This window comes from Arthrobacter sp. G119Y2 (genome assembly GCF_038069765.1).
Classification (GTDB): Bacteria; Actinomycetota; Actinomycetes; order Actinomycetales; family Micrococcaceae; genus Arthrobacter_B.
The window spans coordinates 336,937-394,607 of the sequence record NZ_JBBPFS010000002.1 but is presented as its reverse complement, the minus strand read 5'-3'; the positions used below and the strand labels follow the sequence as shown (position 1 = coordinate 394,607).

The following is a 57,671-nucleotide window of genomic DNA, read 5'->3' as shown; positions in this document are numbered from 1 at the left end:
CGGCGCCACGGCCACGGCGTCGGTGATGACACCGGAGGAAAGCTTCACGCCGAGGCGGGCAGCTACTTCCCGGTCCTCAAAAGAGTTGCCCAGCAGCACGGCCGCCGGTTCCTCAGCCCGGACGGCGTCGGCCAGGAACGCCGCCTTGGCGGCGACCAGGACATCGGGCAGCACGTCAGCCGGCTCATAGACGGTGCCTACTCCGTACTCGCCGAGTGCCTGCAGCACGTCGCCGCCAAGGGCGCGGGGACTCGCCACTGCGGGTTCCCCCAGGCTTCGGGCGATGGTCAGCAGCTCGCGGCTCGCCCGCGGCAGCGGCAGGCCCGGTACATCGATAAAGACCAGGACAGAGGCCATGGGTGGCTCTCCTTAGTGTTTCGGGCGCAGCGTCAGCGGCGCCGGAGGGAGGATTGTCAGATCAGTTTCCGGGCGGCCAGGTAGTCCACCAGCGCGACGCCGGCCGTGCCGTCATCAGTAATGATGGTTCCGGCGGAGCGCGGCGGACGGGGGGCGGAGGCAGCCACTGTGGTCCAGGCGCCGTCCAGCCCCACCTGCGCGGGGTCGATCCCCAGGTCCTGCAGCGTCAGCACGCTGACCGTCTTCTTCTTGGCGGCCATGATTCCCTTGAAGTTCGGGTACCTCGGCTCGTTCGCCTGGTCGGTGACGGACACCAGCGCCGGCAGCGGTGCTTCCAGCGTTTCAGAGTAGGAGTCACCGTCACGGCGGGCGCGGACGACGGCGGTACCGGTCTCGTCGTCGTCGACCTCCAGCTCCGAGGCAAAGGTAATCTGGGCCAGCTGCAGGCGTTCGGCCAGCTGGGCGGGAACCAGCGAGGTTTCCCCGTCGGTGGAGGACATGCCGGTGACCACGAGATCGGGAAGACAGGCGCTGTCCGGTCCGGCTGCCTGCCGGACGGCTGCGGCCAGCACAGCGGACGTCGCTGCGGCGTCCGAGCCGGCCAGCGCGGCATCGTTGACGTGGACGCCCTGATAAGCGCCCATTTGCAGGGCCTTCTTCACGGCGTTCACGGCGGCGTCGGGGCCCATCGTCAAAGCGGTGACCATGTTCCCGGCCGCCTGTCCTCCGCGGGCTTCGGCCAGCTGCAGCGCAGCTTCCAGGGCGTACTCGTCGAGCTCGGACAGAATGGACTCGGAGCGGTCCAGGGTGTGGCCGGGGCCGGAGAGATGCCGGTCGAACTGGGTATCGGGGACGTGCTTCACCAAAACGACGATGTTCAGCGGCCTCTTCGATTCCTGCATGCGGGGCCTTTCTGGCGTTGAAGATCTTCCCGGGCGCGGGCGCACCGGCTGCGGGACCACCCTCGCAGGGCGACTCAACAAGCTAATCACATTGTGGGGGTGCCCCGTGCCTGTCCGGGCCTCCAAACAGTGCAGGGACTGCCCCTCCGGAAGGAGGCACAGTCCCTGCGCAGACTCGGTCCCGGGAACACGGACCCGGGACCGGACGCATGCGGTCCGGATTTTACCGGACTGCCTTACTGGTCGGCGGAGTCCCCCAGCGTCACTTCGACGCTGTCGGTGTCTGAACCGCGGGTGTAATCGATGGTGGCCTTGCTGCCGGCTGCCTGCATGCGGATGGCGGCGGTCAGTGACTGCGCGTCCGTGACGGGGATGCCGTTCACCGCGGTGATGACGTCGCCCTGCCTCAGGCCGGCCTCACCTGCGGGTGTTCCGGACGCCGGGTTTTCGGCGACTTCCGCGCCCACCGTGAAGGATGACGAGCTGGAGGCCGAGGCGGGGGTGACGGACACGCCCAGGAAACCGTGCGTAGCCGAGCCGTTTTCGATGATTTCATCCGCGACCCGCTCGGCGTAGCTCATCGGGACGGCAAAGCCAACGCCGATGCTGCCGCTTTCCTCGCTGGCGGAAGCAATGGCCACGTTGACGCCAATGACGTCGCCCTCGGTGTTCACCAGGGCGCCGCCGGAGTTGCCGTGGTTGATGGCGGCGTCGGTCTGGATGACGTCCAGGTAGATGGAGCTCCCTGCGGCGCTCTGCTCCTGGCTGGTTCCGTCCGGCGGAGCGAAGCGGAAGCCGAAGCCGTCGTCCTCACCCGATCCGTCCGACTCCGTTTCCTCCGGGGCGGCGGAGGACTGCACGCTGATGGTGCGGTTCAGGGTCGAAACAATTCCGTCGGTGACGGTGCCCGCCAGGCCCAGCGGTGCGCCGATGGCAATCACGGTGTCCCCCACGTTGAGGTCGTTCGAATCCCCCAGGGTGGCCGGCGTCAGGTCATCGGCATCGACCTTGATGACAGCCAGGTCCGAGACGGGATCGGTGCCGACGACGGTGGCTGAGAACACGCGCCCGTCGTTCAGCTGGACTTCCACGGACGGCGAAGCAGCCGTTCCGCCCAACGTGACCACGTGGGTATTCGTCAGGATGTGCCCGTCGTCGTCGAGGATGATCCCCGATCCGGTTCCGGAGCTGCCGCTGGCGGTGACATCGATGGTCACAACGCTGGGGGAAGCCTTGACGGCGGCTGCGGTCACGGCATTCACGCTCTCATCGTTGTTCACCACAACGGTTTGTGCCTGGCCCGTGCTTTGCGGGGCGGCATCGTTATCCAGCCATGAATTGGCCGCAACGGCCGTTCCGCCACCCAGCAATCCCGCGAGTACCATTCCGGTGATCAATGTGCCGGCACCGAATCTGCGCTTCGGCGGTACTGACGCGGCCTGATGGCCGGGGCCGTAGGGGTCCTGGCCGTAGCCTGAGCCGGAGTAGCCGCCGGCGGTGGGTCCGTAGGCCGGCGGTGCTGCCACACCCGGATTCCGATCCTGGGCCCGGCCGTAAAACGGTTCGCCGGCGGACGGTTCGCCGGCGGAGGGTGAAGACTGCGCGGACGGAGACGACTGGGGTGCCGGGGGCTGGGCCGGTGCCGGGCCGCCCGGCTGATCGGGGAACTGCTGCGTCTGGCCTTCGTCCCGGCCGGCGGTTCCTTCATCGGACGACGCAGGCGGGGCTGGCGGACGGGGAGGCAGCGGACGCTGCGGGTCTCCGGCGCCTCCGTATTGCTCAGACATGTGCTGTCCTTTCCAAATCGGTATGCCCGTGATCGGTGCTCATTCAACTATGACAGGACTTTCTGTGTCCTGCTTCGGAGCTAACTGGATGGTTCCTGAGAGTTCGCCGATAACTGCGTGGCGGCCAACGTGGTGGACTGGGTATCTGGTGAACCATAGAATCGATGCAAGTGTCTGCCCGGCCCGAAAGGGACCTGACGGGACGGGACGAGCGCAGCGGATCATCCAGATGCCACGACGAACCTGAGGACAATTTATGCGGTTGAAGACCAAGCGGCTAGGTGCCGTGCTGGGTTTGAGTGTCACGGCGCTGCTGGGGTCGGCTACAGCCGCTTCCGCCGTGCCTCCGGTGACCATCCCGCCGGGACAGTTCGTGGTCGACGACGCCGGTGTCCTGGGTCCGGACAGCGCGGAGGTCCGCAGTGCAATCACCGAGACGCGGCAGGACAGCGGCTACACGCTCTTCGTGGTCTACATTGACGAGTTCACGAATCCTTCAGACCCGGTTGCTTGGGGTGACCGAGTGGTCTCCGAAAAGGGGATGAACTCGCAGGACGTGCTGCTGAGCATTGCAACGGAAAGCAGGCAGGTGAACGTATCCGTCCCTGATAACAGCCGTCTGACCCCGGACCAGGGCAACGAGATCATTTCCGCAGCCGCAGAGCCTCTTGCCGGGAAGGAAACCTTCACATCAGAGGATTGGGCGGCGGCTGCAGTCAGCGCCGCTGAGGCGCTCGAGTCCGGCCGCAGCGGCAGCGGCAGCGGAACGTCGTCGTCGTCCGCCGGAGCCAGCCTCGCCCCGATTCTCCTCATCGGCGGAATCATCCTGCTCGGCGGGGGCGCCCTGTTCCTGTTTGTGCGCAGCCGCAACAAGGGTGCCGTCACGGCAGGGCCCGCCCGCCGGGAGGAAGCTGCCCCCACCGATCCGCTGGATGAACTGAGCGTGGCTGACCTGCGCAAGCGGGCCGGGAGCCTGCTCATCGCCGCTGATGATGCCATCAAGTCCAGTGAGCAGGAGCTGTCCTTCGCGATGGCTTCCTATGGCGACGACGCGGTGAAAACCTTCACCGAGGACCTTGCCGCGGCGAAAAACCACATGAGCGAGTCGTTCAAGATGCAGCAGCAGCTGGACGACCATATTCCGGACACCGAACAGCAGCAGCGAACCTGGCTCAAGGACATCATCCGGCGGTGCGAAGCAGTGAACTCCTCGCTGCAGGCCCACAAGGAAGACTTCGACAAACTGCGTGAGCTGGAGAAGAACGCGCCGGCCGCGCTGGCGGATGCGCGCCGGAATGCCCAGGCAGCAGCCAGCCGCCTGGACGCCGCCGAACGATCCCTGGCGGAGCTCCGGCAGCGCTACTCGGATTCAGCCCTCGCCCAGGTTGCCGACAACGTTGAGCAGGCCAGGCAGCGGCTGGAGTTCGTCGACAACGCGGCGGAGGCAGCGTCCGAAAAACTCGCCGAAGGAGACACCGCGTCGGCAGTGGTCGCGGTCCGTGCCGCCGAAGAAAGCGTGCACCAGACCAACGTGCTGCTGGACGCCATCGAAAAAACCGGCCGCGAACTTGACTCCGCCCGCAGTGAACTGCAGCGGGCGGTGGCTGATGCCCGGCAGGACCTGGCACAGGCCCGCGCCTTTGCCGCTTCCGGGGGCAACAACGGCCTTGCGGGACCGGTTGCCGGCGTCGAAGCGGCCCTGGCTGCCATCGACAACGAATCCGCCACCAGAAACGATCCGGTGGATTTGCTGCGGCGCCTCGAGAAGGCCAATGCACAGCTGGACAGCGCGCTGGAAGGTATCCGCGACCTGCAGGAGCAGGAGCGCCGGGCCAGGGATTCGCTGCAGCACGCAGTGATGTCCGCCCAGGCCCAGATTTCGGGCACGGCGGACTACATCCGCGCCCGGCGCGGGGGTGTCGGCAGCGAGGCCAGGACCCGGCTCGCCGAGGCGGAACGGAATCTTCAGCAAGCCGTAGCCCTGCAGTCGTCGGATCCCGTCAGCGCCCTCGCCTATGCACAGCAGGCCAATGCGCTGGCAGCCCAGGCAGCCGACATGGCCCAGCAGGATGTTGACGGCTTCGGCGGCGGCATGGGCGGCGGTTTTGGCGGCGGCGGCATGTACGGCGGCCGCGGCGGCGGTTCCGGACTCGGCGGCGCCATCCTCGGCGGCATCCTTATTGACTCCATCCTCCGCGGCGGCGGCGGAGGCGGCTGGGGAGGCGGCGGCTTCGGCGGGTTCGGCGGCGGCGGAGGCGGGGACTTCGGCGGCGGCTTTGACGGCGGCGGCGCGAGTTTCTAGGACACGTTTGACCCATGGCTCCAACACTTTTTTCCAAATTCGTATCCAAAAACCGAAAGGCAGACACCGTGGTAAAGCAGTCAATCTTTGGACGCATCACCCAGCTGGCCAAGGCCAACATCAACGCCATCCTGGACCAGGCCGAGGATCCGCAGAAGATGCTGGACCAGATGGTCCGGGACTACAGCAACAACATTGCCGAGGCTGAAAGCGCTGTTGCCCAGACCATCGGCAACCTGCGCATGCTTCAGGATGACTACAACGAGGACATCCAGAACGCCAACAACTGGGGCAACAAGGCGCTGGCCGCATCGCGGAAGGCCGACGAGTTCCGGGCCGCGGGCAACACCGCCGACGCACAGAAGTTCGACAACCTGGCCAAGGTCGCCATCCAGCGGCAGATGGCAGCGGAAAACGAAGCCAAGGGCGCCCAGCCCACGATCGCTTCCCAGGAAGAAATCGTGGAGCGGCTGAAGACCGGCCTGGACCAGATGAAGGGCAAGCTGAACCAGCTGCAGAGCAAGCGCGATGAGCTCATTGCCCGCGCCCGCAATGCACACGCCCAGACGCAGATGCACGAGGCCATGAAGAGCATTGACGTCATGGACTCCACATCGGAGGTGGGCCGGTTCGAAGAGAAGATCCGCCGCGAGGAAGCCCGCGTCCGCGGAGCAAACGAACTGGCGGCCTCCAGCCTGGATGCCCAGTTCGAGAGCCTCGAGGACCTGGGCGAACAGACCGAAGTTGAAGCCCGCCTGGCGGCGCTGAAGAACTCGGCTTCCGGCCAGTCGGCCATCGGTCAGAACTAGCAGCACCCGATCTTTGGGGCGGCACTCCACACGGAGTGCCGCCCCATTTGCGTTGCGGGCCCTGCACCGCTGCGGACCGGGCTTGTTTCTGCGGGCACAGGCCGGCCGCTGCGGCGCGGGCTAGCCGCCGCGGCGGTGCAGGGCCCGGCGGCGAATAAGGCGGGGCAGGAAGCCCCACAGTACCGTCAGGACCGCGGTGAGCGATGCTCCGGCAAATAATCCTGCGCCCGCGCCAAGCACCAGGTCGAAGATCAGACTCAGGGTTCCGATGAGGATCAGCCCCACCAAAACAATGGTGATCCTGAGCAGGGCATCGCTGCTGCGGACCAGCTCGGACTTGATCCGGCGCTGGAAAAAGGTCCGGTGCATCACCACCGCTGACATCAGCAGCGCCGTTATCAGCACCGACATCACAACCAGGGCCAGGTACACGAGGATCTGCGCAGGAGAGAGTTCCCGGAACCGCGGCTGGAACGGGAGCGTCAGCAGGAAACCGGTCAGGATTTGGATACCCGTTTGCAGCACCCGCAGTTCCTGCAGCAGGTCATTCCAGTTCCGGTCGGTCTTCTCCAGAGCGGTTTCCCGGCGTTCCACGGAGGCACCGGCCTCAGCAGCCCGGGTCCGGTCTTTACCGCTGTGAACAGGCACCGCGCGTTTGCCCATTCTGCGAGTCTAGAATCCGCCGGCGGCTGCCACAACGCAAAAAATCCCGGTCAGCATTTCTGCTGACCGGGACCTTTCATTTTTACTATCTGGTTGCGGGGGCAAGATTTGAACTTGCGACCTCTGGGTTATGAGCCCAGCGAGCTACCGAACTGCTCCACCCCGCGGCGTGATAGTTAACTCTACCCGCCGCGGGGCGCAGCCGCAAATCGGCTGCGGCTGTGCGCAGTCCTAGTCGCCCTGGGTGCCGTCGGTGGGTGCGGGGGTTGCACCCTCGGTGGCACCGGTGGTGCCTTCGTCGGTCCCGCCGGCTGCTTCTTCCATGGTTTCCTGAGCTGCAATGGCCCGCTGGATGGCTTCGTTGAGCTTGTCCTGCGCGGTGCCGTAGGCAGCAAAGTCGTTTGCTGCCAGTGCGGCCTGCCCCTCCTGGATGGCAGCGCCGGCATCTTCCAGCGCAGCGGCCAGATCTGCTTCGGCGGTGGTGTCGCCCGGAGCTTCTTCGGTTCCCGGAGCGGGCGCCTGCCCGACATTTTCGGCGTCCCCGGTAATGGCACCGGAGTCGCCGCCGAAGACCTGGTTAAGGGCTTCGTCCAGAGTCGGGGCGAACCCGACCTTTTCACCGAAGTTGACCAGCACGCGCTGCAGCGTCGGGTAGGACGCATCGCCTGAAGACTGCACGTAGACCGGCTGGACGTAGAGCATGCCGCCGCCAACGGGCAGGGAGAGCAGGTTGCCGTTGATAACTTCGGAGGCACCCTGGCGCAGCAGGTTCAAGGCATTCGAGACGGTCGGGTCGGAGTTGAACCGGTTCTGTGCCTGGCCCGGGCCGGGCACAACCGTGTCCGTGGGCAGCGAGAGCAGCCGGAGCTTGCCGTAGTCCTCGCTCTTGACGCCGGCCTCGCCGGTCCCGGCATCCGCTTCCGCCGAGAGGAAGCCGTACAGCACGTTGCGGGCTTCACCGTTGGGCGAAACAAACGGAATAAACGGGGTCGTGAGGGAGAAGGCAGTTTCGTCCTGGCCCGGCATCTGCAGGGACAGGTAGTACGGCGGCTGCTTGACCTCGGCGTTGGCCACCGTCGGATCGTTCGGAACGCTCCACGCGTCGTCGTTCTTGAAGAACGAATCGGCTTCGGTGACGTGGTACTTGCCCATGAGCTCGCGCTGGACCTTGAACTGGTCCTCCGGGTAACGGACGTGCGACATCAGGTCAGCGGACATCTCGCTGTAGGGCTTCAGCGTGGAGGGGAAGACGCTCTGCCATGACTTCAGCAGCGGATCCTCGTCATCCCACGCGTAGAGGGTGACAGAGCCGTCGTACGCGTCCACCGTTGCCTTCACGGCGTTGCGGATGTAGTTCACCTGGTCGGCGGGAAGTGCAGCCGCTCCGGGAGTCAGGGAGTCAGTTGTCGCAGCCTGGAGTTCCTGCTGCGTGGAGTACGGGAAGTACTTGCTTGTGGTGTAGCCGTCCACAATCCACTGCACCCGGCCGTCAACAACTGCCGGGTAGGCGTTGCCGTCCACGGTGAGGTACGGAGCAACCTTTTCCACGCGTTCACGCGGATCACGGTCGTAGAGGATCTGGGACTCTTCGTTGACGGCGTCCGAGAGCAGGAGCTCCGTGGACTGGAACTTGATGGCGTAGACCAGCTGGTTGAACAGGTTGCCCACGCTCGGGCCGCCTTCGCCGTCGAACGTTGTCTGGGATTCGGTGTCCGAATCGCCGGTCTGCGGACGGTCGATTTCCTGCGGTGCCGCGCCTTCAGGCGCACCCACCACCGAGTAGTCGGGCGAGGATTCGCCGAAGTAGATCCGGGGCTCGTAGTCGCCCAGGACGCCGCTGGACGGGATGCCCGACTCCATGAAGCTGGGCTTGCCGTCGGCCTGGACGGTGGAGCCGCGGGCGGCCACCACTCCGTAGCCGTGGGTGTAAAGAATGTGCTCGTTGACCCAGCCGTCGGGCACGCCGTCGGTGTTCAGCTCGCGCACGGCAATGACGGTGTCCTGCACCTCGCCGTCGATGTCGTACCGGTCAACGTTGAGGGTTTCCGGGAACTGGTAGTACTGCCGGAACTGCTGCAGCTGCGAGAACGCCGGCGACACGACGTTCGGGTCCAGCAGGCGGATGTTGGAGGTGGTGCCGGAGTCGGCAGCCAGGGCTCCCGCGTTGGCTTCAACCGTGGCCTTGTAGTCAATGACTTCGGTTTCTTCCAGGCCGTAGGCCTCACGCGTGAGATCGATGTTGCGCTGAATGTACGGCGCTTCCTTGCTCAGCTCGGAGGGCCGGACCTGGTACTGCTGAACGATCCAGGGGTAGACGCCACCGGCCACGATGGCCGTGATGATGAGCATGGCGGTACCGATAATCGGCAGGCGCCACCGGCCGATAACCGCGGAGACAATGAAGAGGAGGGCCACGATAACGGAAGCCACGGTCAGGATGGTCTTGGTGGGAATGACTGCTTCAACGTCCGTGTACAGGGCGCCGGTCCAGGTTCCGGAGGTGCTCAGCAGCGTGTCGTAGCGGTCCAGCCAGAAGTTGCCGGCCTGCAGCAGCAGGAACGCCGCGGCAATGACGGCGATGTGGATGCGCGCCTGCCGCGAGGTGAAGACGCCCTTTTCCTCCAGGCGGATGCCGCCGTAAAGGTAGTGGGTGAGCAGGCCGGCGATGCCGGAGATGACCACAACGCTGATGAGGAAGCCCACGATGAAGCCCAGGAAGGGCAGCGTGTTCAGGTAGAAGCTGAAGTCCAGGCCGAATTCCGGATCCTGTTGGCCGAACTCGCGCCGGTTCAGGAACAGCAGTGCCTGCTGCCACATCGACATGGCCGCGGTGCCCGCGAAGCCGCCGACGACGACGGGAATGCCGATCATCAGGAGCTTGCGGACCGGTTCCAGCTGGGCCTGGTAGCGGTTCAGGTTATCCTGGAGCGCACTGTCCGGGGCGTAGACGGGACGCGACGAGTACGCGGTCCGGATGCTCAGGAAGACGCATCCGGCCATCACGACGAACGCGCTGAGGAACATGGCGATCCGCGTCAGGTTTTCCTTGACGAAGACTTCAAGGTAGCCCAGCTGGTTGTACCAGAGGACATCCGCGTAAACCTGCGAAAAGTATACAAAGCCGATCACGAGGACTGCCACCACGATCAGCGTTGCAATCAGGGGGCTCGGTCCGCGCCGGTTGCCGGGACGGGTGCCCGTGCTCGGGCTCGGTCGGGAAAATGGGCCGTTTGGTCCGGAAGTCACTGTTACCTCATCGTTCGGTACGTCGGTCCACGGCGCCTGCAGCGGGTATTACAGGACATTTTCTTGTCCCCTTTGCAAGTTGCCGTGCTTTCTCATTCTGCCTTGTCTTCCTTGCACGGGGCCACCTGCCCCGCCTTTGCTGAAGAACCTTTTCACGATCGTGATGGGCGGCCGTCCGGTCCCGGTGCTTTTACCGGGCAAACCGCCGGTGCGAGGCGGGCCTGGAAGCTGCTACTGAGCGGTGCACTGTGCCAGCTCCGCAGGGCTGGTTCCGTCTGCCAGTGCTTCAACAGCGGTGCGTGCCTCGTCCAGGGTTGCGACGCGGACGACGGCGAGCCCGTCCGGGATATTCCCGACGACTTCCCCGCAGTTGTCGGCGGGAGCGAGGAAGAACTCGGCTCCGGCGTCGGAGGCTCCCACCATCTTCTGCGCAATGCCGCCGATCGGGCCGACGTTGCCTGCCGAATCGATGGTTCCCGTTCCGGCAAAGTGCCTGCCTCCGGTCATGCCTTCGGGGGTCAGCCGGTCAATGATGCCCAGCGCGAACATCATGCCCGCGGAGGGCCCGCCCACATCGTCAAGGGCGATGCTGATGTCAAAGGGGAACTCAAAGCTGGTGGCGAGGAAAATTCCGAGCTGGTAGCTTCCCGTGTCCCCGGCCACGGGCGTCACCGTTCCCGTTTGTTCCCTGCCGTCCCGGCGGAATTCGACCTCCACCGGAGCTCCGCCGCCGGCCTGCAGCTCGCCGCGGAGCGTTTCTATGCCGTCAATGCCGGTGCCGCCCACGCTGATCAGGGTATCCCCCGACTCCAGGACGCCCTCGGCCGGTGATCCGTCCACGAGATCGGCCACGGCCAGGTCCTCGGTGAAGGGAATGTCCAGTTCGCGCAGCGCCGCAGCCACCGCCGATTCCTGCGAGGACGTCATGGCTGCCGCATTCTGTTCATCAATGTCCTCACCGGTGGTTCCGCGGGGGTAGACAAACTCCTCCGGGACGACGGCGTCTTCCGGGTTCAGCCACGCGCCGACGGCCTCCAGGAAGCTCATCGCCGTGCCCGGACCGCCTGCCACGTAAACGGTGGTCAGGTCCAGCTCCCCGTCCGTGGGGTAGGTTGGCGCACCCTCAATTTCGATCAGCGGTGTTTCTTCCCCGCCCGACGTCACCGTGCCCACCGTGTTGAAGGTTGGACCGGGTGACTCCACTACGTACGGGGTCGGCAGGAACACGGCAACAGCTCCCAGCACCAGGGTCAGTGCCCCGGAAACCACCAGGGCCCGGGACCGGGGGTCCGGCCGCGGCGCGGGAAACGGGCCGAAACCTGCGACCGGGTCCGGTCCCGCGGACAAGGCCGGGCCCGAGGGCGGAGGGTCCTGGGCCGGGTTCGGGCCCGGCGGCCGGGCGCCGGAAACGGAAGGGTCGTGCTGATGGTCTGAGGGGCGCAAGTGGCCAACCCTTTTCTAGGTGGGAACCCGAGGCAGCCCACTCAAGGCTGAAACGGCGAATACTGGCACCCAGCTTACGCCTGCAGTGCCTTCAGTGCCGGGTGAATACCGGCGTCCCCGCTTTGCCATGAGCGAACGAATCGGCGAATGCGGGACAGGCGTCACGGGCTGCCGGTAACGTAAGGAAACCACGGCCCGTTTTAGGAACGGCCCGTGGTCCGGAGCAACCGGGCCGCCCAGCGCGGCTGCCTGCTCCGCGTAATGCACGTCAACCTTCCACAGGACCGGTGGTATCCATGAGCTCCAACCCTTCCGACCCGGGCGAGACGCCCCAGGATCCGCTCTCCGAGATGCTCGCCCGGCTGTTCGGCGGAGCAGGCGCCGGCGGCATGGACCCGCAGGACCTGGCCAAGGCAGCCGGACTGCCCTCCGACCCCAACGCCATGGCAATGATCTTCCAGCAGGTCCAGGCCATGTTCAGTGCCCCCTCCGAGGGCCCGGTCAACTGGCAGCTTGCCAGGGACAATGCCCGCCGGGTCGCCGCAACGGACAGTGATCCTTCAGTGCTGCCGGCCCAGAGCCGCGAGGTGGACGAGGCACTGCACGTCGCGCAGCTGTGGCTGGATCCCGTCACCGACTTTGCCTCCACCTCGGCGCTGGGCAAGGCCTGGAGCCGCGCTGAATGGGTGGAAGCCACCATGGATTCCTGGAAACGGCTGACCGAACCGGTTGCCGTCAGCATTTCCCAGGCACTCTCCGACGCCATCAGTACGCAGATGCCCGAAGAAATGAAGTCCATGATGGGCGGAGCCTCCTCCATGCTCGCCAACATGGGCGGCGCCATGTTCGGCATCCAGCTGGGTCAGGCCGTGGGCGCCCTCTCCAAGGAGGTTGTGAGCTCCACCGATATCGGGCTTCCCCTCGCCGGCGGGACCATGGCCCTGCTGCCGGCCAACGTGGCCAAGTTCGGCGAAGGCCTGGACATCCCCGAGACGGAGATCCGCCTCTACCTGGCCGTGCGGGAAGCCGCGCACGCCCGTCTGTTCACGCACGCACCCTGGCTGGCAGGCCATCTTTTCGGCACCATCGAAAGCTACGCCCGCGGCATCCACATCGATATTTCCAAGATCGAGGAAGTTGCCCGGGACCTGGACCCGTCCAACCCCGAATCCATCCAGGAAGCCCTCTCCGGCGGAGTCTTCCAGCCGGAGCGGACAGCTGCGCAGGACGCCGCCCTGGAACGCCTTGAAACCGCGCTCGCGCTGGTGGAAGGCTGGGTTGACGAAGTTACCGCCGCTGCAACGGCCAACCTTCCGTCGGCAGGTGCCCTGCGCGAAATGATCCGCCGCCGCCGTGCCAGCGGCGGTCCCGCCGAGCACACCTTCTCGTCTCTGGTGGGCCTGGAACTCCGCCCGCGCCGGCTGCGCGATGCCGCCGCCCTGTGGTCGCAGCTGCGGGAGGAGCGCGGCATCGAAGGCCGGGACGCCGTGTGGGAACATCCGGATCTCCTGCCCACGTCCAAGGACCTGGATGACCCGAAGGGGTTCAGCAAGCGGCGGGAGCTGCTGGAGGCATCGGATTCCGACGTCGATGCCGCCCTCGAGCGGCTGCTCAGCGGCGGATTCGACACGCCGGCTGCTGACGAGTCGTCCACGGGAACTGACGCCAACGGCGACACGGACCACACACAGGCGACCGGCGGCACGGGGAACGACACCGATCCCGGCAGCGACTCCAAAAACGATTCCGGCCCCGACACCGATCCCGATGCCGACGACGATTCGGGCCCCGGCGGACAGCCCCGGGCCTAATCGCAGCGTGACCGGGCAGCGGCCCCGGCAGCCATCCGGCTGCCGGGGCCGCTGCGGTTAATCCTCGGCTCCCTGGTCCTCCTGCATGGGGCCCTGGAGCCCCCGCGAGCTGGCAAAGGCCGCTCCCTGCAGGTATGCCTTGGCGGTTTCGGTGTGCGGATAAGACTCAAGCAGCCGCCAGAACGCAGCCGAATGTGATGCCTCAATGAGGTGCGCCAACTCGTGGAGCAGGACATAGTCCACCACCCAGGGAGGCATGCCCTGCAACTTGTCGGAGAGCCGGATCGTGCCGCGTGCGGGCGTTGCCGATCCCCAGCGCGAGTTCTGGTTGGATACCCAGCGCACGGAAACGGGCTGCGCGGCACCGTGCAGATACCGCCGGGACAGCTCGGCCGCCCGTCCGGCCAGATCATCCGCACCCTCCTGCGGATCTGTCGGGGGAACCGCAGTACGCTGCTCCAGGCGCGCGACCATGCGCCGGACCCATTCCGCTTCCTGAACCTTCGTGAAATGGCCCGGAATCGAGATCACCGCTTTCCCGTCCCGGAAAGCGGCGTTGACCGTCCGCCGGCGCTTGGCGGAGCGGCGCACTTCGATGGGAATCCCCGTGCTGGTCACGGAGGGCACACCCGGTCCCGCGGCGGCCGGAGAAGCAGCCGCTGCGGGCTGCTGCTGGCGGTGTTGAGAACGGCGTATTTCTCCTGAGGGCATGCATTAAGCCTAGGCGAGGCCCGGGGATGTCCCCGCCCCTGTGGATAACCACGGGAGCGGTGACTGGCGCGTGCCAAGATGATTCTGCAGGCCATCCCGCCTGCTGCCGGACCGGCTATGTACTGCAGGAGGTCCCTATGCGGATCAACCCCGGACTCCATGTCCTGGCACTCTCGGCTTCAGCCCGGCAGTACGGCCTGGGCCCTGAAGCGCTGGTGCTGCGGGGGCTGAGGGAAAGCGACCTCGCCTTCCTCGCCGCCCTTCGCGAAGGACTTCCCGACGGCATGGAAGCGGCCGAAGGCCGGCGTCATCAGGTCCCCTCCCAACGGGCGCAGGCCCTGACCCAGGCCCTGGCCCCGGTCCTCCTCCCCTTCCCGGACACTGCCGGGCCGCACGAACCCGCTGTTCCGGCACTGCGCCTTGAACGCCTCAGCCGTGACAGCGACCGCCTCTCCGCCGCCTACGGATTGAACGGATCCGCCATCCTGCGGCGCCGCTCCCGCTGCATGGTGGAGGTCAGCGGGCTGGGCCGCATCGGGTCGCTGCTCGCCCAGGCACTGGCCGGCGCCGGGGTGGGAACCCTGGTGCTGTCCGATTCGGGGGTGGTCCTCCCGTCCGACGTCGGCCCCGGCTACCCGCTGACGGACCAGGGAATGCGCCGCGCGCAGGCGGTCAAACGGCACATTTACCGCCTCGATCCCACCGTGCAGGTCCTCCTCGCTGCCGGCTCTGACGCTTCCGGTCCGAAACGGGCACATCTCGATCTGGCCGTCCGGGTGGGCCCGCCCCCTCCTGCTGGACGGGCTGGGGACGCCCCGGCAAGTGAACATCCCCATCTTGCGGTCACCGTCCAGGAAACCGGCGTGGACGTCGGTCCGCTGGTCGTCCCCGGGCTAACGCCCTGCCTGGAGTGCCTGGACCGGCAGCTGGCTGACGGCAACAGCACCTGGTACACCGCGGCGGACGCGCTGGAACGGCAGCAGGTGGAAGCAGCACCTGCCGGAGAGGAGACCTGCGGCGCGGTTGCCGCTGCCGGAGTCGCCGCGGGGCAGGTTCTCGCGTTCCTGGACGGCGTGGTCCAGCCGGCCACATGGTCGGCAATTCTGGTGCTGCGGGCCGCCGACGGGTATGTCGGACCGAAAAAGCTGTCCTTCCATCCGGACTGCGGCTGCCGGTTGCAGCAAAAGGGATCCCCGGCGCAGGCGTCCTGAAAAGCCGGCCCTAGTTGTCCGCCAGCACCCGCAGGACGGCTTCCCCGTAGCGCTCCAGCTTGGAGGGACCGACGCCGGGCAGCGTCGCCAGACGGTTCAGCGACGGCGGCCGGTCCTCCGCAATGGCCACCAGGGTGGAATCCGTGAAGACGACAAACGCCGGGACGCCGGCCTCGGAAGCCGCAGTGCGGCGCCATTCCCGCAGGGCGTCGAAGGTGCTTTCCTCGTAGGTCACCGGGCACTCGGAGCACCGGCCCACCTTACGCTCCGACCCGGTGGTCAGCAGCGTGCCGCAGACCCGGCACTTGGCCGGACCGCTGGCCTTGCGGCGCGAGGCAGCCTTCGGCGCCGCCGGGCGCTGCGCGTCGCGGGCCGTCTGCGGACGCAGCCCGTCCAGGAAGCGGGACGGCTTGCGGTTGGCGCGGCCGCCCGGCGTGCGGGCAGTGGACCAGGACAGGTGCAGATGTTCCCGGGCACGCGTGATGCCCACATACAGCAGGCGCCGCTCTTCATCCACTGCCTCGGGGGTGTCCGCAAAGGAAATCGGCATCAGCCCCTCGCTCAGCCCAACCAGGAACACTGCATCCCACTCCAGGCCCTTGGCCGAGTGGAGCGATGCCAGCGTCACGCCCTGGACGGTGGGGGCGTGCTGGGAGGCTGCACGCTCGTCGAGCTCCGCCACGAAGTCCATCAGGGTAAAAATGGAATCCGGATCCTGCGTGCGGGCGGCGTGCAGTTCATCGGCCAGCGACACCAGGGCCGCCAGAGACTCCCACTTTTCCCGGACGGCCCCGCCGCCGGCGGGCGCCTCGGGGCTGTAGCCCAGGGACACCAGGATGTCCCGGACCAGCTGCGGCACCGGATCATTGCCCACTGCCCGGGAGGCTGCACGCAGCTGCGCCATGGAGTCGCGGACTTCCCGCCGGGCAAAGAACCGCTCCCCGCCGCGCAGCTGGTAGCCGATCCCGGCCGATGTCAGGGCCTGCTCATAGGCCTGGGACTGCCCGTTGGTACGGAACAGGATGGCGATCTCGGCCGGCTGCACGCCGTCCTTGATCAGCGCCTTGATGCGTTCGGCCACGGAGGCGGCCTCGGCGTCGTCGTCGGCGCATTCGGTGAAGGTGGGCTCCGGGCCGGCCGGGCGCTGGGCAATCAGTTCCAACGGCTTGGGCCAGGGCGGGGCAAACCGCGAGCGCTCGCCTTCGGCCGTCCGGGCGGCCAGGATGCGGTTGGCCAGTCCCACCACCTGCGGAGTGGAGCGGTAATCCCGGACCAGTTTCACGATGGGAGCGTCGGGGAAGCGCGACGGGAAACCCAGCAGGTGCTTGGAGGTGGCGCCGGTGAAGGAATAAATGGTCTGGCTGGAGTCGCCCACCACGCACAGCTCGTCCCGGCCGCCCAGCCACAGATCCAGCAGCCGCTGCTGCAGCGGGGAAACGTCCTGGTACTCGTCCACCACGAAGTGCCGGTACTGGTCACGCACCGTTGCGGCCACGCGGGCGTCCTCCTGCAGGATGCCCACGGTAATCAGCAGGACGTCCTCGAAGTCAATGACGTTGCGGTCCACCTTGACGTCTTCGTAGGCCTGGAAGATGCGGGAGATGGTGATGAGGTCAAAACCGGCCGGAGCGTCCCGGTCCTTGGCAGCCGAGACGTAGCTCTCCGGAGTGAGCATGGAAACCTTGGCCCACTCAATTTCAGCCGCAACGTCACGGATGGCGGCACGGTCGGTGGACAGGCGCAGGCGGCGGGCGGCTTCGGCGATGAACTGGGCCTTGTGGCTGAGCAGGTCCGGCATCTGCCCGCCTACGGTCTGCGGCCAGAAGTACTGCAGCTGCTTCAGCGCCGCGGCGTGGAAGGTTTTCGCTTGGACGCCGCCGGCTCCGAGGTCGCGCAGCCGGGTGCGCATCTCCGCAGCGGCCCGGGCGGTGAAGGTCACCGCCAGCACGCGCTGCGGCTTGTACACCCCGGTGTGGACGCCGTAGGCCATGCGGTGCGTGATGGCACGGGTCTTGCCGGTGCCTGCCCCGGCGAGCACGCAGAGCGGCCCGGTCAGGGACGTTGCCACCTCACGCTGTTCATCATCCAGTCCGGCAAGAATCCGTGCTTCCGCGGAGGTTCCGCTCATGCCCGGTCCTCAGTCTCCGGTTCGGCGATGGGTCCTCCGTACCAGCGCTCGATCAGGTTCCGGGCAATGGAAATGCCGCTGGCGATGGTTATCTCGCCGCTGGCAACGGCGTCGCGCAGCTCATCGCGGGTGAACCAGCGGACATCGGAAATTTCGACACCGTCGTGCACGGCTGCGGCGGGGTTTTCCGTGCGGGCGGTAAAGCCCAGCATCAGCGAGCACGGAAACGGCCAGGGCTGCGATCCCAGATACTGCGGCGAGTGGACCACGAGGCCGGATTCCTCGGCAATCTCCCGGATCACCGCACCTTCCAGCGATTCCCCGGGCTCAACGAACCCGGCGAGCGTGGAGTAGCGGTTGCCTTTCCAGGCAGCTGCGGAGCCCAGGAGAAGGCGGTCCTCGGGGTCGGTAACGGCAACGATGATGGCCGGATCCGTGCGCGGGAAGTGCTGGCTTCCGTCCGCGGGGCAGCGGCGGACCCAGCCGCCCTGCTCCGGAACGGTGGGGGTCCCGCAGCGCGGACAGTGGGTGTGGACGGCGTGCCAGTTGGAAACGGCAGCGGCCTGCACGAACAGTGCGGCGTCCAGCTCGCCGAGCAGGACGGCAACCTCCCGCAGCGACGCCCAGCGGGCACCGCCGGTTTCCAGCAGCGGATCCTCCTCCGCGAGGGTGACCAGCACGACGTCGGTGCCCGCCGGTTCCTGCGCGTCGGCCAGTGTGCGGCCCAGATAGACGGGGACCTCGCCGAAACCGGTTTCGGCAACGGGGGCCAGCACCACCTCGGTGTCGCTGATCAGGGCCTTGCCTCCCGCCATGTACATGACGCGGGTGCCCGGGTTGGCACGGATCTGATCGAACAGGTCCGCGGCCACGCGGCGGTCCGATCCGCGGTCCACCGCGGTGCGGGCCAGCGGCAATATTCCAAGAGGGGGTACAACTGCTACCGATGCTGGGCTGCTCATGTCTCTACCGTACTGACTCGCACCCCCCAACCTGTAGTTGGAACAGGACTACCTGCCCGGGCTGAGTTATTGCTCACGCATCCGGCGACTCGCCGCCAGCTTATGGTTATTCGTGCCACATCTACCTCTACGGTTGAAGATGTGAAACGCACCCCCATGGAATTGGCCGCAATGGCCAGCGCCGCCGTCCCCGGGCTGGCCCCCACCGGCGTCGCCGGCTCCCCCGACGACGCCGCGGACTTCGACGCCGCCGTGCTGGTTGACGAAGCAGGAAAGCAGTGGCGGGTACGCTCCCCCAAACACGTTGACGCCAGCATGAGGCTGGAAACCGAACTCCTCGTACTGCGGGCATTTGTGCCGGCGGTGCGGGCGGAGCTTCCGTTCGCGCTCCCCCATGTGGCCGGAACCGTGCGCCAGGGCGACCTGTGCACCTTTGTCTACTCCCATCTGCCCGGCTCCACCCGGGACATCGATTCACTCGTGGCCGAAGGCGGAACGCTGCCCCTGGAAGTGGGCCGGGCCATGGCCGCCATTCACAGCCTGCCCCAGGACCTCGTGAACGACGCAGACCTGCCCAGTTACTCCGCCAACGAATTCCGGCAGCGCAAGCTCAATGAACTGGACCAGGCCGCCACCACCGGCAAGATTCCCCCCGTGCTGCTGCGCCGCTGGGAGCATGCCCTGGAGGACGTTACGCTGTGGCGGTTCAATCCGTCAGTAGTGCACGGGGACCTGCATGAGGACAACCTGCTGGTCTCCAACGGGCGGATCAGCGCGGTCACAGGCTGGACGGATCTTCGCATCGGAGATCCTGCGGACGACTTCGCGTGGCTGGTCGCCGCCAATGATCCCGCCTTTACCGAGGCTGTCCAGTCGGCCTACAACGCCGCCCGTACCGAAACCCCGGACCCGCATCTGATCCGCCGCGCGGCCCTGTCCGCCGAGTTCGCCCTGGCCCAGTGGCTGGTACGCGGGGTCGCTGCCGAAAACCCCGTGATGATTGCCGAGGCCGAGGAGATGCTGGCCACGCTGGAAGCGGACATCCTCGAACAGGATGCTGCAGCGAAGGCCGAGGAAGCGGAAGCCGCTGCAGCAGCCAGGGAAGCCGCCGTCTCCGCGGAACGGGAGGCTGCCGCGAAGGCCGCATCGGAACCGGTATCCGGTGCCGTTCCCCTGACCGCGGCCGGATCCGCTCCGGTGAAGGACCCGTTCGTCCCCGGTGCCGCTGCTTCCAGCTCCGGCTCCAGCTCCAGCTCCAGCTCCAGCTCCAGCTCGAGCTCCAGCTCGAAGAATGCGACGGCGGGAACGTCAGCCGCCAAGGGTGCGTCAGTCAGCCCCGGCTCGGCGCGTGTCAGCGTCACCCCCATCGTGCCGGACACCGGTTCCGCCGGCGCAGCGGCCGGCGACGCCACGGGGCCGATTGCCCGGGTCACGGTACTGCCCGCCGATCCGCACCCGGCGGCCAAGCCGGGCCCCGGCCCCGTTCCCGCCCCTGCTTCACGGGAATCAAAGCAGCAGGCTGCCGGCAAGGGCACCCCCGCCGAGGTAAGCAGCAAGAATTCCACCGGCAAGGATCCTGCCGGCAAGCCGCTTGGGACGGCCAAGTAGGGCGAACCAAGCTCCTGCGAGGAACAAGCCCAAGCGGTATCCAAGCCAGCCAAAACCAGCCAAAGGCCGGGGAAACAACCGTTTCTCCGGCCTTTGCTTTGCCTGCGGGCAATGTCAGTTTTCTGTGCCCGGACCCTTGTGCCGGGCATCAGCAGGTTCTATGGTTACCTACATCACTAACTAACCAATTGACCGACGAGCCGCCGACTCGGTTCCGGTCAGCGAAGCGAGGCCAACCGTGAACCTCAGGCCCACGTCGTGAGCACCTTCGACGACACACGCCCCATCTTCCTGCAGATTGCTGAACGCATCGAAGGGGACGTCCTCGACGGTGTCCTGCAGGAAGAGAGCCAGGTGCCCTCGACCAATGAAATCGCATCTTTTTACCGCATCAATCCCGCGACCGCAGCCAAAGGCGTCAATCTGCTCGTTGACGAGGGTTTGCTCTACAAACGCCGCGGGATCGGCATGTTTGTGGCTCCCGGAGCACGCGGGATCGTCCTGGCCAAGCGCCGGGAACAGTTCTACCGCCAGTATGTCCGGCCCGTCGCCGATGAAGCGCGGAAACTGGGAATCGGTGCGGAAGAGCTGACCGAGCTCATTCGTCGCAGTGCCGCCGAACATGAAGGGACCCCGGCACCATGAACGTCATAGAAACCCGCGGCCTGACGCGCCGCTACCGCGACCAGCTGGCCCTGGACGACGTGACCCTGAACATTGGGGCCGACCGGATCTACGGACTGCTGGGCCGCAACGGCGCTGGCAAGACCACGCTGATGTCCATCCTCACCGCCCAGGAGTTCGCCAGCTCCGGCGACGTGCGGGTCTTCGGGGAGCACCCGTTCGAGAATGAGCGGGTGCTCTCCAAGCTCTGCTTCGTCCGGGAATCACAAAAGTACCCGGATGACTTCACCATCAGTAACGCCCTCGATGCAGCAGCCTTTTTCTTTCCCAACTGGAACAAGCAGCTGGCACAGACACTGCTGGAGGATTTCCAGCTGCCGCAGCCGAAGAAGCACCGGATCAAGAAGCTCTCCCGCGGCCAGCTCTCGGCCGTCGGAGTCATCATCGGTTTGGCTTCCCGGGCGGAGCTGACCTTCTTCGACGAGCCCTATCTGGGCTTGGACGCCGTCGCGCGGCAGCTGTTCTACGACCGGCTGCTCACCGATTTCGCCGATCAGCCCCGGACGATCATTCTGTCCTCGCACCTGATCGATGAAGTGGCAAACCTGCTTGAACACGTGATCGTCATCGACCACGGACGCATTGTCATGGATGACGAAGTGGACACCGTCACAGGCTCCGCCTTCGCTGTCGCAGGCTCTTCCGCTGCCGTGGAGAATTTTGTGGGCGGCCGGCCGGTCCTGCACCGGGAAGGTCTTGGCGCGCTGAGCTCGGTCACCGTGGACACCCCGCTGTCCGGCGATGACCGCGATCTCGCCCGGACTCTGGGCCTGGAGGTGGCGCCGGTGTCACTGCAGCAGCTGATCATCAGGAGAACCCTCAAGGCCAACGAATCCTACGGTTCCGCGCCGGCAATCAACGACACCGATCTGGAGGTACTGCAATGAACCGGCCGCTCGCAGTAGCGCGCATGCAGCTGCTCAACAAATGGATATATCTCGGAATTCCGGCAATCATCCTTGTCTCGTCCACCCTGATTGCCCTGGCTATCATCGCCGTCATTCCCGACAGCGGAGCACCCAACCTAGTGTTTTCCGGCCAGGCCGTCATGTGGTATTTCCTCGGCATCGGCGTTCAGGCCCTGACGCTAACCTTCCCTTTCTCACAGGCAATGAGCGTCAGCCGCCGCTCCTTCTACCTCGGCACACTCGGCCTCTTCGCGGTGATGTCATTGAGCCTGGGCGTGCTCTACTGGCTGCTCGGCCTGGTGGAAGAAGCAACAAGCGGCTGGGGCCTGAACGCCCACATATTTGCCCTGCCCTGGATCGCCGAGGCTGCGTGGTACACGCAAATCCTGCTGTACTTTGCGCTCTCGACCCTGCTGTTCATGTTCGGATTCTGGTTCGCGACCGTTTACAAGCGGTGGCGCACCGGCGGCCTGGTTGCCGCATGTGTCGGACTAGCCCTGATTCTGCTGGCGGCCGTCGCATCCGCGACCTGGACGGAGTCCTGGGCAGCGGTGGGAGCCTGGTTTGCACAGCTGACACCGCTTGCCCTCACCGGCTGGCTGCTGCTGGGCGGGGTGGTGCTGGCCGCCGGATCCTACGGAACACTCCGCCGGGCGGTGCCCTAGCGGTTGGCCGCGGACGGTAGGAACGGACTGCGCGCCTGAATTGCATAAGACCTGAATTGCATAAGAAAGGCCTCCGGATGAGGCGGTGTTTGTTGAGAACATCTGCCGAACCGGAGGTCTTTCATGTCCCCCCGTCGGGCAGAACCATCCACACATCCACACATCCACACATCCACACATCCACACATCCACACATCCACACATCCACACATCCACACATCCACACATCCACACATCCACACATCCACACATCCACACATGATGCTCGCGCGTTGTAGGGTCGGTTCTCACCTTGGCTGCACGCCCATCATCATCGCCCCAGGCATACCCGCTGAAGAATCACCCACCGACCAGCCACGTACCAACCACGCAGGGACTGCCCTAGAACGGCGGCGGGTCATCCCCGTAATCATCCCCGCTGCTGCCTGCCCGCGTGTCCGTGGCCGTGACCGTCCGGGAATCTACGTGGGGCACGGTCCGGGAATCTGCACGGACAGCCGCGACGGACCGGTCCCCAGCACCGTCCGGGCCGGTTCCCTGCATGACCGGAGCAAGAGCCAAGTGCGGTTCGGTGCGATAAGTCCGTCCTCCCGGCGATGTCCACTCAATGACCCCGGCGGCCGGCTGGCAGGCCTTCCAAAACCCCTTGGTTTTGAACATGTGGTGCCTCCGGCACAAATGCTCGAGGTTGTCATGATCCGTGGCCCCGCCCTGCACCCAGGGCTTGGTGTGATCGATCTCGGAAATCACCGCATTCGTCCGGCATCCCGGGAACCGGCAGGTCCCGTCCCGGGCCCGCAGCCACCGTTGAAGTCCGGCCCGGACTTTCCTTCGGCGTCCCACCCGCAGGATCTCCTCAGTATCCGGATCCCGCTCCACCGGCGTCCATTTCGCTGCCTCCCGGGCCATCCGGCGGGCGGCTTCCGGACTGATCGGCCCGTAACCATGCAACTCCGCAGGCTGATCGTCCGCGCCGAAGAGGGTTTCAGCGCTGATCAGCACCAGAATCTCCGCCCTAGCCCCAGCCCTGGCCCCAGCCTTGGCCTTGGCCCGGGCATCGGCGCTGGCATCACTGCCACAGCCGGTGCCGGTGCCAGTGCCGGTGCCGGATGCACCCGCGCCGGCGTCCTGCCCGGTGCTGAACGGGTCCCCCGCGGTGCCAGAACGGCCACCGGGGCGAGGACCGGATAAGTCCGTGCCCGCCGATCCCTGCCCATCACAGGGGTGACTGCCGCCGGACATAAGCAGGTCCTGAAGGATGTCCGCCCGCAACTCATCCACCCTGCGGGGATCACCATCAGCCTGCTCACCCCGGGCAGCCCTGCTCAGCTGAGTGAAGATCGCCTGCGCGTTCTCCGCCGGCAGGAACGCCGAGAGCCAGGACATTCCATCCGCCGCAGGCTCCAGACACACCTTGCGCTTGTCCAACGCACTCAGCTGGCGCTGGACAATGCCCTGCGGATACTGGTTTTCCCGCAACCGCCGCGCCCGGACCCGGAACTGAGCCGCAGTCTGACCCGCTGCAGCCGCCAGCAGCTTTGCCTCGAACCCCGGAAGCCCCACAGCTTCGATGTCCTGGCACTGATCCAACACCGTCTGGGCATGACCGTAACTGATCCCGCCCTGCTCCAGATTGCCCAGAGTCACCGCATGAACGCCGCAGAGACTGCCCGCCTCAGACATCAGCCGCTGCCCGGTACTCTGCGGCACGCAAAGGATCGCTGCTGCCTCCGACGCCGCAAGACTGAACGCCATACCCGGATCAGGCTTTCCGGACGGGAAATGCATCTCGTCCCGGTAGATACTCTGCATCCGGTGCAGGACCTTAGCCTGCTGCGCCTGCGCCCACCGCATCAGATGATCCAGGCGGGAGAGCACAGCACCGGCAGTCTGCTCATCCAGCGCATCCGCGCCCAGCAGAACCAGAGAACCGGATAACCCGTAGTGGCAGGAACTCCCGGCCGCATCACCGGAAACAACAGTGTCGCCGGAAGCAGTAGTGGTGGCGCTGGCGCTGGAAGCAGTGTCGCCGGAAGCAGTAGTGGTGGCGCTGGGGCTGGAAGCAGTGTCGCCGGAAGCAGTAGTGGTGGCGCTGGCGCTGGAAGCAGTGTCGCCGGAAGCAGTGTCGCCGGAAGCCGGGGGCGAATCGGAACGACCCGGAGCAGCAGCCAAAGAGGTAGCAGAAGAGGAGGCACCGACAGCAGCCGGTACGGCGTGGAAAACCGAGTAACCGGGCGGTGCAGCGGCCTCCCCGCCGGCGGCGGGGCCGACGCCGAGGGCGGTGTCGGCAGCCTGCTCGCCGAACCGCTCGGAACCGGGAAAAGTCCTGTGCTGATCCATGCCTTCAGGCTTTCACCTGCCTCTGACATTTCCGCCGCCAAAAGAGCCCCAAAAAGCCCAAAACAAGCCCTATTTCGGCACCTCAAATACCCGACTTTTCTGGCCGACTACCTGCTTGAGTTTCGAACGGGCCATACGGGCGGGTCAGTGGGGAAACGGCGGGAAATGACCCGCGGTGCACCTGCCTAATAAGCGGCTCGCAAATTACCGGCCCACCGCGTACCCAACGTCCAGAGCGGTTACGGCTAGCCAGGCCTTCCGATACGCATACCGCAGGGCGGACAAAGGTGCGGCCGCCTCCTCAGGAGACGGCCGCACCTTTGCCTTTCCCGCCGGCTGTCTTTCCCGCCGGCTGTCTTTCCCGCTGCTTCTTTCCCACTGGCTGTCTTTCCCACTGGCGGGTTCCGGCGTGCCAGGCCGGCCGGGCAACCTGCGCTAGGGCCATCCCGCACTAGGGCCATCCTGCGCTAGGGCCATCCTGCGCTAGGACGAAGAGTTCGCCGACCGAATGATGTCCTCAAGCTCTTCTTCGCCCAAGAGGTTGAACGGACGGACCAGCTTGTCTGCCGCCACGTAGTAGAACGCGGCATTGACCTTTTCCAACGGCACCTGTTTCAGCCGGGCCCAGGCCAGCCGGTACACCGCCAGCTGCACCGCCCTTACCGCGAGCTTGTCCTTGGAGGGCGGGGCTCCGGTCTTCCAGTCGATCAGGTCCCAGGTGCCGTCCGCGTCCTGAAAGACGGCATCGATGCGGCCGCGCACCACCACGGCATCCACCCGTGTCTCCACGGGTACTTCAATGAAGGCCGGAGTGCGCTGCGCCCAGGACGAGGACTCGAAGGTGGCGATCATGTCTTCCAGCTGGTACGCCTCGTCCACATACGCGTCCGCAGCACCGGGATGCTCATCGATGTCCAGCATGCCGCTGGTTCCAAAGAATTCCTCAACCCAGGCGTGGAACGCCGTGCCTTTACGGGCGGCCATTCCGGGCTCCCGCGGCACAGGACGCCGCAGCTGCCGGGTGACTTCCTCCGGATCATCCTTCAAGTCAACCAGCAGCGACGCCGAGATGTGCGCCGGCAGTTCAACCTCCACCACCTGGTTGGGCGGATGGTGGCGGGCCAGGACCAGCTCCACCTCTCGAGCCCAGCGCGTGGGTTCAAACACTCCCGGCGAGGATTCGCGGGGCCCATCCTCCTGCAGCCCCTCCGCGCCGGCCAGAATGTCGATTTCGGACTGCCCGACACGGCCCGCCTGGCGGTCAGCGGCTTCCATCACCGCGGCAGCAGCCCTTTCCATGGCTGCTCGCCGGTCCCCCAGAGGATCAACCGGCCACTTCTGCCGCTGCACATCCGCGTTGGCCGGGTTGGAATCGCCTTCGTCACCGGGCTGCACCCACGACAGGAGAGTGAAGCCCGGTGCACCCGCTTCCCCGAGGTCGTAGAGATCCTGCAGATAGCGGGAGACCGCCGTCGGCTTGGACCGTCCACCGCCCCACACACTCGAAGTGCAGATCAAGACGTACTTGGCACGGGTGAACGCCACATAGGCAAGCCGGCGTTCCTCACGCTCGGCGTGACCGCGCGCGTCTTCGCTAAAGAGTTTTTCACTGTCCACCCAGCTTTTCTGGTCTTCCTGTTCCCAGTCCCATTGCGGAAGGTCGGGGGCGTCGCCGCGCAGGGGCCAGGGAATGGAGCCCTCGCCGCTGCTCCAGCGGGAGTCACGGTCGTTGGGGAACTGGCCCTCGTTCAGGCCCGGAACCACCACGACATCCCATTCCAGTCCTTTGGAGGCGTGGACGGTCAACAGCTGCACTGCTTCCCGGCTGGCCTCGAGCTGGGTGACGGGCAGTCCGTTTTCCTCGTCGTTGGCGGCTTCGAGCCAGGCCAGGAAAGCCGTCAGGTCCACACGTTCGCTGGAGGAGCTAAAGGTAGCCGCGGCATCGATGAACGCGTCGAGGTTCCGCCGGGACTCATGGATGGACACGCCCGGTTTCGCCGCCACTTCGATGTCCAGCAGGATGCGACGCTCGACTTCGCCGATCAGCGTTGTGAGGTCCTCCCCCACGTAGCTGCGCAGGTCCCGAAGCTCGTCGCGGAGCAGCTTCAGCCGTCGCAGCCCTTCGGCGGAAAGCGACCGCCCGGAGATGGAGACCCATTCCGGGCGCGGCAGGGAATCCACGGCCTCCACCAGCGACCCGGCTTCGGCCATGTCCGCCTCCACAACGGTTTCGGAGCCGTCCGGCTGCTCATCCGGCCGGTGCACGTTGGCTGCATCGGCCACGGATACCGCGTGCTCGCGGACCCGGACCAGGTGCCGTGACCAGTCCGCCAGCGCCATCAGATCGGCCGGACCTATGCGCCAGCGCGCTCCGGCCAGGATCCGCAGCATGGAGTCCGAGCGGCCCGGATCTCCAAGCACCCGCAGCACTGCCAGCACATCCACCACTTCAGGCGTCGAGAGCAGCCCGCCGAGTCCGACGATCTGCACCGGGATGCCGCGCGCTTCCAGCGCCTCCCGAACAGGTCCGAACTGCTTGCGTCCGCGGCAGAGGACGGCCACGGTGGGCTGCAGCGGCTTGCCGGCGTCGTCCGTTTCAAACCAGCGGTTCCGATGCGCCAGCACCTGGTCGGCGACGGCGTCGGCCTCGCCGAGGATGGCTTCGGCCCCGTCCGCGGCGGGAACCGAAACGTCAGCCAGGTAGCGTCCGAGGTAGACCTCGCCTACAGGCGCTTTGGGCTTGGCCTGCAGCTCAGGCACATGCGGCAGCCGCTGGCGCGCCAGCCAGGGAGCAGTGCTGTTCAGGGGTGCTGAAACAGTGTTGGCGGCGGCCAGAATCGACGTGGAGTTCCGCCAGGCGACGGAGAGGTTGGCAACGGGAGCCAGTGCACGCGTGCCGTCCGGAAGGTACAGCGGGAACTGGTCCCGGAAGGTACCGAGCTGGCCGGCCGACGCGCCGCGGAAACCGTAGATGGACTGGTGCGGGTCGCCAACCGCCGTTACCGCACGGCCGTCTCCGAAAAGCTGGGAGAAGAGCACCATCTGGGCGTGCGAGGTGTCCTGGAATTCGTCCAGCAGCACCACCTTGTACTTGGCCCGCTCCATCTCCACTGCCTCGGGAATGGTGGCGGCGATCGTGGCGGCCATTTCCACCAGGTCGCCGAAGTCCAGCTGCCGGCGCTCGAACTTCGCACGCCGGTACGCTTCGACGAGCTCGGTGACAGAGATCCGGGTGCGCAGCCTGTCCATAAGTTTCTGCACGGCCGCGGTTGCCGCCTTGGGCTTGCCGGCCAGATACGGCAGCCGCGTGACGGCCTCCAGATGCTCGGCCAGGTGCTCACGCACCTCGGCCGGACTGGTAAGGTGTTCGGCGCATTCACCGGCCATCTGCAGGACCCCGTTAACCAGGGTGGATTTCGCGGCCGTGAAGTGCTCGAAGTCTCCGGCATAGGCTTCCACGACCTCGGTGGCGAGCTGCCAGGACTGGGCGCCGCCGAGCATGACGGAATCCCGTTCCACGCCCAGGCGGAGCCCGTAGTCGTTCACGATGCCGTTCGCGTAGGAATGGTACGTGGAGACGGCGGGGTCCAGCCTGGCGTCCTCGGACACGTCGGGGCCGCTGCCCGGCGGAATCAGGCCCGGATCAGCGGTGCCCGCGGCCTGGACCCGGTACAGCAGTTCCAGGCGCTGGCGGATGCGGCTGTCCAGTTCGCCGGCGGCCTTGCGGGTGAAGGTCACGCCCAGGATTTGTTCGGGGCGCACCAGCTTATTGGCCACCAGCCAGACCACCCGGTCCGCCATGGTTTTGGTCTTACCGGATCCGGCACCGGCAATGACCAGCAGCGGTTCCAGCGGCGCCTCGATGATTCCAATCTGGTCCGGTGTGGGGTACTGCACGGGATTCGCCGGGTCGGTATGCAGCATTTCAGCCAGTTCGCGGGCAGAGTAGCGCGGAGCCGGGGGAATCTCGGGGGGAAGCGTTTCGGTCAGGGAGGCACTCATTCGGTGACCTGCTTTCCTTCGGGGCACAGGGGGCAGATTTCGGGAAGCCGGCAGCCGTGGCCGCCGAACCCGCTGCGGGTGGGGTCGTGGACGGTGTCGAACCGGGCATCGGACATCAGCGCGGCCGCTTCACGGACCATGTCCCGCGCCGTGGTGTCCTCGGGATCCAGCGGCGGCTGCTGCTGGACGGCAACGGACTTGCTGGTGGTTCCCAGCTGGACCAGGGCGGCGCCGCCGGGCCGGGACGGCTGTACTGCTGCAGCTCCGTCTTCCGGTGCATCACGGTTCACGGCGCCTTCCCGGACCGCCTCCTGGTAAGCAGCCAGCTGGGGGTGCTTTTCGAGATCGTCCTTCTTGGGCGCCGATTTGCCGGTTTTGAGGTCGACAATGAAGAGCCGCCCCTCGGAATCGATCTCCAGCCGGTCAATCTGCCCGCGCAGCAGCGCCGTGCGTTCGCTGCCGCGGATCTCCACGGGCACCTCGGCGGCAAAGTCCCGCTCCACGTCCACCAGCGACCGCCCTTCCTGGCGCATGGTGATCACGTAGGCGGCAAGTTTGCGCACCATGGTCTCCGCGCGCCGGAAATCCAGCTTGCCTTCCCAGTTGTCCTTCATGCCCAGTGTGGGCCAGCGGCGCTGCAGTTCCTGGACGTACTCGCTGCCCGAGGCCTCGGGCAGGTCCTGGGCAATCTGATGGACCAGGGTGCCCAGCGAGCGGGCGAAGTCAGTGGCCTGTTCACCGCCGGCTGCGGAGACGAACCAGCTCAGGGGCGACTTCAGCACGGCGTCGACCTTGGACGGCGACACCGGAATGGGAGTTCCCTCGCGGATGACCGGATCCGTGGTGGACAGCTCAGCCAGTCCCCACCATTCCGACGGCGCTGCACCGGGGACCCGGACCGGATGATTGAGCATGGTGCCCAGATGGTGCACCGCTTCGTGTGCCAGTTCCGGTTTGTCCTGCTCCTGCTGCGTATAGGCGCGCAGCTCCGCAACGAGGGACCGCAGCGTAAGGGGGCGCAGGACCTCGGTGCGTTCGCGCTTGACGGCCTGCGGCGGGAGCGGATCCACCAGGTCCAGGAACGCCGAGGGCTGTTCGTCGTCGGACGACACCGCGGTGCAGACCAACAGCTCGCGTGCCCGGGAGACAGCCGTGGAGAAGCTGCGCAGTTCATCGTGGCGGATCGCGTGCATCAGGGACTGCGGACTGCGGTGTTTGGCGAATCCGTCTCCGTGCTCAATAGCGGCCACCAGGTCTCCGCTGCCCAGCAGCTCACCGCGCAGGCGCAGGTTGGGCCAGACGCCGTCCTGCACCCCGGCAACAATGACCATGGGCCATTCCCGGCCGGCGGCGCTGGCGGGCGTGAGCAGTTCCACCGCCTCACGGCGCTGCGCACGGGCAGCCAGGGTGTCCATCGGCAGCTCGGAACTGGTCAGGTAGTCCAGGAACTGTGCGGGAGTGGAACCGGGCAGCTGGTCCACATATCGTTCAGCAGTCTGGAAAAGGGCCATGATGGCGTCGAGGTCGCGGTCCGCCCGGGCCCCGGCCGGGCCGCCGGAGAGGGCAGTTTCAGCCCACTTCTTGGACCACCCGGAAACCGACCACAGCGCCCAGAGCACTGTTTCAGCGGTGGCTCCGGGCTGTTCCGCCGCGGTCCGCCCGGCCCGCAGCATGGCGGCGGTGCGCTGGGCAGACCTCGCTTCCCAGGACAGGCCGGCGAGTGCCAGGCCGCTGGGCGAGACCGGATCAAGCAGGGCTTCCACAAGCAGCGCGTCGCTGGTACGGCCTCCCCCTCCGCGTATTTCTTCACGGCGCAGCGACTGGCGGAGCCTGCGCAGTTCGATGGAGCTGGCTCCGCCGATCCGGGAGGTGAGCAGCGATACTGCGGCCTCCGGGGTGAGCAGCTCCGGATCCAGGACGACGGCGAAAGCCTCCAGCAGCGGCCGCACTGCGGCTTCATCCCGCACCGCCTTCTCCGCAACCGGCACTTTCACGTCAATGCCCTGGCCGCTGAGGTAACGCTGGATGCGCGCCAGCTGCCCGCCGGTGCGCACAATAACGGCGATGTCCTCGAGGCTCCGTCCGTCCAGCAGCTGGGCTTCCAGGATGCGCTGGGCGATGTAGCGCAGTTCATGCATGGGGGAATCAACCACGTGCGCTTCGGCCCGGCCCGCTGCGGAGCTTTGGGTTTCGGCGGCTTCTGCGGGTTCCGGCGCTGCGGATTCCTGGGGTGCGGGCGGCAGCACCGCAGCCCGGTAACGGGGAAGCTGCCCGACCACCGAAATCCGTGAAGCAGTCCGAAGCCAGGCTTCGGCAACGGATCCGGTGAGCCGGTGGGGTCCGGACAGAACGAAGGTCTGGAGCCCCTCCCCCAGGGTGTCGGTGAGTTTGCCCAGCAGGTCCGGACGGGCGCCGCGGAAGCCCTGCACCACTGTGTCCGGACACGCCGTCACCACTGTGTCGCGTCCCCCTGCGAGAAGTCCGAGCAGGGCATGGATGGCTGGGTTGGCCTCCTGCAGGTCATCCACGAGGATCAGCTGGAACCGGGCCTGTTCCGCCGCCAGGAACTCCGGATCCGACTCCAGAATCTGCAGGGCGGTGGTGATGATGCCGGCGGGGTCGAAGGCCTCGGGCATCCGGATGTCCAGGACGTCGCGGTACTCCGCATACAGTGCGCCCGCGGCAATCCAGTCTTCACGGTTGTGCCGGCGCCCCAGATCGGCGACCTCCTCCGCGGAAATGCCGTACTCGATGATGCGGTCGAAAAGCTGCCGGATTTCCTGCCGGAAACCGCGGGTGGGCAGGGCAAGGTCCAGAGATTCGGGCCAGGGCAGGGCGGGGACGCCCTGCTGGCCGTGGCCTTCGAGCAGTTCCTTGATGATGACGTCCTGCTCGGCCCCCGAGAGCAGCTTGGGTGCCCGGGTGATGTACGGCAGCCGCCCCTCGGCCTTGGCCCGCCGGATCAGGTCAAAGGCGTAGGAAGCCCAGGTGCGTGCCGGCGACGTGCTCAGCGTGCCCTGCAGCCTGGCAGAGAGGGAATCCCGCAGCGCAGCCGCTGCCAGGCGGGTGGGCGCCAGCAGCAGCAGCCCGGCCGGGTCCAGTCCCGCGGCGATCCTGGCAACGGCGGCCTCCACCAGCACGGTCGACTTTCCGGTGCCGGGGGCACCCAGCACCAGGACGGGACCGCTGCCGGCGGGCAGGTCCGCAACAGCCTGCTGGTCCGGGCTCAGCTGCGGGGCTTCGGCGGTTCCGGCCGACGGTCCAACCAGTTGCAGTTTTACGCTCATGCCTCTACTTCATCACGTCCCGCCGACATTCCTGTTTCAGGCGCCGCCAGCCCGGCCCGGACCCCCTCGATCACCGTCCAGTCGCCCTCGGAGGGGAACCAGCGGGCCGGGCCGATCCGCACCCGGTATCCCCCGCCGTCGTCGTCAGGTGTTCCGGACAGCGGCGTCCCCTCGGTGCGGTAGTGCTCCAGGGCGCGCCGCTCGTGGCAGCGGGGAGGCTCTCCCCCGGCCCGGATGACGCGCCACCAGGGCAGGCCCGTGCCGCTGCGGGACAGGACTGCACCCACCTGCCGGGGACCGCCCTCGTGCAGAATCTCAGCGATGTCCCCGTAGGAGAGGACCCTGCCGGCCGGAATCAGCGCAACCACTGAACGGACGGCGTCGACATACTCATCGCGCATGACTCCAGCCTAGCGCGGCCCCGTCCCCGGGAATCTTCGAATGTCAGTGCCCGCCGGTACGTTTATTCCATGAACAGCTGGCATGAACTCCCCCACGCGGCCTTTGACCTTGAGACCACCGGCCGCGACCCGCATACTGCGCGCATCGTCACCGCATCCATCATTCTCGTCGACGGGCAGGGGCAGGTCCTGCAGCACCACGAGTGGCTCGCCGCGGTCGAAGAGGAGATTCCCGCAGAAGCCGCCGCCATCCATGGCGTCAGCACCGAACGCGCCCGGGCCGAGGGACGTCCGGCCCCGGAAGTGACTGCTGAAATCGCCGGAGTCCTCGGCGGATTTTTCGCAGCCGGCATCCCTGTCCTGGCCTTCAACGCCTGCTACGACTTCACCGTGCTGAACCGTGAGTGCGAACGCTTCGGGCTGACCGCACCGGCACCGGCACCCGTGATCGATCCCTACATCCTGGACAAGCAGGTGGACCGGTACCGCCGCGGCAAGCGCACGCTCACGGCGCTGACCGAGCACTACGGCGTCGGCTTCGAGAACGCGCACACCTCGGCCGCCGATGTCATGGCGACCCTGGGCGTGGCCCGCGCCATGGCCGGACGATATCCGGTGCTGCACGGCGACGCCGCGGAACTGCACCGGGCCCAGATCGGATGGGCCGGGGCCCAGGCCGCCAGCTTCCAGGACTACCTGCGGCGCAAGGATCCGGCGGCGGTCGTGGACGGAGCCTGGCCCGCCCGCTCCTGACACACGCGCGCACGGGGCGTCACGGGACGCAACATCACTTCGCGGAGCACCCCCGAGTCCTGTCCGGCTGCCCGCACATGAGATACTTGCACCTGTGTTAGGCGCTGATGGCGCCCCAGGCGTGCCCTAAGGAGACCCGCGGTTCAGGACTCTCCGGCGGATCGGCGTCTCGTGCCACGCGATTGGCAGACACCCCGCACAGGCCCAGGCACCCGGACGTGCCCGGCACGTTCCTGTGCCGTCATCCGGCCGCTGACCAGCCCCGATACGTAGACCACGAGGATCAATGATCACAGTTACCGACCTGCGCAAGGTATACCGCCAGGGCGACCGCATCGTCACCGCGCTCGACGGCGTCAGCCTGAGCGTGCCGAAGGGTTCCATCCACGGGATCATCGGCCACTCCGGTGCCGGCAAGTCAACGCTCGTGCGTTGCCTCACCCTCCTGGACCGGCCGACGTCGGGCTCGGTAACCATCGACGGCCGGGAGCTGACCGCGGTGAAGGACTCCGAGATCCGTGCGGCCCGCCGCCGGATCGGGATGGTGTTCCAGCATGCGAACCTGATGGATTCGCGCACCGCCGCCGCCAACATTGCGCACCCGCTGGAACTTGTCGGTACGAAAAAGTCGGTCATCGATGCCCGGGTGAAGGAGCTGCTGGCCCTCGTGGGCCTGGAGGGAAGCGCCGGCGCCTACCCCGCCCAGCTTTCCGGCGGACAGAAGCAGCGCGTGGGCATTGCCCGGGCGCTGGCCTCCGATCCCGATGTGCTGCTGTGCGACGAGCCGACCTCGGCGTTGGACCCCACCACCACCGACGACATCCTGGACCTCATTTCGGACCTCACCCGCCGCCTGAACCTGACCGTGCTGATCATTACGCACGAGATGAACGTCGTGAAGCGGATCTGCGACTCCGTGTCCCTGCTCGACGCCGGCCGCGTGGTGGAACACGGACCGCTGCGCGAGGTTGCCTCCGACCTGAGCGGCCGGCTGGCCAAGCAGCTTATCCCGCTGCCCGCCACCCCTCCGTCGCCCGGCGGTCCGGTCCTGGAACTCCTGTTTACCGGCGAGACCACGTCGGATCCGGTGCTTTCCGCGCTGACCCGCCGGTTCGACACCGACGTCAACGTCCTTGCCGGCAGCGTAGAACTGCTGGCCGGCACCCGCTTCGGACGGCTGCGCATCCAGTTGGATACGCATACCGATATGGCCGCCGTCCATGAATACCTCGCCCTGCAGGGCGTCACCGTGGAGGTGGCAGCATGAACTTCCTGACCGGACTCTTCGACAATCCCGGCATCACCAAGGCCCTTCCGGAGGCCGTGCTCGAGACCCTCCAGATGGTGGGCATTTCCGGCTTCTTCACCCTGCTGATCGGCCTGCCGCTGGGCGTCTTCCTGCACGTCAGCGCGCCCGGGGGCCTGCTCCCCATGAAGATCATCAACCGGATCGTCAGCGACATCATCGTCAACATCACCAGGTCCGTGCCGTTCGCCATCCTGATGGTGACCCTGATTCCGCTGGCACGCCTGATCACCGGCACCTCCATCGGACCGGTGGCCGCCTCCGTCTCACTGAGCATCGCCACCATCCCGTTCTTTGCACGCCTGGTGGAAAATGCGCTCCGCGACGTCTCCGGCGGCAAGATCGACGCAGCACTGGTCATGGGCTCCACCAAGATGCAGGTGGTGACGAAGGTGCTGCTGCGTGAGGCCCTGCCCGGCCTCGTAGCTGCCCTGACCACCACGCTGGTAACCCTCGTGGGCTACTCCGCCATGGCCGGCATCGTCGGCGGCGGCGGGCTCGGCCGCCTGGCCTACAACTACGGTGTCCAGCGCTTCGACACCCAGGTCATGGTGGTCACGATCGTCATCATTGTGGCCCTCGTGCAGATCATCCAGCTTGCCGGCGACTACGCTTCCCGCCGCGTGGACCACCGGTCCGCCGCGGGTACGGGCCGGCGCAGCCGCCCGGCCGCCGCAGCCGCAGCAGCAGCCGACGCCGGCCCCGCCGCCGCTCCCCGGACCGCCGCCGACCGCGAATTCGACGAGACCAAGGTCTAGTCCAAGTCTTCGTGAGGTCCGGGCCGCGCCCCGGACCCTTACGGATCTGCAGCCAGTAGCCGCTAGCTGCACATTCCCCCGGACGGCGGAGTTCCGCTTCCCCGGGTCACGTGAAAGGAACGCACTCGATGCGTAAAGCACTTACCCTCGTTGCCACCGGTGTGGCCACTGCCCTGGCGCTGACGGCTTGCGGCGGATCGGATTCCGCCGCCAGCTCCGTGGACAGCCTTGACCCCGCAAACCCGGTAACCCTCACCGTGGGTGCCAGCCCCACGCCGCACGCCCGGATCCTGGAATTTGTCCGGGACAACCTCACCGCCGACACCGGCCTGGAACTGGAGATCCAGGAGTTCGACGACTACGTCACCCCGAACATCTCCCTGAACGACGGCGACAGCGACGTCAACTTCTACCAGCACCTGCCGTACCTGGAATCCCAGATGGAAAAGCAGGGCTACGACTTCGAACACGGCGCCGGCATCCACGTGGAGCCCTACGCCGCGTTCTCCGACAAGCACGACGACGTTTCCTCCATCGAGGACGGCGCCCGGGTAATGGTCACCAACGACCCATCGAACCAGGCCCGCGCCCTGAAGATGCTTGAGGAGGCTGACCTGGTGAAGGACATCGCCGACGATTCGTCGGTGCTGACCCTGACCGAGGAGCAGAACTTCAAGAACCTGGACTTCCAGGAAAACAATCCGGAACTGCTAGTCAACGACTTGGGCGATCCCACTGTGGACCTGGCCATCATCAACGGCAACTACATCCTTGAAGCCGGACTGAACACCGACGATGCCCTTCTGGTGGAATCCGCGGAGGACAACCCGTACGCCAACTTCCTGGTCTGGAAGACCGGCAACAAGGACGCACGGATCGACAAACTCGAGGAACTGCTCCACTCCCCCGAAACCAAGGCCTTCATTGAAGAGACCTGGCCGAACGGCGACGTAACGGCTGCCTTCTAGAGCCGGCAACGAAAAAACCCCGCACCTCCCGTCAAAGGGAGGTGCGGGGTTTTTTGTTGCCCGGCGGGCTGCGGATTTACGGCTGAGCTGCAGCAGCGGCCTGTGCGGCTGCCGGGAGCGCGGCGTAAATGCGTTCCATTGCGGCGTCGTCGTGGGCGCCGGAAAGGAACCAGGCCTCAAAGACCGACGGCGGCAGGTACACGCCGGCGTCCAGCATGGAGTGGAAGAACGGCTTGTACCGGAAGGCTTCCTGTGCCTGGGCCTGCTCGTAGTTGTGCACACCGGTGGCCGAGGTGCCGAAAGCGACGCTGAAGAGGCTGCCGGCCCGCTGGATGCTGTGGTCCACCCCGGCCTCCGTCAAAGCGGCGGACACGGCGGCGGAGAGCTCAGCGGAGCGGGCGTCGACGTTGGCATAAACCTCGGCAGTGGCTGCCTTCAGGGTGGCGACGCCTGCGGCCATAGCAATCGGGTTACCCGAAAGGGTGCCGGCCTGGTAGACCGGGCCCAGCGGCGCGAGGGAGTCCATGACGTCGGCACGTCCGCCGAGGGCTGCCACGGGCATGCCGCCGCCGATGACCTTGCCGAAGGTGAACAGGTCCGGCGTCCAGCCTTCCCTGGCGCCGGTCAGGCCCCAGTAGCCGGCCGGACCGGTACGGAACCCGGTGAGGACCTCGTCGAGGATCAGCAGGGCGCCGTGGGAGGCGGTGATCCGTGAGAGGGCGGCGTTGAAGCCTTCGCCCGGGGTAACCACACCCATGTTCGCCGGTGCAGCCTCGGTGATGACGGCCGCGATGTTCGCGCCGTGCTCGGCGAAGGCTGCCTCAACGGCGGTGATGTCGTTGTACGGCAGGACCAGCGTTTCGGCTGCGGTTGCTTCGGTGACGCCGGCGGAGCCGGGCAGCGCCAGCGTGGCCAGGCCCGAACCGGCGGAGGCCAGCAGTCCGTCGAGGTGGCCGTGGTAGCAGCCGGCGAATTTGATGATCAGGTTCCGGCCGGTGAACCCGCGGGCCAGCCGGACGGCCGTCATGGTGGCCTCGGTTCCGGTGGACACCATGCGCAGGCGCTTCACGCCCGGCACGCGGTCCATGACCAGCTGCGCCAGCTCGGCTTCCGCCGGGGTGGACGCACCGAAAGACAGCCCGTTATCCACGGCTGCATGCACGGCGGCCAGGACGTCAGGGTGGGAATGTCCCACCAGCGCCGGCCCCCAGGAGCAGACGAGGTCCACGTATTCGCGGCCCTCGGAATCCGTGATGTACGGGCCCTTGGCGGAAACCATGAACCGGGGCGTGCCGCCCACTGAGCCAAAAGCACGGACCGGGGAGTTCACTCCGCCGGGCATCAGGGCCCGGGCCCGATCAAAGAGTTCTTCGGAGGATGACGTGGCGGTGACAGGTGAGGTCATTACTTGCTTTCCTTCAGCCAGGCTGCCAGCTCGGTGGCCCAGTAGGTGAGAATCATGTTGGCGCCGGCACGCTTGATGCCCAGGACGGATTCCTCGATGGCCCGGCGGCGGTCGATCCAGCCGTTGGCGGCGGCAGCTTCAATCATCGCGTACTCGCCGGAGATCTGGTAAGCGCCCACCGGGACCGGGGACATGGCGGCCACATCGGCCAGGACGTCCAGGTAGCTCATGGCGGGCTTGACCATCACCATGTCGGCGCCTTCCTCGAGGTCCAGTTCGACTTCGAGGAGGGCTTCACGGCGGTTGGACGCGTCCATCTGGTAGGTGCGCCGGTCGCCCTTCAGCTGGGAATCCACGGCTTCGCGGAACGGGCCGTAGAAGGCCGAGGCGTACTTCGCCGCGTAGGCAAACAGTGACACATCGGTGTAGCCGGCCGTGTCCAGGGCCTGCCGGATGACGGCAATCTGTCCGTCCATCATGCCGGAGGGGCCGAGGACGTGGGCGCCGGCGCGTGCCTGTTCCACTGCCATCCGGCCGTAGATTTCCAGCGTCGCATCATTGTCCACGCGGCCCTGCGCGTCGAGCACGCCGCAGTGTCCGTGGTCGGTGAATTCGTCCAGGCAGACGTCGCTCATGATCACCAGGTCGTCGCCGACCTCTTCCCGGACCGCTGCGATGCCCCGGTTCAGGATGCCGTTCGGATCCGTGCCGGCGCTGCCGACGGCGTCGCGCTCGGCAGGGATGCCGAAGAGCATGATGCCGCCCACGCCCAGGTCAACGGCTTCGGCGGCGGCCTTCTTCAGGCTGTCCAGAGTGTGCTGGACGACGCCGGGCATGGATGCCAGCGGATTGGGCTCGGTGAGGCCTTCCCGCACGAAGGCCGGAAGAATCAGCTCGGCCGGATCCAGCCGGAACTCTGCGGTCAGCCGCCGCATGGCGGGGGTGGTGCGGAGGCGGCGGGGACGGCGCTGGGGGAAGCTCATGGAAATAATTCTGCCTTCCGGTAATGAGGGAACTAAGTGGTGGGACCCGTAGACATAGCGACGGAGAGTGCCTGCGCTATTCCCGCCGGTGTTGGCTGCTCCGCCACAGCGTGCGGCGGTACGTGCAGCTGCCCCATCTGGGCGGCGGTGCTGTCACCGATGGCAACAAGCAGCGTCCCTTGGGGAAGGGGCGAGCACTGCCGCAGGAAACGCCGGGCGATGCTGGGCGAGGTCAGGACGACGGCGCGCGGGCCCTGCGGCGTGCGGGCCAGGAAATCCTGCGGGGTGAGCAAGCGGGGACCGCCCGCCTGGCCGTCGCCGGGCGCGGGGGTGAACCGGACCCCCGTTGCCGGGTAGTCCACGGTGCAGTAGGCGGTTACCGGGCTGACCTCCCAGCCCAGCCCGGCCAGCGCTGCGGCCAGGGCCGGGTCCGCCAGGTCGGCCTGCGGAAGCAGGAGCCTCAGTGCGCCGCCCTCGGGGTCGGACACGGAGGGGTGGGGCCAGGATTCCGCCAGCCCGCGGGCTGACTGGTCGCGGTCCGGCATCAGGTCCACGTCCAGCCCGATGTCTTCCAGTGCCTGCCGGGTGCCTGCTCCGACGGCCGCAATAAAAGTTCCGGACGGAACGGCAGTGGAGGCCGGCACGCCCAGGGCAGCGCAGCGCCGGACCATGGCGCGCACCGTGGTCACGCTCGTGAAGACCACCCAGGCGAACCTGCCGGCCCGCAGTGACTTCAGTGCACGGTCCAGGTCGGTGGTGTCGGCGGGGAACTGGAAATCGATCAGCGGCATCAGTTCCACCGCCGCCCCGCGCGCTTCCAGCTCGGCAGCCATGGCCGCCGCGCGGTCCGGAGTGCGCGGAAGCACCACGGTGAGCCCGGCAAGTTCCGGCCTGGGTTTGTTCGCTGCCACGTCAGCGGGTCCGGGAACGACGCATCAGCTGACCGCGAGGTCCGTCAGGGACGCTGCACCGGCCGCCAGCAGGTCTTCGGCGAGGCGCACGCCCAGGGCGCGTGCGCCGTCCTCGTCGAGCACAGCGGATGCCGCCGAACGCCGCATGACGCGGGTTCCGTCGTCGCTGCACACTACGGCTTCGAGGTGCAGGCGGGTTTCGGTCAGCGAGGCCAGCGCGCCAATGGGCGCCGTGCAGCCGGCCTCCAGCCGGTTCAGCAGTGCCCGTTCGGCCGTGACGGTCAGCCGGGCGGCGTTGTTGTCATAGGCGGCCAGTGCGCGGCTCAGCGGGCCGTCGGCAGCGTCGGGGCTGCGGCATTCCACAGCCAGCGCTCCCTGGCCGGGCGCCGGCAGCATGACGGCCGGGTCCAGGAACTCCGAAACCATCTCCAGCCGGCCCAGGCGTGCCAGCCCGGCGGCCGCCAGGACGACGGCGTCGAGGTCGCCGGGGGCGCCTTCGACAAGTCCCGCGACCCGGCCCAGCCGGGTGTCCACGTTGCCGCGGATATCAACCACGTCCAGATCGGGCCGGGCGGCGCGCAGCTGCGCGGCCCGGCGCGGGGAGCCGGTGCCCACGCGGGCACCCTCCGGAAGCTGCGCCAGGGTCAGTCCGTCACGGGCGCAGAGCGCGTCGCGGACGTCCACCCGCGCCGGAATGGCGCCGATGGCCAGTCCTTCAGCCGCGCCGGTGGGCAGATCCTTCAGGGAATGCACGGCGACGTCGCAGTTCCCGGCCAGCAGCGAATCGCGCAGCGCGGCAACAAAAACTCCGGTGCCGCCGATCTGGGACAGCGCAGCGCGGTTGATGTCGCCTTCCGTGCGGACACGCACCAGTTCGACGTCGAAGCCGCCGAGTTCGGACAGCGCGTTCGCGACCGTTGTGGTCTGGGTGACGGCCAGGGCACTGCCCCGGGTACCGATCAGCACCGGCGAGTGTGCCACTACTGCACGCCCACGGTGGAATCGGCGCCGGCAATTGTCGGCTTCTCGCCGCGCAGGTTCGCGCAGCAGCCCGGACGGCAGACGTCGTACCAGGGGCCAAGCTTCGTCACGGCAGGGCGCTCGGCAATGTTGTGTTCCACGGTGCGCTCGGAGAGCAGGTCCACCAGGCCGGAAACGAAGGTCTCATGGATGCCCGGGGTGGGGGCGCGGTGCGCGGCCAGGCCCAGCTCGCGGCAGGTCTCCATGGCTTCGGTATCCAGGTCCCAGAGGACTTCCATGTGATCGCTGACGAAGCCCAGCGGAACAATGACGGCGCCCTTGACGCCCTTGGCGGGCAGTTCGGCGATGGCATCGTTGATGTCCGGTTCCAGCCAGGGGGTGTGCGGGGAGCCGGAGCGGGACTGATAGACCAGCTGCCAGTCCACGCCTGCGGCTTCGGGGATGCGGTCGATGATCGCCCGGGCATTCGCCAGGTGCTGCGCCACGTAGGCGCTGCCTTCCTCAAACTCGCGGTCGCGCGGGCCGGAGGCTTCGGCGTCGGCGGTGGGGATGGAGTGGGTGGAGAACAGGATCTCGATCTTCCCGTCTTCCTCGCCGCGCTCGGCCAGCTGCTCGCGGACCCTCGCCAGCGAGTCGCGGACGCCTTCGACGAAGGGCTCCACGAAACCGGGGTGGTCGAAGTACTGGCGGACCTTGTCCACCTGCAGCTTCTTGTCCAGCCCGGTGGCGAGCAGGTTCATGCCCAGGTCCTCGCGGTACTGGCGGCAGCTCGAGTAGGAGGAGTACACGCTGGTGGTGACCATCAGCAGGCGGCGGTAGCCGGTGTCGTAGGCCTCCTGCAGTACATCCTTGATGTACGGAGCCCAGTTGCGGTTGCCCCACAGCACCGGCGTATCGATCCCGCGGCGCTTCAGCTCGGCCTCGAGGGCGGCCTTCAGCGCACGGTTCTGCTCGTTGATGGGGCTGATTCCGCCGTTGGCGCGGTAGTGGGTGGCCACCTCTTCGAGGCGCTCGTCCGGGATGCCCCGGCCGCGGGTGACGTTGCGCAGGAACGGGATAACGTCTTCCTGCCCTTCGGGACCGCCGAAGGAGGCCAAAAGGATGGCGTCGTAGTGCTTGGGGGCCATCCGGCCGTTCTCGTCCACGCCCTCAAACGGGTCAAGGGGCGCTGACTCATTGGACTGGTTACTGGCAGCAGTTGTCATTTCAGTACCTCGGCAACTTCGGCGGCGGCAATGCGCCGGCCGGTATAGAAGGGGATTTCTTCACGGACGTGGTTCCGCGCCTCGGTGGAGCGCAGATGGCGCATCATGTCCACCAGATCGGTCAGGTTGGGAGCTTCCAGGCCCAGGATCCATTCCCAGTCGCCCAGGGCGAAGGAGGCAACGGTGTTGGCCAGGACCTGGGGAAATTCGCGGCCGAGCATGCCGTGGTCGCGCAGCATCTTGCCGCGCTCCTCTGCGGGCAGCAGGTACCACTCGTAGGAGCGCACGAAGGGGTACACGCAGATCCAGGCTTCGGGGGCGATGCCGCGGGCGTAGGAGGGCCAGTGGTTCTTGGAGAACTCCGCGTCGCGGTGCACGCCCATGGCGGACCAGGCGATTTCCGTGCCGGCGAACAGGCCGGAACGGCGGATCTCGCGGATCGCGGCCTGGAGGTCCTCGGCGCGGCCGCCGTGCAGCCACACCATGATGTCGGCGTCGGCGCGCATCGCGGATACGTCGTAGAGTCCGCGCAGGGTTACCTGACGGCCTGCAAGCTCCTGCGTGAGGGCCTCAAAGGCCTTGGTGTTTTCTTCAGCGTCTGCTGCGGCAGCGCCGGATCCGGCCTCGGCAGACCGCTTGAAAACGGTCCAGAGGGTAAAGAACTGTTCTTCGGCGACGGCTGTTTCTTCGGTGCTCTGACCCATGGGCTCACTCATGATTAACAGTCTGCCCTTCCGGGCAGCCTTAGACGAAATACTCCACTTCTACTTCTTGTAGAAAGTGGTTAATGTCACAGCCCTTCGAGCTGCTCCGCCAGGCCCGCGACCCGTGCCCGGGTATCGGCGGTTACGGCGGCCAGCCCCGTTCCGGCCAGCCAGGCCCCCACAACTTCCAGCCCGGGAACCGCGTCGACGGCGGTGCGCACCGCGGCAACCCGGTCCCGGTGCCCGACGGCGGCGGACGGCAGGGCGCCGACCCAGCGGACCACGTCCCAGCCGACCACATCGTCAACACCCAGCGGAACCTGCAGCAGCACCGAGGCATCAGTCAGCGCCTGGGCAAACAGGTCAGCGTCCTCCCGGTCCACCGGACCGGGCGCTGCCTGCGCTGCCTGCGCCGCTGCAGCCGCGGCTGCGCTCAGCGCCCGCCCGTAGGACAGGCGCAGCACGTGCGTTCCCGGTCCGGTGGAGTCCGCCAGCCACTGCCACTTGGCGGTGGCGTGCGTCAGGGCTTTCGCTTCCACTGCTTCAACGTCTTCAGCCACGAGGACACCTGTCCCCCGCGGATGGGCGTCAAGGTCCGGCTGGTCCACCACCAGGGTCACGAGCGCGACGCCGGGGCCGGGGCCCGGGCGTGCGGCTGCCAGTTCAGGCACGGTTCCGGCAAGCAGGTCCACGGCGGTGGGACCGTCCGTCGCCATGACCAGCGCGTGGGCGGAGAGCGTGCGGCCCGCTGCGGAAACAATCCATCCGTCGCCGTCGCGTTCCACCGCTTCGACGGTGACGCCCGTGTCCACCTTGACGCCGAGAGCCGCCAGGTCCTCTTCCAGCGCACTGCTGAGCCTGCCCATACCGCCGGCGAGGCCGGCAACAGCGGATCCGGCGGGAGCCGCGGCGCGCATGGATGCCACCGCCGCGGACAGGGACCCGTGCTTGGCAATCGCCGCGCGGAGACCGGGAGCAACCGAGTCCACGTCCAGGACGTCCGGATCCGAGGAATAGACGCCTCCGACAACGGGGGCCACCAGCCGGCGCAGCACTGCGTCTCCCATGCGGGCCCGGACAACCTCGCCGAGGCTGGCACTTTCCTTCCGCGCCAGTGCGCCCACGGGCAGGATCCGGTCCAGTGCCGCGCGGGCGGCCCCGGCCCGTCCGATCGCCCGGACAATCTCCGGGGCGCGCGGGTCGGCGGGAATGCCGAGCAGCCCGCTCTGCGGCATGGGCTGCGCGGCGGCGGCGGTGTCCTCGCCGGACAGCTGCAGCCAGGCACCCACGCGGTTGGGCTGGACGACGGCGTCGCTCAGGCCCAGTTCTCCGATCAGGTCCGGCACTGCGCGGGACCGGGTAGCGAAGGATTCGGCTCCGCTGTCCAGGGTCAGGCCGGCAACTGAATGGGTGCCTACGCAGCCGCCCACCGAAGCGCCGGCTTCAAGCAGCGTCACGGCAAAACCCCGGCGGGCCAAATCACGGGCAGCAATAAGTCCGGAGATGCCGCCGCCCACCACCACGGCACTGTGTGCCGGAACGGCGGGGACGGCAGCTGGTTCGGCACCGGGACCGGGCTTGCGGGTCACCGGGAAGTGGGGAAGAACCGGGCGGTGCGGCATGGTTACGGCTCCACCGAGTGAATCAGCTTCACGACCCGCGTCAGGACCTCCGGATCAGTGTCCGGCGGGACCCCGTGGCCCAGATTGACCACGTGGCCCGGGGCACCGGCCCCGGCGGCCAGGACGTCCCGGACGTGCGCCTCCAGTACCGGCCAGGGAGCCTCGAGCAGCGCGGGGTCGATGTTCCCCTGCAGCGGCGTGGTGCCGCCCAGGCGGCGGTTGGCTTCATCCAGCGGCAGCCGGTAGTCCACGCCCACCACGTCGACGCCGACGTCGCGCATCGCACCGAGCAGTTCCGAAGTGCCGGTCCCGAAGTGCACCAGCGGAGCTCCCAAGTCCCGGACATGATCCAGTGCCCGGGCGGAGGCGGGCGCTACGTGCCGGGTGTAGTCGGCCAGGCCCAGGGACCCGGCCCAGGAGTCAAACAGCTGTCCGGCGCTGGCGCCGGCTTCCAGCTGTGCGCGCAGGAACATGCCCGATGCGTCCGCCGCCCAGTGCGTCAGGGCCTGCCAGGTCTCCGGATCAGCGTGCATCATGGTGCGCGGCCCGAGGTGGTCGCGCGACGGCTTGCCCTCCACCATGTAGGCGGCGAGGGTGAACGGGGCCCCGGCGAATCCGATCAGCGGGGTCTTTCCCAGCTCCGCGACGGTCAGCCGGACGGCTTCCCGGATCGGCTCGAGGGCCTCCTCAGTGAGGACCGGCAGTGCAGCAACATCAGCCGCAGTCCGTACGGGCCGGCCCAGGACGGGCCCGACGCCGGGCACAATGTCGACGTCGACGCCGGCAAGCTTCAGCGGAATAACGATGTCCGAAAAGAAGATTCCGGCATCAACGTCGTGCCGGCGGACCGGCTGCAGGGTGATCTCCGAAGCCATGGCCGGGTCCAGGCAGGAGTCCAGCATCGCGGTTCCCTCCCGCAGCTTGCGGTATTCCGGAAGCGACCTTCCGGCCTGACGCATAAACCAGACCGGTCGGCGGGACGGAGTTCCGCCCCGGTAGGCGGTAATCAGGGGGGAATCGGCCGTGCGGCCATCCATGAGCGGATGAGAGGCGCTAAGAGTCATACCCTGATTCTCTCCAAAATCCGGCCCGATGGATAACCAGGACCCCCGGCGGAGGCCGGCGGGCGGTCCAAGGTGATGGGAAACACCCCGGAAAGGGGTGTTAGTTAGGGCGCCCTATTGGGGTGAACACCGCCCCGGTGGCTAGTATTGAGGCACTGTGGTTCTACTTTCCCTTATTGCGACGCACTCCGATGTTGATCTGGAAACTGTTGCCCGCCTCAGCGCCGGTGCATCCCAGGTCTCCTCCTCCCTGCTCGAAACCGGATCGGCGGTGTCCGGATCCGTAGTCCTGGCCACCTGCAACCGGTTCGAGGTTTACTGCGAGGCAAAGTCGGAGGCGGACATTGAAGCAGCCCGCTCCGCCGTCGTCGCAGAAATCAGCCGGCATTCCGGCCTCAGCAAAGACCTCGTTTCGCGCTCCTTCACCACCAACACGGGCGAATCCGTGGCCAAGCACCTCTTTGCCGTGGGCGCGGGCCTTGATTCCGCCGTCGTCGGTGAACGCGAAATTGCCGGCCAGGTCCGGCGCGCGCTGATCGAAGCCCAGGAAAAAGGCACTGCCAGCGGCGGCCTGACCCGGTTATTCCAGACCGCCTCCCGTACCGCCAAAGATGTTGGCGCCCTGACAGCCCTCGGAAAACGGGGGCTTTCCATCGTGTCCGTGGCACTGGAACTGGCCACCGACCTTTCGGTGGACCTGGACTGGCGGAACAAGAAGGTAGTCGTGTTCGGCACCGGAGCCTACGCCGGGGCCACCATGGCGCTGCTCAAGGAGCGCGGATGCACCGACATCAGCGTCTATTCGTCTTCCGACCGGGCCGAATCCTTCACGGCATCCCGCGGCGGCACCCCGCTGACCCGCGATTCCCTTCCCGCCGCCCTGGCCGCCGCGGACGTTGTGATCGGTTGCAGCGGCAGCGACAGCCAGGTCAGTGCCAAGGACATCTCCCGGGTCCGGGCGAACAGCAACAAACCGCTGATCATCATTGACCTTGCTCTCACCCACGACTTCGAACCTGCAGTTCGGGAAGTGGACGGGGTGGACCTGATTACCCTTGAGTCGGTGCGTTTGGCCGCTCCCGCCGAGCAGGCGGAATCATTGAAGCAGGCCAGCGGCATTGTCGCCGACGCAGCCAAGGCCTTTTCCGAACTCCAGCTCAGCCGGCAGATGGACTCCGCAATCGTGGCGCTGCGCCGGCACACGCTTAACGTCCTGGACAGCGAACTGGAAAAGGTGCGCGCCCAGCACGGCTGCACCGGCGCTGCCGAAGAAGTGGAGTTCGCCATGCGCCGCATGGTCAAGCAGCTGCTGCACGTTCCCACGGTCCGTGCCCGCGAGCTTGCCGCCAGCGGACAGCAGGACGACTACATCAAGGGCCTTGAAGCCCTGTTCGGCATTACTCCGGACCAGCCGGTCACCCGCCGTCCCGCCGCCCCCGCGCACGGCAGCGCCCACCCGGGCCACAACGGCGACCCGGAAGCCGACGACGCCGGCACCGACACGGCGCAGTCCGCCTAATCCTCCGTCCACGCGGCCCGGCGCCTGTGTCCGGTTCAGCACGTCCCGGCGCTTAGTACACCTGCTTCGCCGGTTCGATTTCCCGCACCCACTCCAGGATCCCCCCGGATACGTTGAACACGTCCGGATATCCCCGTTCCCGGAGGAAGGCAGTTACTTCAGCTGACCGGGCGCCCGACTTGCAGTGGACGTAGATTTCCTTCCCCGGCTCGGGCAGCTGCTCCCCCGAGAGGATTCCCGCCCTTGGCATCAGCACCGCTCCGTTAATGCTCACGATCGCGTGCTCACCCGGCTCCCGGACATCCAGCAGGTCGAAGTCGCGGTGTCCGGCACTCCGTTCTGCCAGCAGCTGCTGCAATTCGCGGACCCCCACAGCGGGCACTTCCGCCGACGCACCGCCGGGCCCCTTCCCCGCGGGCAGGCCGCAGAACGCCTCGTAGTCGCTCAATTCCGTGACCGGCTCCGCGGCAGGGTCCTTCCGCACCCGGATCTCCCGCCAGGCCATATCCAGGGCGTTGAGCACCAGGACCCGGCCCAGCAGGGTTCTGCCGGTGCCGGTAATCAGTTTCACCGCTTCATTGACCATCACCGAGCCGATCTGCGCGCACAGCACTCCCAGCACGCCGCCTTCGGCGCAGGAGGGGACGGACCCCGCCGGCGGAGCCTCGGGATAGAGATCCCGGTACGTGGGCCCGTGTTTTCCCCAGAACACGCTCACCTGGCCGTCAAAGCGCAGGATGGATCCCCAGACGTAGGGTTTGCCCAGGATCTCCGCCGCGTCGTTCACCAGGTAGCGGGTGGCAAAATTGTCGGTGCCGTCCAGGATCAGGTCGTAGCCGGCGAAGATCTCCAGCGCATTGGAAGCATCCAGGCGCACCGGATGGAGGCGGACCTCAACGAGGGGGTTGAGCTCAAGGACACTGCGGCGCGCAGACTCGGCCTTCAAGCTGCCGACGTCGGACACACCGTGGATGACCTGCCGCTGCAGGTTGGATTCTTCCACCGTGTCGTCGTCGATAATTCCCAGTGTTCCCACCCCGGCCGCTGCCAGGTACAGCAGGGCAGGCGATCCCAGTCCCCCGGCGCCGATTACCAGGACACGGGCGTTTTTCAGGCGCTGCTGCGCCTGCATCCCGAATTCGGGCAGCAGGAGGTGTCTGGAATAACGGAGGGTTTCCTCGTCCGTCAGCCCTGCTGCAGGCTCAACCAGCGGAGGAAGTGCAACGTGCTGCTCAGTCATGAGTCCAAATGTAGTCCTCAATCGTGCTGCGGAACGTGTTGCACTTATTACCCGCGGGTAAACTGAAGTCCGTTGTCCGGGCGCCTTGGCCCGGTGCCGTTGAGAGGTCCGAACACGTGAGCAACCAGCAAACCGGCAAATCGACCAGGCTCCCCCGGGAGGAACGCCGCCGCCAACTGCTGAGCGCCGCGCAGGAGGTTTTCGTCAGCAACGGTTTTCACGGGGCTGCCATGGATGACATCGCCGAAGCCGCACGCGTCAGCAAACCCGTGCTGTACCAGCACTTTCCGGGCAAGCGCGAGCTGTATCTGGCACTGCTGGAGAACCACCTCGGGACGCTGACGGAGTTCCTCACCTCGGCCCTGAACTCAACCACCGACAACAAGCTGCGCGTCCGCGAAACCATGCGGGCCTATTTCCGCTTCGTGGCACAGGACAGCCAGGGCCACCGACTGGTCTTCGAATCGGACCTGACGAACGACGTCGAGGTCAGCGCCAGGATTGAAGAGTTCAACGCCCGGTTCGCCAGCAGCATCGCCGGGGTAATCGCCGAAGACACCAAGCTCTCGCCCGTAGAGGCCACTTTGCTGGGCCGGGGCCTTGCCGGAATGGCGCAGGTCAGCGCCCGTTACTGGCTGGAAACCGAAGGAGACCTGGACATCGATGCGGCCTCGGAACTCATTTACCGTTTAGCTTGGCGCGGAATCAGCCGGTTCCCCAAAGAGATCTAGAGTAGATTTCGAACCGGATACGTTCATTAATACAGGAGGCACCACGGTGGAAGTAAAAATCGGTATTCAGAATGTTGGCCGCGAGATTGTCTTTGAGTCGAGCCAGAGCGCCGAGGCCGTTGCCGATGTCGTGGCTGAGGCCCTCAACGCCAACAAGGAGCTGCGCCTGAAGGATGACAAGGGCAGGCTCATCATGGTTCCCGCCGGTGTCATCGGTTACGTGGAAATCGGCGCTGAAGAGGTACGGCGCGTCGGTTTCGGCGCCCTCTAGGCTCCAGGAACGGGCGGACGGGGAGATGGCCAGCCTGATTGTTGCCGTTGTTGCCTCCATGGCAGCCGGCTTCATCGTGTGGGGTGCTGACCGGCGCCGGTCCCGCTACGGCATCTTCCTGCTCCCGGGCCTGGCCCTGGCGGCCGGCCTGTTGCTGTGGGTGGTGCTGCAGCTTGCCGGCGCGGGTTCCGATCCGGACCTGCACTGGCTTGTCTGGGCACTTCCCCCCGCTGCCGCCGCCGTCGCCGCCGTTACAGGTGCCCTCATCATAGGTCCGGCGCGCGAAGCGCGGGACACGGCTGATCTGGAACGGGTGCTGCGGCTTTAGCGTTACGGACCGCCCGGCTCGCCCGGGCCGGCGGCACCCGCGGCCAGCAGGAAGCCCAGTTCGCGGGCAAACACCCGGCCTGCCGCCCGGTGCCCGGCGGGCGTGAAGTGTCTTCCGTCCGGCTGCAGGAACTGGCCAAGGCCAAAGCGGGTCCACCAGTCCCCCACGGCAAGAAACTCCACCCCCTGATCCCCCGCCACCGAGGCGAGCTGTCTGTCCGCAGCGTGCCTGCTTCCGCCCGGGCCCGGCTCGGGACCGGAGGAAATGACTCCCACCATGACCAGCCGGGACAGCGGATACGTTTGTCGCATCTCGGTGATCATTTCTTCAGCTGCGCGGACGAGCTCCTGGTCGGAGGCATAACCGACGTCGTTCCCTCCGCCCTGAAGCACCACCAGTTCGGGTTTTCCCTCCGGCAGCAGCCATTCCTTGCGCGTGAGCGCATCGTGGTACCTGCCCGTGGTGCCGGACGCTTTGGTGTAGCCCGTACCGCCGGCACCCCGCAGAACAGTGCGGTAGCCCAGCTCAGCCAGTCCGCGGTCCACCCACGTGCCGGCACCGGTCTGGGAATCACCGATGACTACGGCGGAAGGTCCGGTTCCGTTTCCGGGCAGCCTTTCCGAACCCGGCGCGGAGAGCACCACGGCAGCGGCACCCATCCACAGGAAGCACCGCCTGGCAACAGATGTCCTGTCCATTCCTCCCCCGTTGCTCACCCAAAAAACCCTGCGGTAATCCGCACGGTCGACGGCCCTCATCAGCACTTGACCTGGTTGAACGGCAATCGGCCTGCTGATCAGTCCAAACCGGGGTCAAGACGGCGCTGAAGCACCGTTTGTACAGGTTCAGGCAGTCAGGCAGTCAGGCCAAGCCTGCTCATGCGCCGCGAATGGTTGCGGGTCAGCGAAGCAAAGAGCGTTTTGACCTCATCCTCGTAGATGCCCTGCTCCGTGTCCTGCAGCAGTCCGCCCAAAACAGCCCGTTCGAGGACAACCCGCTGGGCCTGGGTCAGGGCTTCTCCAACCAGCCGCCGTCCCCACAGCGCCAGCCGCGAGGAGAGCCGCGGGTCATCGGAGAGCGCCTGCCGGAGCCGTTCCTCGAGGACCGCGCCGCTGGGCTCGGTTTCCTGCAGTCCCAGCACCAGCTCCGCCGTTACGGGGTCCAGGCGCGAGGCAACCGCCTGGTAGAAGTCGTCGGAAATGCCGTCCGTGACATAGAACTTCATCAGCGACTCAAACCAGTCCGCCGGCCGGGTCCGGTCGTGGAAGGCATCCACCGACGGCTGGAACGGCTGCATGGCGGTTTCGGGGTCAAGCCCCAGGGATCGAAGATGGCCGCTCACCCGTTCAAAGTGTTCGTATTCCCGCACGGCGAGCCGGCCCAGCACCGTCCGGTCGTGCAACGTCGGCGAGAACCGGGCATCGGAGGACATGCGTTCAAAAGCCGACAGCTCGCCGTAGGCCATCACCCCGAAAAGGTCGGCGAGGAATCGCTGGTACAGCTCGGCGGCGTCAGGGGAAGAACCCCGCAGCTCCGGGCCCTGAAGGGCAAGGGGATCGGGACGGGTCCGGTTCGTCATGAAGTTCAGCGTACCGCCGGAGTCCGCCTGCGCGGCGCACCCGCCTCCAATGCGCGGTCAAAGGCGACCACCGGTTAGACTTGTTGGGTAGTAAAAGGATGCCCGGTCGTCTGATAGACCTTAGCCAGACCCGCAATACCTACGCGATCTTGATATTTTGGCCGCCGCCCGTGCCCGATGCACCGCGGCGGACCTGCAGTTGTTAGCCCGCGATCGGCTTCCGCTGGACGCATCATGCGCGCGCCATCCGCTCCGGTATGGGCTCTGACAGCCACTCGTCGAGCGTGGCGCCGCGATGCCTAACTGAACGGTATTTAATTGAACACTGAACTTCCCCAGGTGGACGACAAGCGCCACCTCACCGCTGATGACAGCAACGAAGCTCTGTCCCTGGCCGATTCCCTCGCCACGTCGCAGGCGGCCGCTGAAATCCCGGAGCTGACCTTCGCCGATTTCGGCGTGCGTGCCGACATTGTGCAGTCCCTCGCCGAGGCCGGAATCACCCACCCCTTCCCGATCCAGTCCATGACGCTTCCCGTTGCCCTGGGCGGCCATGACATCATCGGCCAGGCCAAGACGGGTACCGGCAAGACGCTGGGCTTCGGCATCCCCGCAATCCAGCGTGTCATTGCCCCGGACGACGAGGCCTATGCTTCCCTCGCCGTTCCCGGCGCACCGCAGGCTCTGATCGTGGTGCCCACCCGTGAGCTTGCCGTCCAGGTGGCCGGCGACCTTTCCACCGCAGCCAAGCGCCGCGGCGCCCGCATCGCCACGATCTACGGCGGACGCGCGTATGAACCCCAGATCGATGCCCTGACCGCCGGCGTGGAAATCGTCGTCGGAACCCCAGGCCGGCTGATTGACCTGTACAACAAGAAGCACCTCTCGCTGAAGAACGTCCGCATCGTGGTTCTTGACGAAGCCGACGAAATGCTGGACCTGGGCTTCCTGCCCGACGTCGAAACCCTGATGGCCGCCACCCCCGCCGTCCGCCAGACGCTGCTGTTCTCGGCCACCATGCCCGGCGCCGTCGTCGCCATGGCACGCCGGTACATGACCAAGCCCACCCACATCCGCGCCGCAGACCCGGATGACGAGGGGCTGACCAAGAAGGACATCCGCCAGGTTGTCTACCGCGCCCACAACCTCGACAAGAGCGAAGTGGTGTCCCGGATCCTGCAGGCAGAAGGCCGCGGCCGCACGATCATCTTCACCAAGACCAAGCGCACGGCCGCCAAGCTGTCGGAGGAGCTGACCGACCGCGGCTTCGCCGTGGCCGCCATGCACGGAGACCTGGGCCAGGGCGCCCGCGAGCAGGCCATGCGGGCCTTCCGCAACGAAAAGGTGGACGTCCTCGTCGCCACGGACGTCGCCGCCCGCGGGATCGACGTCGACGACGTCACCCACGTCATCAACTACCAGTGCCCCGAAGACGAAAAGACCTACCTGCACCGCGTGGGCCGCACCGGCCGCGCCGGCAACAAGGGCACCGCAGTGACCTTCGTGGACTGGGACGACGTTCCCCGGTGGGGCCTGATCAACAAGGCCCTGGGCCTGGACCAGGCCGAGCCCGTGGAGACCTATTCCTCCTCCCCGCACCTCTACACGGACCTGAACATTCCCGCAGGCACCAAGGGCCGGCTGCCGCGCAACAAGCGCACGCACGCCGGAATCAATGCCGAGCAGATCGAGGATCTGGGCGAGACCGGCAAGAAGAACGCTGCAGCGCCGTCCCGTGACGGTGCACGCGGAGGCGACCGGTCACGCGGCGGTACCCGCGGCGACCGTCCCCGCGGCGGCGACCGCACGCGAAGCAGCGACCGCCCGCGGTCGGAGAAGCGGGACAATCCCCGCCGCTCCGACGGCGAAACGGCTGCCGCCCCGGCACAGAAGGCTGATGCTCCCGCAGCTGCCTCAACCGATGCTTCGGCCGAGCGTCCCCGCCGCAGCCGTACGCGCACCCGCCGCCGCAACGGTGAAGTGGTCGGCGACACCGCCCGCGCAGCCGAATAGCACGGCAGCACAACAGCCCATGAGCACACCCCTTTGGTCGCCGGACGGCAGGTCGCTGGTGGTCCACGCGGACAACGCAGTGTTCCTGCCGACCCTGCCGGACGGCGCCTTCACCATGATCTACGTGGATCCCCCGTTCAACACGGGCCGGTCGCAGCGGAGGCAGCAGACCACCATGGTCCGCAGCGCCAACGGCACCGGCGACCGGGTCGGGTTCAAAGGCCGCAGCTACAGCACGGTCAAGGGCCTGCTTTCCAGTTACGACGACGCCTTCGAGGACTACTGGGCGTTCCTGGAACCGCGGCTGGCCGAAGCCTGGCGTCTCCTGGCCGACGACGGCACGCTGTACGTGCACCTGGATTACCGGGAAGTGCACTACGCCAAGGTCATGCTGGACGCCCTCTTCGGCAGGGACTGCTTCCTCAACGAAATTATCTGGGCCTATGACTACGGCGGCCGGGCCAAGAACCGCTGGCCGGCCAAGCACGACAACATCCTCGTCTATGTCAAGAATCCGGCTGCCTACCACTTCGACAACACCGAGGTGGACCGGGAACCGTACATGGCGCCGGGCCTGGTCACCCCTGAGAAGGTAGCCCTCGGGAAGCTTCCCACGGATGTCTGGTGGCATACCATCGTCTCGCCCACGGGCAAGGAGAAGACCGGCTATCCGACCCAGAAACCCGAGGGCCTGCTCCGCCGCACCGTGGCCGCCAGCAGCCGCGAGGGTGACTGGGTGCTGGACTTCTTTGCCGGTTCCGGCACCCTGGGTGCCGTTGCAGCAAAGCTGAACCGGAAATTTGTCTGCGTGGATGCGAATCCGCAGGCCATCGAGGTGATGGCCAACCGGCTCGGGCACGCTGCCGACCTCGTCCCGGCCGAAGCAGTGGCCGCTGCGGCGGTAACCGCGAGGTAGCAGCCAGGTCAGTCAAAAGGGCGCCGGGTCCGCAGGAAAAATCCTGCAGACCCGGCGCCCTTTACGCGCTTTTCGCGCTCCGGCCGGCATCGTTAGATGATGCTGCGGCCTTCCCTCCGGGCCTGCGCCCAGTCGCGGAAAAATGCACGGGAAATCTGGACGAGGATTCCAGCCACGAGGACGGGCCAGACCAGGACGTAGACGGTAAGCCAAAATGTAGCCATGGTGATGCTCTCCTTAGGGGGATGGGGCCGGGACTGCGGGACTCAGGCCCGGGGCAGGGCGGCGGCCGGGACTTCTTCCACCGGGCGATTGTCGAAGTCGCCTATGCGCTGCCGGATCACGTCGAAGTCGAAGTCCGAGCTGCTGCGCACGGACATCAGGAAGCAGACAACGGTGCTGACTGCGTAGGCAGCCAGTGAGCCGGTCAAGACCTCGTAGTCATGCAGGAACCCCATGACAAATGGCGCTGCCGCTGCGGCCGCTGCCGCCCCGATGATCAGGGCCGGCTTGAGCCCGAAGAAGCCGAAGGCCATCAGACCCAGGACAACTCCCACGCCGACCACCGACACTGCGTCGAAGACATAACCGATGGAGCCGTCCATGGGGAACCAGCCGAAGCGCACCGGGATGAAGACCGCGAGGGCTGCCAGCACTGAGACGGTAAACGCCATGTTGGTGACCTTTTTCCAGTAGAAGCTGGCCAGCACGGGAAATACCAGGGCACCCCACAGCGCGCCCACAAACACCAGCAGATCAAGGATGTTCATCTGTCCGCTGGCGAAATACAGGCCCGCGCCGGTCGCGACCACCATGGAGAGGCGTCCGATCAGCAGCATGGTCTTGGGGTTGGCCTTCCCCGGCTTGGCGATGTTCTGGCCGTAGACGTCCGCCATCATGATGGAGGACAGGGCCGAAAGATCGGAGTCCGCAGTGGAGGAAAGCGACCCGAGGATCATGATGAAGAAGACCCCCAGCAGGACCGGCCCAAGGTAGGTGGAGGCCATTTGCGGGATGATGTTGTTCAGGTCCGAGTCCATCGGGCTGATTCCCAGGTACAGGGCCATGACCCCGAGCATGCCGATGCCGATCACCGTCGCCCCGTAGCCGATAGTGGCCGTCACGAAGGTCTTTTTGATCATGTCCTCGCGCACCGCGAACAGCCGCTGGGCGATGGTCTGGTTGCCGATGGCGTAGGCCAGGACCGCCGCAATGTACGGGGCGCCCTGGTTGAGGAACGCTTCGGAAGAAAAGAAGTTCGACTGCTCCGGCGTCAGGTTTGCCGCGCCGGACTCAAACATGGACGGTCCGCCCGCAGCGAAGAAGATCACCGGAATGATGATGACGACGGCTCCGAGCATCGCGACGACCTGGGCGAAGTCCGTCAGGACCGAGGCCCGGAAGCCGGACCACAGTGTGTAGAGCAGGACTCCCGCGGCTACGGCAACGATCCCCTGCTGAAAGCTGAAGGGTGAGAGCAGGGCAACGAGGGCACCGCCGGCAATGAAGTTTGAGGTCAGCGAGATGACGCTGCCGACCACGTTGGATCCGGCCAGCATCAGCTGGCTTGATTTTCCGTGCCGGGCGCGCATGACCTCAGCCAGCGTGTGGGCTTTGGGCGCTACCTTGCGTATCCGTTTGCCGAACGGGTAGATGAACAGAATCATCAGGGCGCCCCACAGCCCGTAGTGGATGGGCCCGGAAATCCCGTAGGTGTATCCGGAGGTCGCGGAGGCATACATGGATGACGCCCAGATCCAGGTGGCCGTCATGCTTGCGGCCGATACGCCGAACCCCACTTTGTTGCCGGCGGTCATGTAACCGTCTGCATTTTCCTTCTTTTTCCCTATCAGCGTGGACATAAGGAATGTTCCGCCATAAAAAAGGACGAACAGTGTAATTACTGTCCATCCCCCCAATTGATAAAAATCCATTCCTTCGTCGGGCACATTTTCCTCTCAGCCGCGGCAAAAGCCCGCCGCGGGTTTTTGATGCAAAAGGCCGTCAACCGCACTCCGGCGGGCCTGTGGATGGAGGCAGGCGCTGCAGGGCGGATGTCGTGATTGCTGATATCCGTTGACGGGCGGCCTTCATCGGGGCAGCAGCGCGCGAGCGTCGCCGTAATACGGTGAGCAGAGGCTCAAACCGCGGCGGGCAGCTGCACAGCCGCCCGGAGAATTGCCCTGGGGCATCCATCAGACGGTGTCCCCCAGAACCTCGCCTGACTTTTACAAGCTAGCAGGTCTGCTGCATGAATCAGCAACTGTGCATAAATAATTCCGGGAAATTCCTGCATTTACCCTGCAGCGCATTATGTCCCCGCGGTCTCTTTAGCTTCTAACGACGCCGGTTCCGGTGGCCAGCGATGCTATTTTCTCCAGGACCTCCGGCTCGGTGGTGAATTCCCCCAGCCGGTTTGGCTTGCCCGTCCCGTGGTAGTCGCTGGAGCCGGTGACCAGCAGCGAGTTCTCCTGTGCCAGCTGCTGCAGCCAGGCTCGTCCTTCGGGCGGATTGTCCCGGTGGTCAACCTCAACGCCCAGCAATCCGGCGTCGATCATCTCGTGGAAAGTCGCCTCGCCCACCACCCGGCCCCGCGAGGATGCCACGGGATGCGCAAACACCGGCACGCCTCCGGCCTGCCGGATCAGCTCCACGGCCCGGGCCGGGTCCGGTGCGTAGTGGGCAACAAAGTACCGCGACCGGGCGGTAAGGATGCCGGAGAAGGCTGCGGAACGGTTCGGGACCACGCCCGCTGTCACCAGCGCATCCGCAATGTGCGGGCGGCCAATCGTCGCTCCGGGGGCAACATGCTCCTGGACCAGTTCCCAGTTGATGGGAAAGTCCTCGGCCAGGCGCTGGACCATCAGCTCCGCCCGCGACACCCGGGCTGACCGCGACCGGGCGATCTCAGCCAGCAGCCCGGGGTGCGCGGGATCGTGCAGATAGGAGAGGACGTGCACGCTGATCCCTTCGCTGCTGCGGCAGGACACCTCCATGCCCGGCACCAGGGTCAGCCCCAGCGCCCGGGCAGCCTCCCCTGCTTCTTCCCACCCGGCCGTGGAATCGTGGTCCGTCAGCGCCACGGCGTCGAGCCCTGCCTCTGCGGCGGAGCGCATAACTTCCGCCGGCGGCTGGGTCCCGTCGGAAACGGTTGAGTGGGTGTGCAGGTCGATTCTCACCTCCTCAATCTACTTGGTTCTCCCGGGCGCCGGGCTACCCGCGCCCGGGGGGGCCAGGCGGCGGAGATGTTTGGCGGCTCCGGGCGGCAGTGAGACCATGGAGGGGTGACTACTGATGCGAATCCACTGACCACCGCTGATACGTCCGGACTCGGAGAGTTGTCCGAAGGGCAGCCCCTGGATGACCGCGTAAACAACCGCTCCCAGAAGCCCTCCAACGAGGCCTACAAGGCGTTCATGGCCACCGGCTGGGCCGAGGACAACGCAGAGCTTCCCGCCCGCGCCGAGGTTGCACCGTACGCGGCCAAGCGCCGCCGCGCGCTGTCCGAACGGTTCCCGGGCGAACGGCTCGTGATCCCGGCCGGGCCGTTGAAGGTCCGGTCCAACGACACCGATTACCGCTTCCGTCCGCACTCCGGGTTTGCGCACCTGACCGGCCTGGGCCTGGATCAGGAGCCGGACGCCATCCTGGTGATGGAGCCGGTGGAGCCGGGAACGGGCGACGACGGCGGCAACCACACCGCGGTCCTGTACTTCCGCCCGCTGGCCGGCACTGACAGCGAAGAGTTCTACTCGAACGCCCGCTACGGTGCTTTCTGGATCGGCTCCCGGCTGGGCCTGGAACAGGTCAGCGCCCTGCTGGACCTGCCGACGCGCCACTTGGACGAAGTCGAAACGGCCATCACGTCCAATGTCGGCGACCCGACGTTCGGCGGAATCTCTGTTCGCCTGCTGCGCAAGGTCGACGAAATGGTAGATGCCCTGGTGGACACCGTCCGCTACAACACGGCCATGGATCCTGAGAACGCGGACCTGAGTGCGCTCGACGCCCTGGACGGGGAACTCACCGAGGCGCTGTCCGAACTGCGCCTGATCAAGGACGCCTGGGAAATCAAGCAGATGGAAGCCGCCGTGGCGGCCACTGTCAACGGTTTCACCGAAGTCATCAAGGCTCTCCCCCGGGCCATCGCCCATCCCCGCGGCGAACGCGTTGTTGAAGGCGCGTTC

Annotated in this window: 46 protein-coding genes and 1 tRNA gene (2 of these 47 only partly in view); 19 read left to right on the top strand and 28 right to left on the bottom strand. The window is 66.6% G+C overall.

The features are described 5' to 3' along the window. From WKB88_RS05525 to WKB88_RS05515, 3 genes are all read right to left on the bottom strand, one after another. A protein-coding gene (locus WKB88_RS05525; RefSeq protein ID WP_341393530.1) for an electron transfer flavoprotein subunit alpha/FixB family protein crosses the window boundary here: on the bottom strand, positions 1 to 357 show its beginning. Its footprint begins 588 nt before the window's first position; 357 of the gene's 945 nt are visible here — the first part of the coding sequence; the start codon lies at positions 355 to 357; its stop codon lies beyond the left edge, outside the window. Positions 358 to 413: 56 nt separating this feature from the next. Beyond that, positions 414 to 1,259, bottom strand: coding sequence for an electron transfer flavoprotein subunit beta/FixA family protein (locus WKB88_RS05520; RefSeq protein ID WP_341393529.1), 846 nt, complete (start codon positions 1,257 to 1,259; stop codon positions 414 to 416). 236 nt (positions 1,260 to 1,495) lie between these two features. After that, the gene (locus WKB88_RS05515) at positions 1,496 to 3,046 is read right to left on the bottom strand and encodes a S1C family serine protease (RefSeq protein ID WP_341393528.1); all 1,551 of its coding nucleotides are present in this window, start codon (positions 3,044 to 3,046) and stop codon (positions 1,496 to 1,498) included. A 256-nt stretch (positions 3,047 to 3,302) separates the two neighbouring features. On the opposite strand from WKB88_RS05515, the gene WKB88_RS05510 reads away from it, so the two are divergent. Together WKB88_RS05510 and WKB88_RS05505 are read left to right on the top strand one after the other, a co-directional pair. Beyond that, positions 3,303 to 5,348, top strand: a complete 2,046-nt coding sequence (locus WKB88_RS05510) for a TPM domain-containing protein (protein ID WP_341393527.1) — start codon at positions 3,303 to 3,305, stop codon at positions 5,346 to 5,348. Between the two features lie 68 nt (positions 5,349 to 5,416). Further along, a complete protein-coding gene (locus WKB88_RS05505; protein ID WP_341393526.1) occupies positions 5,417 to 6,157 on the top strand; it encodes a PspA/IM30 family protein in 741 nt (246 codons plus the stop codon). A gap of 120 nt (positions 6,158 to 6,277) precedes the next feature. Here the strand turns inward: WKB88_RS05505 and WKB88_RS05500 are convergent, their stop codons facing one another. From WKB88_RS05500 to WKB88_RS05485, 4 genes are all read right to left on the bottom strand, one after another. Then, positions 6,278 to 6,820 (bottom strand): DUF6328 family protein, encoded by a 543-nt coding sequence (locus WKB88_RS05500; protein WP_341393525.1) that lies wholly within the window; start codon positions 6,818 to 6,820, stop codon positions 6,278 to 6,280. Between the two features lie 90 nt (positions 6,821 to 6,910). Then, a tRNA-Met gene (locus WKB88_RS05495) sits at positions 6,911 to 6,987 on the bottom strand. 64 nt (positions 6,988 to 7,051) lie between these two features. After that, positions 7,052 to 10,066, bottom strand: a complete 3,015-nt coding sequence (locus WKB88_RS05490) for a UPF0182 family membrane protein (protein ID WP_445818874.1) — start codon at positions 10,064 to 10,066, stop codon at positions 7,052 to 7,054. 231 nt (positions 10,067 to 10,297) lie between these two features. After that, a complete protein-coding gene (locus WKB88_RS05485) occupies positions 10,298 to 11,413 on the bottom strand; it encodes a YlbL family protein (protein ID WP_341393524.1) in 1,116 nt (371 codons plus the stop codon). A gap of 392 nt (positions 11,414 to 11,805) precedes the next feature. Here WKB88_RS05485 and WKB88_RS05480 point away from each other — a divergent pair, with 392 nt between their 5' ends. Then, positions 11,806 to 13,320: a zinc-dependent metalloprotease gene (locus WKB88_RS05480; RefSeq protein ID WP_341393523.1), complete on the top strand. Its 1,515-nt coding sequence runs from the start codon at positions 11,806 to 11,808 to the stop codon at positions 13,318 to 13,320. Between the two features lie 57 nt (positions 13,321 to 13,377). Here WKB88_RS05480 and WKB88_RS05475 read toward each other — a convergent pair whose 3' ends face one another. Next, positions 13,378 to 14,031 (bottom strand): M48 metallopeptidase family protein, encoded by a 654-nt coding sequence (locus WKB88_RS05475; protein ID WP_341393522.1) that lies wholly within the window; start codon positions 14,029 to 14,031, stop codon positions 13,378 to 13,380. A gap of 137 nt (positions 14,032 to 14,168) precedes the next feature. Here WKB88_RS05475 and WKB88_RS05470 point away from each other — a divergent pair, with 137 nt between their 5' ends. Continuing rightward, positions 14,169 to 15,242 (top strand): ThiF family adenylyltransferase, encoded by a 1,074-nt coding sequence (locus tag WKB88_RS05470; RefSeq protein WP_341393521.1) that lies wholly within the window; start codon positions 14,169 to 14,171, stop codon positions 15,240 to 15,242. 10 nt (positions 15,243 to 15,252) lie between these two features. Here WKB88_RS05470 and WKB88_RS05465 read toward each other — a convergent pair whose 3' ends face one another. Beyond that, positions 15,253 to 17,370, bottom strand: coding sequence for an ATP-dependent DNA helicase UvrD2 (locus tag WKB88_RS05465; protein ID WP_341393520.1), 2,118 nt, complete (start codon positions 17,368 to 17,370; stop codon positions 15,253 to 15,255). Beyond that, a complete protein-coding gene (nudC, locus tag WKB88_RS05460; protein WP_341393519.1) occupies positions 17,367 to 18,332 on the bottom strand; it encodes an NAD(+) diphosphatase in 966 nt (321 codons plus the stop codon). The genes WKB88_RS05465 and nudC overlap by 4 nt, the downstream gene beginning before the upstream one ends. A 141-nt stretch (positions 18,333 to 18,473) precedes the next feature. Here nudC and WKB88_RS05455 point away from each other — a divergent pair, with 141 nt between their 5' ends. The 4 genes from WKB88_RS05455 to WKB88_RS05440 all read left to right on the top strand — a co-directional run bounded on the left by WKB88_RS05455 (position 18,474) and on the right by WKB88_RS05440 (position 22,197). After that, positions 18,474 to 19,940 (top strand): macrolide 2'-phosphotransferase, encoded by a 1,467-nt coding sequence (locus WKB88_RS05455; RefSeq protein WP_341393518.1) that lies wholly within the window; start codon positions 18,474 to 18,476, stop codon positions 19,938 to 19,940. Positions 19,941 to 20,198: 258 nt separating this feature from the next. Further along, on the top strand, positions 20,199 to 20,585 hold the full coding sequence (locus WKB88_RS05450; protein ID WP_341393517.1) for a GntR family transcriptional regulator: 387 nt from the start codon (positions 20,199 to 20,201) through the stop codon (positions 20,583 to 20,585). Then, a complete protein-coding gene (locus WKB88_RS05445) occupies positions 20,582 to 21,511 on the top strand; it encodes an ABC transporter ATP-binding protein (RefSeq protein ID WP_341393516.1) in 930 nt (309 codons plus the stop codon). Before WKB88_RS05450 ends, WKB88_RS05445 begins: the two co-directional genes overlap by 4 nt. Next, positions 21,508 to 22,197, top strand: coding sequence for a hypothetical protein (locus WKB88_RS05440; RefSeq protein ID WP_341393515.1), 690 nt, complete (start codon positions 21,508 to 21,510; stop codon positions 22,195 to 22,197). Before WKB88_RS05445 ends, WKB88_RS05440 begins: the two co-directional genes overlap by 4 nt. Positions 22,198 to 22,578: 381 nt before the next feature. On the opposite strand, the gene WKB88_RS05435 is transcribed toward WKB88_RS05440, so the two are convergent. The 4 genes from WKB88_RS05435 to WKB88_RS05420 form a co-directional block, all read right to left on the bottom strand. Further along, the gene (locus WKB88_RS05435; RefSeq protein WP_341393514.1) at positions 22,579 to 24,537 is read right to left on the bottom strand and encodes an HNH endonuclease signature motif containing protein; all 1,959 of its coding nucleotides are present in this window, start codon (positions 24,535 to 24,537) and stop codon (positions 22,579 to 22,581) included. 483 nt (positions 24,538 to 25,020) lie between these two features. Then, positions 25,021 to 28,539, bottom strand: a complete 3,519-nt coding sequence (locus WKB88_RS05430; RefSeq protein ID WP_341393513.1) for an ATP-dependent helicase — start codon at positions 28,537 to 28,539, stop codon at positions 25,021 to 25,023. Further along, the gene (locus WKB88_RS05425; RefSeq protein ID WP_341393512.1) at positions 28,536 to 31,826 is read right to left on the bottom strand and encodes an ATP-dependent helicase; all 3,291 of its coding nucleotides are present in this window, start codon (positions 31,824 to 31,826) and stop codon (positions 28,536 to 28,538) included. The genes WKB88_RS05430 and WKB88_RS05425 overlap by 4 nt, the downstream gene beginning before the upstream one ends. Beyond that, positions 31,823 to 32,227: an MGMT family protein gene (locus WKB88_RS05420; RefSeq protein ID WP_341393511.1), complete on the bottom strand. Its 405-nt coding sequence runs from the start codon at positions 32,225 to 32,227 to the stop codon at positions 31,823 to 31,825. The genes WKB88_RS05425 and WKB88_RS05420 overlap by 4 nt, the downstream gene beginning before the upstream one ends. A 69-nt stretch (positions 32,228 to 32,296) precedes the next feature. Between WKB88_RS05420 and WKB88_RS05415 the strand changes: the two genes are divergently transcribed. The 4 genes from WKB88_RS05415 (at position 32,297) to WKB88_RS05400 (ending at position 36,012) form a co-directional block, all read left to right on the top strand. Continuing rightward, positions 32,297 to 32,980, top strand: a complete 684-nt coding sequence (locus WKB88_RS05415) for a 3'-5' exonuclease (RefSeq protein WP_341393510.1) — start codon at positions 32,297 to 32,299, stop codon at positions 32,978 to 32,980. Positions 32,981 to 33,266: 286 nt separating this feature from the next. Continuing rightward, positions 33,267 to 34,247 carry a methionine ABC transporter ATP-binding protein gene (locus WKB88_RS05410; protein WP_341393509.1) on the top strand — a complete coding sequence of 327 codons (981 nt, stop codon included), beginning with the start codon at positions 33,267 to 33,269 and terminating at the stop codon, positions 34,245 to 34,247. After that, on the top strand, positions 34,244 to 35,044 hold the full coding sequence (locus WKB88_RS05405) for a methionine ABC transporter permease (RefSeq protein WP_445818873.1): 801 nt from the start codon (positions 34,244 to 34,246) through the stop codon (positions 35,042 to 35,044). Before WKB88_RS05410 ends, WKB88_RS05405 begins: the two co-directional genes overlap by 4 nt. Positions 35,045 to 35,172: 128 nt before the next feature. Further along, positions 35,173 to 36,012 (top strand): MetQ/NlpA family ABC transporter substrate-binding protein, encoded by an 840-nt coding sequence (locus tag WKB88_RS05400; protein ID WP_341393508.1) that lies wholly within the window; start codon positions 35,173 to 35,175, stop codon positions 36,010 to 36,012. A gap of 76 nt (positions 36,013 to 36,088) precedes the next feature. On the opposite strand, the gene hemL is transcribed toward WKB88_RS05400, so the two are convergent. From hemL to hemE, 8 genes are all read right to left on the bottom strand, one after another. Then, positions 36,089 to 37,417 carry a glutamate-1-semialdehyde 2,1-aminomutase gene (gene hemL, locus WKB88_RS05395; RefSeq protein WP_341393507.1) on the bottom strand — a complete coding sequence of 443 codons (1,329 nt, stop codon included), beginning with the start codon at positions 37,415 to 37,417 and terminating at the stop codon, positions 36,089 to 36,091. Next, positions 37,417 to 38,400, bottom strand: coding sequence for a porphobilinogen synthase (gene hemB, locus WKB88_RS05390; protein WP_341393506.1), 984 nt, complete (start codon positions 38,398 to 38,400; stop codon positions 37,417 to 37,419). The genes hemL and hemB overlap by 1 nt, the downstream gene beginning before the upstream one ends. Before the next feature lie 32 nt (positions 38,401 to 38,432). Further along, entirely contained in the window at positions 38,433 to 39,311 is an 879-nt protein-coding gene (locus WKB88_RS05385; RefSeq protein ID WP_341393505.1) for a uroporphyrinogen-III synthase, read from the bottom strand. A gap of 24 nt (positions 39,312 to 39,335) precedes the next feature. Then, complete coding sequence (gene hemC / locus WKB88_RS05380) at positions 39,336 to 40,292, bottom strand: hydroxymethylbilane synthase (protein ID WP_341393504.1); 957 nt, start codon at positions 40,290 to 40,292, stop codon at positions 39,336 to 39,338. After that, positions 40,292 to 41,497: a ferrochelatase gene (locus WKB88_RS05375; RefSeq protein WP_445818872.1), complete on the bottom strand. Its 1,206-nt coding sequence runs from the start codon at positions 41,495 to 41,497 to the stop codon at positions 40,292 to 40,294. Before WKB88_RS05375 ends, hemC begins: the two co-directional genes overlap by 1 nt. After that, positions 41,494 to 42,213 (bottom strand): hydrogen peroxide-dependent heme synthase, encoded by a 720-nt coding sequence (gene hemQ / locus WKB88_RS05370; RefSeq protein ID WP_341393503.1) that lies wholly within the window; start codon positions 42,211 to 42,213, stop codon positions 41,494 to 41,496. Before hemQ ends, WKB88_RS05375 begins: the two co-directional genes overlap by 4 nt. Before the next feature lie 74 nt (positions 42,214 to 42,287). Beyond that, a complete protein-coding gene (gene hemG / locus WKB88_RS05365; RefSeq protein WP_341393502.1) occupies positions 42,288 to 43,823 on the bottom strand; it encodes a protoporphyrinogen oxidase in 1,536 nt (511 codons plus the stop codon). 2 nt (positions 43,824 to 43,825) lie between these two features. Then, positions 43,826 to 44,887 (bottom strand): uroporphyrinogen decarboxylase, encoded by a 1,062-nt coding sequence (gene hemE, locus WKB88_RS05360; RefSeq protein WP_341393501.1) that lies wholly within the window; start codon positions 44,885 to 44,887, stop codon positions 43,826 to 43,828. Positions 44,888 to 45,044: 157 nt separating this feature from the next. Between hemE and WKB88_RS05355 the strand changes: the two genes are divergently transcribed. After that, positions 45,045 to 46,406 carry a glutamyl-tRNA reductase gene (locus WKB88_RS05355; RefSeq protein WP_341393500.1) on the top strand — a complete coding sequence of 454 codons (1,362 nt, stop codon included), beginning with the start codon at positions 45,045 to 45,047 and terminating at the stop codon, positions 46,404 to 46,406. Between the two features lie 52 nt (positions 46,407 to 46,458). Here WKB88_RS05355 and moeB read toward each other — a convergent pair whose 3' ends face one another. Beyond that, a complete protein-coding gene (moeB, locus tag WKB88_RS05350) occupies positions 46,459 to 47,646 on the bottom strand; it encodes a molybdopterin-synthase adenylyltransferase MoeB (RefSeq protein ID WP_341393499.1) in 1,188 nt (395 codons plus the stop codon). Positions 47,647 to 47,762: 116 nt separating this feature from the next. Here moeB and WKB88_RS05345 point away from each other — a divergent pair, with 116 nt between their 5' ends. The 3 genes from WKB88_RS05345 to WKB88_RS05335 are packed head-to-tail and all read left to right on the top strand — an operon-like array spanning position 47,763 to position 48,976. Then, entirely contained in the window at positions 47,763 to 48,377 is a 615-nt protein-coding gene (locus tag WKB88_RS05345) for a TetR/AcrR family transcriptional regulator (protein WP_341393498.1), read from the top strand. 46 nt (positions 48,378 to 48,423) lie between these two features. Further along, positions 48,424 to 48,648, top strand: coding sequence for a DUF3107 domain-containing protein (locus WKB88_RS05340; protein ID WP_341393497.1), 225 nt, complete (start codon positions 48,424 to 48,426; stop codon positions 48,646 to 48,648). 25 nt (positions 48,649 to 48,673) lie between these two features. Beyond that, positions 48,674 to 48,976 (top strand): hypothetical protein, encoded by a 303-nt coding sequence (locus tag WKB88_RS05335; RefSeq protein ID WP_341393496.1) that lies wholly within the window; start codon positions 48,674 to 48,676, stop codon positions 48,974 to 48,976. Positions 48,977 to 48,978: 2 nt separating this feature from the next. On the opposite strand, the gene WKB88_RS05330 is transcribed toward WKB88_RS05335, so the two are convergent. Together WKB88_RS05330 and WKB88_RS05325 are read right to left on the bottom strand one after the other, a co-directional pair. Continuing rightward, positions 48,979 to 49,674, bottom strand: coding sequence for an SGNH/GDSL hydrolase family protein (locus WKB88_RS05330; RefSeq protein WP_341393495.1), 696 nt, complete (start codon positions 49,672 to 49,674; stop codon positions 48,979 to 48,981). Between the two features lie 155 nt (positions 49,675 to 49,829). After that, a complete protein-coding gene (locus tag WKB88_RS05325) occupies positions 49,830 to 50,555 on the bottom strand; it encodes a ferritin-like fold-containing protein (protein WP_341393494.1) in 726 nt (241 codons plus the stop codon). A gap of 384 nt (positions 50,556 to 50,939) precedes the next feature. On the opposite strand from WKB88_RS05325, the gene WKB88_RS05320 reads away from it, so the two are divergent. Together WKB88_RS05320 and WKB88_RS05315 are read left to right on the top strand one after the other, a co-directional pair. Next, positions 50,940 to 52,568 carry a DEAD/DEAH box helicase gene (locus WKB88_RS05320; RefSeq protein ID WP_341393745.1) on the top strand — a complete coding sequence of 543 codons (1,629 nt, stop codon included), beginning with the start codon at positions 50,940 to 50,942 and terminating at the stop codon, positions 52,566 to 52,568. A 19-nt stretch (positions 52,569 to 52,587) separates the two neighbouring features. Next, positions 52,588 to 53,484: a DNA-methyltransferase gene (locus WKB88_RS05315; protein ID WP_341393493.1), complete on the top strand. Its 897-nt coding sequence runs from the start codon at positions 52,588 to 52,590 to the stop codon at positions 53,482 to 53,484. A 92-nt stretch (positions 53,485 to 53,576) separates the two neighbouring features. On the opposite strand, the gene WKB88_RS05310 is transcribed toward WKB88_RS05315, so the two are convergent. The 3 genes from WKB88_RS05310 to WKB88_RS05300 form a co-directional block, all read right to left on the bottom strand. Further along, positions 53,577 to 53,708, bottom strand: coding sequence for a putative transporter small subunit (locus tag WKB88_RS05310; RefSeq protein ID WP_341393492.1), 132 nt, complete (start codon positions 53,706 to 53,708; stop codon positions 53,577 to 53,579). A 42-nt stretch (positions 53,709 to 53,750) separates the two neighbouring features. Continuing rightward, positions 53,751 to 55,418 carry a sodium:solute symporter family protein gene (locus WKB88_RS05305; protein WP_341393744.1) on the bottom strand — a complete coding sequence of 556 codons (1,668 nt, stop codon included), beginning with the start codon at positions 55,416 to 55,418 and terminating at the stop codon, positions 53,751 to 53,753. A gap of 396 nt (positions 55,419 to 55,814) precedes the next feature. Continuing rightward, complete coding sequence (locus WKB88_RS05300; protein WP_341393491.1) at positions 55,815 to 56,663, bottom strand: PHP domain-containing protein; 849 nt, start codon at positions 56,661 to 56,663, stop codon at positions 55,815 to 55,817. Between the two features lie 105 nt (positions 56,664 to 56,768). Here WKB88_RS05300 and WKB88_RS05295 point away from each other — a divergent pair, with 105 nt between their 5' ends. Further along, a protein-coding gene (locus tag WKB88_RS05295; protein WP_445818871.1) for an aminopeptidase P family protein crosses the window boundary here: on the top strand, positions 56,769 to 57,671 show its 5' portion. Its footprint extends 696 nt past the window's final position; only the first 903 of its 1,599 coding nucleotides appear in the window; it begins with the start codon at positions 56,769 to 56,771; the stop codon falls past the right edge of the window.

Coding starts and splice junctions, on each gene's coding strand:
- WKB88_RS05510 (WP_341393527.1), top strand. CDS start 3,303: ATGCGGTTGAAGACCAAGCGGCTAGGTGCCGTGCTGGGTTTGAGTGTC.
- WKB88_RS05480 (WP_341393523.1), top strand. CDS start 11,806: ATGAGCTCCAACCCTTCCGACCCGGGCGAGACGCCCCAGGATCCGCTC.
- WKB88_RS05375 (WP_445818872.1), bottom strand. CDS start 41,497: ATGACAACTGCTGCCAGTAACCAGTCCAATGAGTCAGCGCCCCTTGAC.
- WKB88_RS05415 (WP_341393510.1), top strand. CDS start 32,297: ATGAACAGCTGGCATGAACTCCCCCACGCGGCCTTTGACCTTGAGACC.
- moeB (WP_341393499.1), bottom strand. CDS start 47,646: ATGACTGAGCAGCACGTTGCACTTCCTCCGCTGGTTGAGCCTGCAGCA.
- hemL (WP_341393507.1), bottom strand. CDS start 37,417: ATGACCTCACCTGTCACCGCCACGTCATCCTCCGAAGAACTCTTTGAT.
- WKB88_RS05335 (WP_341393496.1), top strand. CDS start 48,674: ATGGCCAGCCTGATTGTTGCCGTTGTTGCCTCCATGGCAGCCGGCTTC.
- WKB88_RS05425 (WP_341393512.1), bottom strand. CDS start 31,826: ATGAGCGTAAAACTGCAACTGGTTGGACCGTCGGCCGGAACCGCCGAA.
- hemG (WP_341393502.1), bottom strand. CDS start 43,823: ATGCCGCACCGCCCGGTTCTTCCCCACTTCCCGGTGACCCGCAAGCCC.
- WKB88_RS05305 (WP_341393744.1), bottom strand. CDS start 55,418: ATGGATTTTTATCAATTGGGGGGATGGACAGTAATTACACTGTTCGTC.
- WKB88_RS05520 (WP_341393529.1), bottom strand. CDS start 1,259: ATGCAGGAATCGAAGAGGCCGCTGAACATCGTCGTTTTGGTGAAGCAC.
- WKB88_RS05440 (WP_341393515.1), top strand. CDS start 21,508: ATGAACCGGCCGCTCGCAGTAGCGCGCATGCAGCTGCTCAACAAATGG.
- WKB88_RS05500 (WP_341393525.1), bottom strand. CDS start 6,820: ATGGGCAAACGCGCGGTGCCTGTTCACAGCGGTAAAGACCGGACCCGG.
- WKB88_RS05430 (WP_341393513.1), bottom strand. CDS start 28,539: ATGAGTGCCTCCCTGACCGAAACGCTTCCCCCCGAGATTCCCCCGGCT.
- WKB88_RS05475 (WP_341393522.1), bottom strand. CDS start 14,031: ATGCCCTCAGGAGAAATACGCCGTTCTCAACACCGCCAGCAGCAGCCC.
- WKB88_RS05315 (WP_341393493.1), top strand. CDS start 52,588: ATGAGCACACCCCTTTGGTCGCCGGACGGCAGGTCGCTGGTGGTCCAC.
- WKB88_RS05405 (WP_445818873.1), top strand. CDS start 34,244: ATGAACTTCCTGACCGGACTCTTCGACAATCCCGGCATCACCAAGGCC.
- WKB88_RS05310 (WP_341393492.1), bottom strand. CDS start 53,708: ATGGCTACATTTTGGCTTACCGTCTACGTCCTGGTCTGGCCCGTCCTC.
- WKB88_RS05400 (WP_341393508.1), top strand. CDS start 35,173: ATGCGTAAAGCACTTACCCTCGTTGCCACCGGTGTGGCCACTGCCCTG.
- WKB88_RS05445 (WP_341393516.1), top strand. CDS start 20,582: ATGAACGTCATAGAAACCCGCGGCCTGACGCGCCGCTACCGCGACCAG.
- hemQ (WP_341393503.1), bottom strand. CDS start 42,213: ATGAGTGAGCCCATGGGTCAGAGCACCGAAGAAACAGCCGTCGCCGAA.
- WKB88_RS05465 (WP_341393520.1), bottom strand. CDS start 17,370: ATGAGCGGAACCTCCGCGGAAGCACGGATTCTTGCCGGACTGGATGAT.
- WKB88_RS05330 (WP_341393495.1), bottom strand. CDS start 49,674: ATGGACAGGACATCTGTTGCCAGGCGGTGCTTCCTGTGGATGGGTGCC.
- nudC (WP_341393519.1), bottom strand. CDS start 18,332: ATGAGCAGCCCAGCATCGGTAGCAGTTGTACCCCCTCTTGGAATATTG.
- hemB (WP_341393506.1), bottom strand. CDS start 38,400: ATGAGCTTCCCCCAGCGCCGTCCCCGCCGCCTCCGCACCACCCCCGCC.
- WKB88_RS05470 (WP_341393521.1), top strand. CDS start 14,169: ATGCGGATCAACCCCGGACTCCATGTCCTGGCACTCTCGGCTTCAGCC.
- WKB88_RS05325 (WP_341393494.1), bottom strand. CDS start 50,555: ATGACGAACCGGACCCGTCCCGATCCCCTTGCCCTTCAGGGCCCGGAG.
- WKB88_RS05435 (WP_341393514.1), bottom strand. CDS start 24,537: ATGGATCAGCACAGGACTTTTCCCGGTTCCGAGCGGTTCGGCGAGCAG.
- hemE (WP_341393501.1), bottom strand. CDS start 44,887: ATGACTCTTAGCGCCTCTCATCCGCTCATGGATGGCCGCACGGCCGAT.
- WKB88_RS05410 (WP_341393509.1), top strand. CDS start 33,267: ATGATCACAGTTACCGACCTGCGCAAGGTATACCGCCAGGGCGACCGC.
- WKB88_RS05420 (WP_341393511.1), bottom strand. CDS start 32,227: ATGCGCGATGAGTATGTCGACGCCGTCCGTTCAGTGGTTGCGCTGATT.
- WKB88_RS05515 (WP_341393528.1), bottom strand. CDS start 3,046: ATGTCTGAGCAATACGGAGGCGCCGGAGACCCGCAGCGTCCGCTGCCT.